This window comes from Streptomyces zaehneri, assembly GCF_032248645.1.
Taxonomy (GTDB): domain Bacteria; phylum Actinomycetota; class Actinomycetes; order Streptomycetales; family Streptomycetaceae; genus Streptomyces; species Streptomyces coriariae.
Window position 1 is genome coordinate 172,410 of the sequence record NZ_JASTTJ010000014.1, and the last position, 57,671, is coordinate 230,080.

Consider the following 57,671-nt stretch of genomic DNA (forward strand, 5'->3'; position numbering starts at 1 on the left):
CCGCGGCCGTCAGGCTTCGGACGGCTTCACGTGGGTGCAGCGCGCGGGTGTCGTGGATGACCGAAGCCAGGTCGACGGCCGCTGCATCGCGGTCCTGCATCCCGTCGGTCAGCAGGACCAGCCGGTCTCCGGGCCGCAGTTGCAGTTCCTGTACGCGGTAGGCGGTGGGCGCCACCACTCCGAAGGGCAGGTTGACGGCCAGCCTGACCTCTTCGACGATCCCGTCGCGCAGCCGCAGCGGCCGGGGGTGGCCGGCGTTGACCAGCTCGCACAGACCTGTGTCGAGGTCGACGCACAGCAGCTGCCCGGTGGCCAGGCCACGGCCGTGGCCGAGCAGGGCCTGGTGGGCGTGGCGGGCCTGGTTGAGGGCGTCGCAGCCGCTGCGGCGGGCCCGGCGCAGCGCGCCGACCAGCAGGGTGGCCAGCAGGGCCGAGTTCGTGTCGTGGCCCATGGCGTCGGTGATGGACAGGTGCAGGGTGTCGCGGTCCAGGGTGTAGTCGTAGGTGTCGCCACCGATGTCGTCGGCCGGGACCAGCCCGGCGGCGAGGGTGAACTCTTCCGCCTCGCAGCAGGGCGCCGAGGGAAGCAGCTGGTGCTGGATCTCCGCGGCAAGGCTGGTCTCGGTGGTGCGCCGGCCCAGGTGGTAGAGATCGGTGAACCGGCGGTCCGTGACGATGATGTAGGCCAGCGCGTGTGCCGCGTCGCGGACCTGCCGCAGCACCGTGTCGTCGGCGGACTGGAGGGTGACCTCCAGGACGCCGATGCAGTCGCCGCGGTTGGTGACCGGCGTGATGACGCGCCGTCCGCCCTGGCCGTCCGGCTCCACATGCTGACGCTGGCTCCGCAGAACGCTGTCGTACACGCTGCCGTACAGGTCGATCGGCTCGGCATCGTCCGGGACCTCACCGCCGGCCGCGACGAGCCGTACCAGTCGCTGACCGATGAGGTCGACGAACAGGAACGACACACGCTCCGCACCGAACCGCTTCTGCAGATCGTGCGCTACGACATCGACGGACTCTCCGGGCGGCGCCGCTTCCGCAGCGGCCAGCAACTCGCCCAGTTCCAGATCTCCACCCTCCACGACAACCTCCTATCGGCTGTCGCATCTTCTTCCCCGAGTCTTGACAACATCACCTAATTCCCTCATCTTGCCTGGTCAGGACGGTGGTTCAGGGCGGGGAACCCGCTACCGGACGATCCGTTCCCCCACCGGCATCCCGCAGGAGGCCAGTTCGTGACCGAGGCCGGGCCGACTGCCCCGGGACGGCTCGGATCCCGCCGGACGCGAGCGGAATCAGCAGGCCGCCCGGTCGCGCGGAGCGGACGGCACGTCGTGCCGGACTCGACCGGACGGGCCGGTCACCGGCCGGCGCCCGGGTCAGGACGGGTGAGCCTGGCCGCCGGCCCCGGGCGCCCCGGCGCGCAGCCCGTCCATGACGAGGTCGAGGAGCCGGGCGGCGCGCGGGCGCCAGTCGTCCGTGGGCGACAGCTGCCACAGGCCGCCGATGGCGAGGACCAGGTCGTCGGGGGTCATGCCCGGCCGGATGGCGCCCACCGCGTCGTTGGCGCGCAGAAGGAGTTCGGCCGCGTCGGTGACGGGGGTGTGCGTCGGCTTCTCGGGGCCGCCCGGCTTGCTGGTGGCGAGGCGGATCGCGTCGGCGAGGCCGGCCTTGGTCATGGCGAACTCGGCCAGTCGGTCCATCCAGGCGCGCAGGGCCTGCTCCGGCGGCAGCTGTTCGAGCAGCGCGGCCGCGCTGTCGGCGACCTGGCGTATCTCGTGACGGTAGATCTCGAGGACGAGGGCCTCGCGGTGGGGGAAGTTGCGGTAGAAGGTGCCCTGTCCGACGCCGGCCTTCTTGGCGATCGCGCTGAGCGGGGCGTCGGGGCACAGCGTCAGCTCGGCCAGCGCCACCTCGAGGATGCGCTCACGGTTTCGTTGTGCGTCCGAGCGCAGGGGCGCGTCCTTCTTGTGCTGCACTCGACTCTCCTCGGGGGTGCGCGGCCGAACCCCACCCTTGCTAAGCGGACAACTGTCCGTTACGTTTGCCGGTAGCGGACGATTGTCCGGTTGGGTTCAACCATAGCCCCGGCCCGGTCCGCGCGGGAGTCCGCGGCCACCGTCAGCGCCGTCCCGGGCACCCGCCCCCGCCCCCACGAACGACGTACCTCGGCAGTCACCAGGCACCGGCGGCCGCCGCCTCAGGTTCCAAAAGCGTGAAAGAAGCTCTCATGGCCTTACCGACGTCCAGCGTCATCACCCTGCACATCAACGGCGAGCGGCACACGCTGCCCGTCGACCACCGCACCACCCTGCTCGACGCACTCCGCGAGCGACTCGACCTCACCGGCACCAAGAAGGGCTGCGACCAGGGGCAGTGCGGGGCCTGCACCGTTCTGGTCGACGGCCGCAGGACCGTGTCCTGCCTCCAGCTCGCGGTCGCGGCCGAGGAGCGTGAGGTCACCACCATCGAGGGCGTGGCTGACGGCGACCGGCTGCACCCGGTACAGCAGGCCTTCCTCGATCTCGACGGCTACCAGTGCGGCTACTGCACGCCGGGCCAGATCTGTTCGGCGATCGGTGTGCTCGCGGAACACGCTGCCGGATGGCCGAGCGCCGCCTCGGCCGACGTCCGGCCCGCGGCCGGACCACCGCCCCTGACCTCGGACGAGATCCGTGAGCGCATGAGCGGCAACCTCTGCCGCTGCGCCGCCTACCCCTCCGTCGTCGAGGCCGTCACCAGGGCCGCGGAATCCGGGCCCGCGGCGCGCACCGATGCCCGACCGGAATCGAAGGAGCCTGCCGCATGAGGGAGTTCGGCTATCGGAAGGCCGCCGACGTGGCGGGCGCCGTCGCGCTGCTCGACTCCGATCCGGAGGCGCGCTACCTCGCCGGCGGCACCAATCTGGTCGACCTGATGAAGACCGGCGTCGAGCGTCCGGGACGACTGGTCGACGTACGCGGCCTGCCGCTGGACCGCGTCGAGCCGACCCCGGCCGGCGGTCTGCGGATCGGCGCGACCGTCACCAACAGCGACCTCGCCGCCCATCCCCTGGTCCGCACCCGCTACCCCGTGCTGGCACAGGCGGTACTCGCCGGCGCCTCCGGCCAGCTGCGCAACATGGCCACCGTCGGCGGCAATCTGCTCCAGCGCACCCGCTGTGCCTACTTCGCCGACACCACCGGAGCCTGCAACAAGCGGGATCCCGGCAGCGGCTGTCCGGCCGTCAGGGGCGAGAACCGCAACCACGCCGTCCTCGGCGCTTCCGCGCACTGCGTGGCCGTGCACCCGTCGGACATGGCCGTCGCGCTGGCCGCCCTCGACGGCATGGTGCACTACGAGACCGCCCAGGGACCGGGCGAGCTGCCGCTCGGCTGGTTCTATCTCCCGGTCTCCGACACCCCGCACCGCGAGACGGCCCTGCCGCCGGGCGCGCTGATCACCGGCGTCACCCTGCCGCCGGTTCCGGTCGCCGCCCGTTCCCGCTACCGGAAGGTGCGCGAGCGCGCGTCCTACGCGTTCGCCGTCGGCTCGGTCGCCGCCGCGCTCGACGTCCGCGACGGTGTCGTGAGCGAGGTGCGTCTGGCGTTCGGCGCGGTCGCCTCCCGGCCCTGGCGGGCCCGCGCCGCCGAGCGGATCCTGACCGGGGCACCCGCCGACGCCGAGTCGTTCGCGGCCGCCGCGGACGCCGAACTGGCGGCGGCCCGGCCCCTGTCGCACAACGGATTCAAGGTGACCCTGATGCGCAACCTGACCGTGGCCGTGCTGGGCGAACTCGCCGAGGAGGCCGCCCGATGACGGCGACCGAGGCGCCCCTCGCCCGCGTCAGCGCCGTGGGCACCGGTCACGTCCGTGTGGAGGGACGGGACAAGGTCACCGGTGCGGCCCGGTACGCGGGCGAGATCCCCTTCGACGAACTCGCCTACGGCTGGCTGGTGTTGTCCACCGTGGCCCGTGGCCGGATCCGGGACGTCGAGGCGGGCGCCGTCCTGGCGATGCCCGGCGTCCTCGCCGTACTGGACCATCGCAACGCCTCGCCGCTGAAGACCGACTACGTCGGCCTGCTGGGCACCGTCCCGGACCCGACCTGCGCGGTCTTCCAGAGCGACCGGGTTCCCCACCTGGGCTGGCCGGTGGCACTGGTGGTCGCCGAGACGTCGGAGCAGGCGCGCGAGGCCGCCGAGGCCCTTGTCGTCCACTACGAACAGACCCCGCACGACGTCGGGTTCACCGGCGACCACCCCGACGCCCACCCGTCCGACGGCCATATGCCCGCCGTGACGGACAAGGGCGACCTGGAGGCCGAACTCGCCGCGTCCGCCGTCGTCGTGGACGCCACGTACACCACGCCGGAAGAACACCATCACCCCATGGAGCCCCACGCGGCCACCGCCCGCTGGGAGGCCGACCGGCTCGAGGTGGTGGACTCCAACCAAGGTGCCACCTGGGTGGTCGCGGAACTGGCTAACCTCTTCGCGCTCGATCCCGCGTCGGTGCGGGTCCGTTCGGAACACGTCGGCGGTGGCTTCGGCAGCAAGGGCGTGCGCGCCCACCAGGTCGCCGCCGTGATGGCGTCCAGGATGATCGGGCGCCCGGTACGCGTCGTCCTGACCCGGCGTCAGATGTTCACGCTGGCCGGCCACCGCAGCCCCACGATCCAGCGGGTCAGGCTCGGGGCGGACACCGACGGGCGGCTGCGCGCCCTGGACCACCGCTCGCTCAGCCGCACCTCCACCGTGCACGAGTTCGTCGAGCCGAGCGCCGGCGTGGCCCGGGTGATGTACGACGCCGACGCGCACCACACGGAGAACCGGGTCGTACCGCTCGACGTGCCGAGCCCCACCTGGATGCGCGCCCCGGGCGAGGCGCCGGGGTCCTTCGCCCTGGAGGCCGCGCTCGACGAACTCGCGCACCGGTGCGGCATCGACCCGATCGAGCTGCGTCTGCGCAACGAACCGGACCGGGGCCCGGTCTCCGGTCTCCCCTTCGCCGGCCGTAATCTGCGCGCCTGCTTCGAGGAAGGCGCCCGCCGCTTCGGCTGGGACCGGCGCGACCCGCGTCCCGGGGTGCGGCGCGAGGGGCGCTGGCTGCTCGGCACCGGGACCGCGGCGGCTTCCTTCGGCGCCGGCGCCGCCCCGTCCACGGCCTCGATCACCGCCGAGGCGGACGGCCGCTTCACCGTACGGATCGCGGCGGCGGACATCGGCACCGGCGCGCGGACCGCCCTCACCCTGGTCGCCGCCGACGCGCTGGACGTCCCGCCGGACCGCGTACAAGTACGCCTCGGCGACAGTGCGTTCGGGTTCGCGATGATCGCGGGCGGTTCCATGGGCACCCGGTCCTGGTCATGGGCCGTCATGGCCGCCGCCGGCGAACTGCGCGACCGGCTCGTGCCGGGCGCGGCGATCCCGGCCGAGGGCATCACCGTGCGCTCCGACACCTCCGCGGCGATCGCGGCCCTCGCGCAGAAGGAACGGCACTCGTTCGGCGCGCAGTTCGCCGAGGTCGGCGTCGACACCGCCACGGGCGAGGTCCGGGTGCGGCACATGCTCGGCGTGTTCGCGGCGGGCCGCATCGTCAACCCCCTCACCGCGCGTGGCCAGTTCACCGGCGGCATGATCTGGGGCATCTCCATGGCCCTGCACGAGGAAGCCGCACGCGACGCGGCCTCCGGCGGTCCCGTCGGAGCGGATCTCGCGGGCTACCACGTGGCGACGCACGCCGACGTCTCGCGGGTCGAGGCGCACTGGGTGGCGGACGACGACCCCGACGACCCGGTCGGCATCAAGGGCATCGGGGAGATCGGCATCGTCGGCGCGGCCGCCGCCGTCGCCAACGCCGTGTGGCACGCGACCGGCGTACGCCACCGCAGCCTGCCCATCCGCCCCGACCGGGTCCTGAGCGGCGGCCGCGATGCTTGACCTCGCGCCGCAACTGGGCGACTGGCTCGCCGAGGGCCGCAGGGCAGCCGTCGCGACCGTCGTCTCCGTCGGCGGCAGCGCGCCACGCGGTCCGGGCGCCGCCCTCGCCGTCGACGGGGAGGGCACCGTCATCGGGTCGGTGTCGGGCGGCTGCGTGGAGGCGTCGGTCTACGATCTGTGCGCCCGGGCGCTGGAGACCGGCGACAGCGTGGTCGAACGCTTCGGCTACAGCGACGAGGACGCCTTCGCCGTGGGACTCACGTGCGGCGGGGTCCTCGACGTCCTGGTCACCCCGGTCACGGCGGACGGTCCGGTCGGTGCGCTGCTGCGCTGCGCCCTGGACACTTCGGCACGCGGCGAACCCGTCGCGCTCGTCAGGGTCGTGCGCGGTCCCGGGTCGCTTCTCGGCGCCGCGCTGCTCGTGCACGCCGACGGCTCCCGCGAGGGCGGGCTCGGCGGGCACGAGGACCTGGACCGCGCGGCCACGGCACAGGCCCTGGCCGCGCTCGACACGGGCCGTACCACCACGGTCGAGCTGTCGCAGGACGGATCGCACTGCCCCGGCGGGCTCACCCTGCTCGTCGAGACGAGCGTGCCGCCGCCCCGGATGATCGTGTTCGGTGCCGTCGACTTCGCGGCGGCCCTGGTCCGGGCCGGCAAGTTCCTCGGCTATCACGTCACGGTGTGCGACGCCCGGCCCGTCTTCACCACCCCGGAGCGTTTCCCCGAGGCCGACGAGGTCGTCGTGGACTGGCCGCACCGCTATCTGCGGGGCACCCGGACGGACGGGCGCACCGTGGTGTGCGTGCTCACCCACGACGCCAAGTTCGACGTTCCGCTGCTGGAGGTCGCGCTGCGGTTGCCGTTGTCGTTCGTGGGCGCGATGGGTTCCCACCGCACCCACGCCGACCGGGACCGGCGGCTGCGCGACATCGGCCTCCAGGAGCACGAGTTGGCGCGGCTGAGGTCGCCCATCGGCCTGGACCTCGGTGGGCGCACGCCGGAGGAGACCGCCCTGTCCATCACGGCGGAGATCGTCGCCGCCCGCCGGGGCGGGACGGGCCTGCCGTTGACCGGCTCGGACAGACCGATCCACCACCGCCACTCCGCCTGAGGCCCGACGGCGCGGCCGCTGCGGCCGGCGTGGCACGAGAGCGGCCCGTCCCGGAAACGTTCCGTCGGGACATGCCGCGACCTGGGCAACCGAAGTCGAAGAGGCCGGGCGGTTCTCCGGCCTCACCCCCAGGCATCCCCAGGTTCGTCAGGTCGTCAGGTGGCGGACGCCGACGCCGGGCCGCTCATCCCGGCCGCCGGACGGTCGGCCGCTCCCTTCCCCAGGCGGCCAGCGGCTGGAGTGCGTCGTTGAGGCGCGTGCCGTCCTCGGTCAGCGAGTACTCGACGCGGGGCGGCACCTCGTCGTAGGAGACCCGGTGCACGACACCGTCCGCTTCCATCTCGCGCAGGTGGGAGGCCAGCACCTTCTCGGTGATCCCCGGAAGCAGTCGGCGCAGCTCGCCGAAGCGTCGGCAGGGGTGCTCGTGGAGCGCCCAGAGGAGCAGCACCTTCCACTTGCCGCCGATCACCTCCATCGCGGTGTCGATCCCGCAGGCGTGTCCGTCCGGTGCGCCCGGCCGGTTCAGCGTCGTCATGCCCCACCCTTCTGACGTGCTCGCTCACCCCAGGGTAACCACCCACTCCCGAGTGCGTACTTGATCATGCCAGGGCCTGCGACCAGCCTGATCGGCATGACACAGAACACTGTTGAGAAGACCGCCGTCACGCTCCTGGGTCTGGGCGCGATGGGTGCCGCGCTGGCCCGCACCTGGCTCGCCGCCGGTCACCCGCTCACCGTCTGGAACCGCAGCCCGCACCGCTCCGCGGCGCTCGCCGCCGAGGGTGCGAGGGTCGCGGACAGCGCCGCCGAGGCGGTCGCGGCGAGCACCCTGGTCGTCGTCTGTCTGCTGGACGACGCCTCGGTCGACGAGGTGCTGGCCGGCGCAGACCTGGCCGACAGGGACCTGGTCAACCTGACCACCAGCACCCCTGCCCAGGCCCGCGCCCGCGCCGAGTGGGCCCGCGAGCGGGGCGCCCGTTACCTGGACGGCGGGATCATGGCCGTCCCACCGATGATCGGTGTCGAGGGAGCCGGAGGCTACGTCTTCTACAGCGGCTCGCGGGAGCTGTTCGAGCGGCACCAGGAGACCTTGGGCGTCCCGGCCGGCACCACCTACGTCGGCGAGGACGCGGGCTTCGCGGCCCTGCACGACGTGGCTCTGCTCAGCGCCATGTACGGGATGTTCGCCGGGTCCGCGCACGCCTTCGCCCTGATCCGCAAGGAGGACGTCGATCCGGCGTCGCTCGCCACGCTGCTCGCCGACTGGCTCGTCGCGATGGCTCCGGCGGTTCACCAGACCGCCGACCGTCTGCGCAGCGGCGACTACACCAACGGTGTCGCCTCCCCGCTCGCCATGCAGGTGGCCGGCACGCCGACCCTGCTGAGCACCGCCGAGCAGCAGGGCGTCAGCCCGGAACTGCTCAGCCCCTACTTCGACCTGATGCGCCGCCGCCTGGGCGAGGGCAGCGGCGAGGAGGACCTGACGGGCGTGATCGACCTGCTGGTGCGCTGATCGGCAGGATGCCGCCACCGCGGTGACCGTGCCGGTGACCGGCCGGTGACCGTCCCTCGACGAGCAGCGCCGGCCGTGCGTCGGTCCGTCCCGGACGGAACCAGGCGCTCGGGGGCACTCGCGGGGACCGAGGACCCGGGCTGATCCAAGAGAAGCGCCCTGGCTAGGCGGACACCGCGATCACGTGCTTGCCCACGGATCCGCCGCGTTCGAATGCCGTGTGCGCCGCGGCGATGTCCGCGAGCGGGTACACGCCGTCGACCACCGGGCGCAGCGCACCCGAGGTGACATGGTCGGTCAGCTCGCTCAGCACGGCGCTGTCGGGATTGGCGCTGAAGGTGCGGATGCGGCGCGAGCCGTGCACGCTGGACGCGGCGATCGCGGCCAGGGCGCCGGCCGACAGTCCGACGGTGACCATCCGGCCGCCCTTGGCCAACCGGCCTCGGTAGCAGTGCAGTTCCGAGCCGACGGTGTCGACGATGACGTCGAACGGTCCGATCCGGTCCGAGGTGGTGGAACCGTAGTCGAGGACCTCGTCGGCCCCGAGGCCGGTGAGCAGTCGGGCGTGGCGGTCGCGGGCCAGCGCGGTGACGTGGCCGCCCATCGCGTGAGCCAGTTGCACGGCGGCCGTGCCGACACCGCCCGCCGCGCCTCGTACGAGGACCCGTTCACCCGCCGCGAGGCGCACGCTGTCGCGCAGTGCGATCAGCGCCGTGACACCCGCCACGACGAGGGAGGCCGCGTCGACCGACGAGAGGCCCGCGGGGGCGGGCGCGATCCGGTCGGCGGGGACCACGACGTACTCGGCCGCCCCCGCGGTGGTGTGCCGCTGCCGGGGATGCACCGTGCCCCACACCCGGTCCCCGGCCCGGTGGCTCCCGGCACCGGCGCCGGTCTCGACGACGACGCCCGCGAAGTCCAGCCCCGCGCCGATCGGGAAGCGGCGCCCCGACACCATCTTCAACTCCCCGGCTCGGACGATCACGTCGTGTCCGTTCACGCTGGACGCCTCGACCGACACCAGGACCTCGCCGGCGCCGGGGACGGGGCGGTCGACATCGTTGACGCGCAGGACGTCCGGTGCGCCGTATCCCGTGATCTGAGCGGCCTTCATGTCGCTGTTCCTTCCGTGGTCGTGCGGTGTGGAACCGATACTGCTCCCCGCTCGCGCCATCACGGTCGTTCGCCCTTTCCTGGGACCGGCAGACCCACCCTGGCCGGCCGTGCCCGAGGCATACTGGCGCCGTGACCGACGACCCCCTCACCCCGACCGACGAGCCCCGCCGTGAACTCGCCGCGTTCCTGCGGACCCGCCGGACCCGGCTGCGGCCGGAGGACGTGGGCCTCGAACCCGGCCCGAGGCGACGTGTCGCCGGACTGCGGCGGGAGGAACTGGCCCTGCTGGCGGGGGTTAGCTCGGACTACTACCAGCGGATGGAGCAGGGACGCGACGTGCGGCCCTCCGAACAGGTCCTGGACGCCCTCGCGCGCGCCCTGAACTTCTCCGCCGAGGAGTGCCGGCACCTGCACAGTCTCGCCGCCGCCGCGCGCACCCCGGCCCGCGCCCCGCGCCGGTACGAACCGGAGCAGGTACCGGACACCACACGGCGGTTGCTGCGTACGATGCCCTCGCCCGCACTGGTCGTGGGCCGCTACCTGGACGTACTGGCCTGGAGCCCGCTGGCCGGCGCGTTGCTGGGCGAGTTCACCCGGCTCCCGGTGACGGAGCGGAACCTGCTGTCGCTCCTGCTGCACCCGGAAGCCGACCAGACCTGCCCGGAGCGGGCCGACACCGTCGCCGAGCTGACCGCGATGCTGCGCGCCCAGGTCGCCGCCGATCCGGGGCATCCGCGCGCCGCGGAGCTGGTCGGCGAACTCGCCGTGCGCAGCGACGAGTTCGCGACGCTGTGGGCCCGCCACGACGTGGGGGAGACGACGCGCGGCCGGATGCGCGTGAACCACCCCCTGGTCGGAGAGCTGAACCTGGACTGGGACGCCTACCCGCTGCCGGGCACTCCCGGCCCGGTGCTGATCGTGTACACCGCCGTCGAGGGCGGCCCCGACGCCGAGCGGCTCCAACTGCTCGCCGGCCTGCTCGACGCCCGCTGACTTCAGGCACGTCGGGCGGCCGTCACGGGCGGCGTGCGAGGTGGCTCAGCCGTGCAGCGAGCGGTACGCCGCGACCGCGCCGGGGTGCAGTGCGATGCCGCCCGTACCGATCAGGCTGCCGACGTCGAGGAACTGGGTACCGACGGCGTTGCCGGGCACGAGGGCGCTCGCCCGCAGGGCCAGCAGGCGGGTCAGCGCGTCGGCGACGCCGCGGGGAAGATCGGGGCGGCACACCAGCAGGTTGGACACTCCGATGGTGCCGACCCCGCCCGCCGACCGGTAGGCGCCCTGCGGCAAGGACACCTCCTCCAGGCCCGACCCGGCGAGGCCGTCGCGGCCGCCCAGCCGGGGCAGCAGTCCGGCCAGCGGCAGGAACCGCAGGCCGACGCGGTCGTCGAGGTCGGACAGGGTGGGCAACGGCACGCCGCCCGCGACGAGCAGCGCGTCGACCGAGCCCGTCCGCACCGCGTCGGCCGCGTCGGCCAGCGGGAGATGACGTACGGGCGTGTCGGTGCCGGGGGAAAGCCCCGCGGCGTGCAGGATCCGTTCGCCGAGCACGGCCGCGCCCGATCCGGTGGCGCCGAGCGAGACGGTGTGTCCCGCCAGGTCGGACACCGCGCGTACGGCCGAGTCGGCGCGGACGACGAACTGGAGGTAGGTCTCGTACACCCTGCCGAGCGCGCGCAGGGGCACGGGGTGCGGGAAGAGGTCGGTGCCCTGGGCCGCCAGCGCGGTGTCGGTGAGGACGAGTGCGACGTCGGCGCGGTGGTCGCGGAGCAGTTCGATGTTGGTGACGCTGCCCGCGGTGGTACGGACGCGGCAGGCCAGACGGGGATACGCCGCTTCGAGCTCGGTGGCCAGGAGGCGGCCGAAAGCCGCGTAGAACGCTGTGGGCTCTCCGGTCGCGACGCGCAGGACACCGCTAGGGCCGGGCAACTGCCGGGAGGCGTCGGCCGTGAGCGCGCCGCCGAGGACCGCTACGGCGGCCGTGCCGAGGGCGGCGTGGAGAAGGGCGCGGCGGTCGACGGGACGGGTCACGGCGCACCTCCGTCACCCGGCGCGCGCGGTACGACCGCCCTGGCCCGCAGCCCCCGCGGCCGCGCGGGCTCCAGCTCCAGTCGGCCGCCCCGCCCCGCCAGCAGCTGTTCGGCGATGGCCAGACCCAGTCCCGTACCCGCGGTGCCGTCGTGTCGCTGCCGGCCCGAACGCCAGAACCGCGTGGTGGCCAGCGCGAGCTCCTCCGTGCCCAGGCCGGGTCCGTCGTCGGTCACCGTGAGGACCGCGAGCGGACCCTCGGTGGTGCAGCGCAGCGAGATCTCGGCACCCCGGCCCCCGTACTTGATGGCGTTGTCCACGAGGATGTCGGTGATCTGGGCGAGTTCGCGGTCCGTACAGGCGGCGGTGACCCGGGCCGGAGCGGCCCGGAGCGTGAGGCGGGCTCCGGCGCGGCGGGCGACCGGCTCCCACAGGCGGTGCTGGGCGGCCGCCACCGCCGTGAGGTCGCAGTGGGCGTCCGAGCCGTCGGTCACCGTCAGTTCCCCGGCCCGGTGTTCCGCGGCGGCGAGGGCGAGCATGTCGTCGAGGAGGGTCTCCAGGCGGTCGAGCTCGGTGGTGACCCCGGCGTAGGTGCGGCTCGCCGACGCGGGCAGGTGGGTGTTCAGGGCGTCGACGCGGAGCCGCAGCGCCGCCATGGGGTTGCGCATCTGGTGGGACGTGTCGGCGACGAGCCTGCGCTGCTGCTCCAGGGCAGCCGTGACCGTACGCGCCATGCGGTTGAAGCCGATCGCGAGCCGGCGCAGTTCGGGCGGTCCGCCGGCCCGGTTCTGTTCGGGCGGGAGTCCGGCGGCGAGCCGGCCGACGGCACGGTCGAGGCGGCGCAGCGGGCTGACCACCCACCTCGTCGCGGCCCGGGCGAGGACCGTGCAGGCGACGGCGACCAGAGCGGCGCCCGCGAGGACGGCGGCCCAGCGCCGGGTGATGTCCTGCGCCGCGGTCCCGACCGTGGCCCGCAGTACGACGGCCCCGGAGACCCGGGTCCCGGTGCCCGCGGGCTCGGCGAACATCCTCGACCCCCGCGACCAGGGGCGCAGCGCCCCCGTGGGATGAGCGGTCTGGTTGCGCAGCGCCGCATCGAGCAGCCGCGCGACGTCGGGGTCGGCGGCCCGCATGCCGCCGGTCTGGACGACGGGGTTGCGGCGCGTGTCGGTGACGACGAGTGGTTCGCCGTACAGCTGTGTGTAGCGTCGCGCCTCGGCGGCGACGGCCGAGGCGTCACCGGTCGACGCGGCCTGGTCCATGAGGGAGGCGAAGCGGTCGAGGTCGGCGCTGCGGGCGAGGACCAGCTGCTGGGTGCGGTCGGACGCGGTGAACAGCAGCAGCGGTACGGCGAACGCGGCCACCGCGATCACGACGAACAGCAGGAGTGCGGCCTGGACCCGGGTGCGCACGCGTGGTTCCCCTCAGTCCTCGTTCCCGAGATCCCCGAAGCGGTAGCCGAAGCCCCGGATCGTGGTGAGCAGCTCGGGGCGGCGCAGCTTGGCGCGCAGCTGGGTGAGGTGGACGTCGAGGGAGCGGGACACGGCGTGGCGGGCGTCGCCCCATACCTCGTCCAGGAGCTGCTCGCGGCTGACCGCCGTACCCGCGCGCCCGGCCAGCACGGCGAGGATGTCGAACTCCTTGGTGGTCAGTTCGATCTCCGCCCCTGCGACCCGGACCCGGCGCGCGTCGAGGTCCACCTCGACGTCACCCGCACGGGCCGTCCGTACGCAGGAGGCACTCTTCGCCGCGTTTCGCCTGGTGACGGCGTCGATCCGGGCGAGCAGCTCGGCGAGTCGGACCGGCTTGACGAGGTAGTCGTCGGCTCCGAGCCGCAGTCCGCGCACCACCGAGCGCTCGTCTCCGCGGGCGGTGAGCACCACCACCGACATGTCGCTCACCGCGCGTAGGGCGCGCAACACGTCCAGGCCGTCGGTGTCGGGCAGGCCCAGATCGAGAAGCAGCAGGTCGGAGCTGCGGTGGTAGGTCAGCACCTCCCTGCCGTACCGGACCCGCCTGGTGACATGACCATGGTCGTACAGCACCTCCACGAGCGCCGCGGCCACACCGTCGTCGTCCTCGGCCAGCAGGATCTGCACCCTGACCACCTCCTTTCGGCCACTCCCGGCCACCGTCTCCAGCCGAATGTAGACCACACCGACCGCGCACCCGACGCAGTGTTAAGGGGAGGTTAGTTCTGTGTTCGGTCCTCTCGTCCGCCGGTGCGGGGCGGAGCCAGGCTGCACGACACCCAGCAGCCTGAGAAGGACGCCGCAATGATCATCGACTGTCACGGTCACTACACGACCGCCCCGCCGGCCCCGGGGGCATGGCGCACCCGGGAGATCGCCTCCCTCGCCGACCCGTCGGCGGCCGCCCCGGCCCGCGACATCCTCTTCGCCTCGGAGATGACCGGCGCCGTCCGCGACATCGACCCGTGCACCGGCCACCACTTCGACGACACCCGTCGCTACGCGGAGGCGGCCGAGCTGCCCGCGGACGACCTCGCGGCGATCCAGGAGCACAACGCCCGCGCCGTGTACCCGCGCCTGGACGCGCTGCTGAAGCGCCAGGGGCGGTGAGGCACATGAGCACTCCCTCCCCCAAGACCCCCGGCTGGCTCGACTGGTACCGCAACCCGACCGCACCGGCCTTCCGGCTGCCGCCGGGGACCGTCGACGCCCACTGTCACGTCTTCGGCCCGCAGGCCGGCTTCCCCTTCGCGCCGGAGCGGAAGTACACGCCCTGCGACGGCGGCAAGGAGGAGCTGTTCGCGCTCCGCGACCACCTGGGCGTCACCCGCAACGTCATCGTGCAGGCCACCTGCCACGGCGCGGACAACAGCGCCATGGTCGACGCCGTCCGAGCCGCGGGCGGCAGGGCGCGCGGCATCGCGACGGTCCGCCCGGACATCAGCGAGGGCGAGTTGTTCGACCTCGACGCGGCGGGCGTGCGCGGAGTGCGGTTCAACTTCGTACGGCGTCTGGTCGACACCTCCCCCGAGGACGACCTGCACACGATCGCCAAGAAGGTCGCCCCGCTGGGCTGGCACGTCGTCCTCTACTTCGAGAGTGTCGACCTTCCCGAACTGGAGGGCTTCTTCGGGTCGTTGCCCGTGCCGCTGGTGGTGGACCACATGGGACGACCGGACGTGACCCAGCCCGTGGACGGGCCGCAGTTCACCCGGTTCCTGCGCTTCGTCGACGACAACGACGTCTGGGTGAAGGTGAGTTGTCCCGAGCGCCTCAGTGTGACGGGGCCCGCCGCCCTGGACGGCGAACGGCACGCCTACACCGACGTCGTCCCCTTCGGTCGCCGCGTCGTCGAGGAGTTCCCCGACCGGGTGCTGTGGGGCACCGACTGGCCGCACCCCAACCTCACCGGCCACATGCCCGACGACGGGCTCCTCGTCGACCACGTGCCGCAGGTGGCGGTCACCGCGGAGCAGCGGCACAAGCTCCTCGTCGCCAACCCGATGGGCCTCTACTGGCCCGGCGAGCACGTCTGACGTCCCCGAACTCCCCTGCGTTCCATCCCCTGCATTCCAAGTGCATTTCCACCCACTTCGACAAGGGCCGCTCATGCAACACTCCAACGCGCTGAACCGGCTGGACAGGCTTCCGGTCTCCCGGTTCCACAAGGTCACCCTGCTCGCCGTCGCCTTCGCCTACTTCTTCGAGTTCGCGGACATCAACAGCTTCGCCACCACCGCGCCGAAACTGATCAAGCTGTGGGGCCTGACCGTCGACCAGGTCGCCTACGTCACCTCGCTCTCGTTCGTCGGCATGTTCCTCGGGGCGATCGTCGCCGGGTCCATCTCCGACCGGTGGGGCCGCAAACGGGCACTGCTGTGGACGACGCTGTTCTTCGGCGTCTCCTCGTTCGCGGCGGTCTTCTCCTGGGACCTCGTGTCCCTCGGCGTGTTCCGCGTCCTGACCTCGGCGGGGCTGTCCGCGATGACGGTCGTGGGGGTCGTCTACGTCAACGAGATGTACCCGTCGGCGATCCGCGGCAAGTACCAGGCGTACGCCATCGTCATCGGCATCTGCGGAACGCCCGTCACCAACCTCATCGCCAGCGCCGTCGTCCCGCTCAACGACTGGTCGTGGCGGCTGGTCTACCTGTGGGGCTCGCTGGGCATCCTGCTCGTGCTGTTCACCCGGCACCTCAAGGAATCGCCTCGCTGGCTGGAGAGCAGGGGAGAACACGCCAAGGCGGACGCGGTCCTCCGGGAGATCGAGGAGAGCGTCACGGCGGAGCAGGGACCCCTGCCCGAGCCCGCGCCCCCGGTCGACGAGACACCGTCGACGAAGGCACCCCTGCGGCTGCTCCTCCGGAAGAAGTACCTGTTCCCGACGCTGCTGCTCACGGTGCTCTGGACGACGCAGACCATCGGCTTCTTCGGCTACTCCAGCTGGGCGCCCACCCTGCTGGCCAAGGAGGGCTTCAGCGTCGAGAAGTCCGTCTTCTACGTGGCGCTGACCACGGTCGGCGCACCGCTCGGCTGCTATCTGGCCTCCCTGGTCACCGACCGCTTCGAGCGCAAGTGGTGCCTGGTCGCCTTCGGCACGGTGATCGCAGCCTGCGGTCTGCTGTACGGGCTCACCTTCAACCCGGTCCTCATCATCGTGTTCGGCTTCCTGGTGAACCTCTTCGAGCGCGGCTACACCGCCCTCGCCTACGCCTACTCCCCCGAGCTCTTCGACACCCGCAGCCGCTCCCTGGGTACGAGCGTCTCCTACGGCCTGGGCCGGCTGTCGAACGCCGCCGGTCCGCTGATCGTCGCGGCGCTCTACAACGGCCACGGCTACCAGAGTGTCTTCTACTTCATCGCCGGCACCTGGCTGCTCGGCGCGATCGCCCTGGCCGCCTTCGGTACCCGCACACGCTCGGCCCGCATCGCCCGGGCGGAGCGGCAACGCGTGACCCTCCCCGTCTGAGGCGGCCCGGTCCACCGGAGGATCCGCCGGTGGACCGCCCCGCCGTCGGCCCGTGTACGAGGCCAGGGCGGGGCGTGTCGAGGGCGCGCGGGGTCGCGCCGCGCGCCCTCGACACACCGGTCAGGTCTGCTTCTCCATCCTGATGGCCTGACGGAGTTCCTCGCTCGCCGCTCCCGGTTCCCGCCGCTGGATCTCCAGCAGGGCGGCGGCGATGGCGTCGAGCTTGCGCTGGATGGCGTGCTCGGCTCGCCGTTCGGAGTTCTTGAGCAGTGCCAGGAGCAGCAGCGAGACGGCGGACATCGTCTCGCCCACCAACAACAGCCACGACGTGGGCAACTTCAGTGCGTGCGCGGTGATCGCGGCGGCGACCAGAACGAGGCACACGCCGAAGAAGGCGGGCGAGCTGGTGAAGTTCGAGGCGTGTTCGGCCAGGCGCGTGAACCGCCCCGGCCGGTCGCCGTCCCGGTGCGCGGGGTGCTGCGGTGCCATCAGGTCACCGGCGGTCTTCACGAGGCCCGCCGGTCGGCAGGGGCCCCCAGGGCCCAGCCGGAGACATCGCCCAGCCGGCCACGCCACAGCGGAGCGGTCGCGGTCCCGGGCACGGACAGGAACGTGACGTCGACGAGGTGGATGAACCCGTGCAGCCCGTCCCCTGTTCCGGGTTCCGCGTCGGCCTCCTTCAGGGCGGACCGGACGGTGTGCGCCAGGTGCGCCATGTGGTCGGCCGCGTCCTCCGCCCCGGTGGCCGTCGACACCACGCGCTCCCACCGGTCGGCCCACGTGCGGGACCCGACGAGGTTCCCCGCGACGATCCCACCGGGCGTGGTCAGGCAGATCTTGAGGGCCGCCTCGGGCTGCGCGTCGACCAGCCGCAGCAGGATCTCCAGATGTGCGTCGATCGGCGGGAGCGCGGCACCGCTTTCGCTCACCACAGGTCCTCTCTCGTGCATGCCGGTGCCCGGCTGCGCTTCCGCGCCCCGGGCCACGGGCGTCGGGCGTCGGGCGTCGGGCCACGGGCGTCGGGCCACGGGCGTCGGGCGTCGGTTCAGTGGGTGGTGAGCATGCCCGCGCGCAGGCGCTTCAGGGTGCCGGAGAGCAGGCGCGACACGTGCATCTGCGAGCAGCCGAGCCGTTCGCCGATCTGCGCCTGGGTCAGCTCCTCGACGAACCGCCAGTGGAGGATGTGGCGTTCACGCTCGTCGAGCTGGGCGAGCAGGGGTGCCAGCGTGTGGAAGTCCTCCACCAGTTCCATGGCCGCGTCGTCGGACCCGATGAAGTCCGCCAGTGCCGTCTCTCCGTCGGGGCCGCCGCCGATCGTGGCGTCCAGGGAGGCGGAGTTGTAGCCGTTGGACGCGACCCGGGCCTCGATGACCTCCTCCTCGGTCAGGTCCATCAGCTCCGCCAGCTCCTTGACCGTGGGGGTCCGGCCCATACGGCTCTGGAGCTCCTCGGTGGCCTTCGCCAGCTGCACGCGTGCCTCCTGCAGGCGGCGCGGCACGTGCACGGACCAGGAGGTGTCCCGGAAGAAGCGCTTGATCTCACCGACGATGTACGGGATGGCGAAGGAGGTGAACTCCACCTCACGGGATATCTCGAACCGGTCGATGGCCTTGATCAGCCCGATGACGCCGACCTGGACGATGTCCTCCATCCCGTCCGCGCCGCCCCGGTTACGGAACCGGCCGGCCGCGAAGCGGACCAGGGACATGTTCATCTCGATCAGGGTGTTGCGCGCGTACTGGTGCTCGGGCGTGCCCTCCTCGAGCACCGCCAGCTTCGCGAAGAACAGCTTCGACAGGCTTCGGGCGTCCTTGGGCGCCATCTTGCCCGGTTCGGCGACCACAGGCAGTTCCGCCGTCGTCTGCTCCTCGGCCGCTCGCGCGATCGTCGTCGTCATCTGAGATCTCCCCACCCTGCCGGTGCCCTGCGTTCGAGCTGATGTCGCCGCGTCTACCCCCTCATCCGCAGAGCATGCACATGCGCGGCGGAAGTGCCTGGGCGAGCGGGCAGAAGCCGGCCGTCCGAGGCGGGCAGGCCCGCGTTCGTCGTCGTGACGAGCTCACGGCCGAAGTCGGTCCGGCTCGCCGACCGTGCCGTGCCGTGCCGTGCTGTGCTGTGCCGGGCGAACAGTCGCCCTGCCATGCCGTGGGGCACCCGGTTCTCCGAGACGGCAGCGAGTACACACGGTGCACCAGGCCACCGGTCCTTGACCACGATGAACAGTCCGGACAGAGGTACGGCGCGGGCCAGGACGCACCGCGCGGGTGTCGACCGGTCAGGTCACGGAGTCGACAGCCGCAGCCGCGTCCACCTTCCCCGCCCCCCAGTCGTCGCTGGGCATCCCGCCGGTGAAGGGGTCCAGCCGGGCCGAACTGGCCAGAAGCAGGACGAGGTTGTCCTGGGTCAGCGTGGGACTCGACTGCAGCATGAGGGCGCACACTCCGGTGAGATGCGGTGCGGCCATGCTCGTGCCGGACATGGGCTGGTACTGGCTCGCTCCGGACGCTCCGACCAGTGCTGAGGTGATGGCCTGGCCCGGGGCGGCGAGTGTCGGCGCGTGGCGGCCGTCGCGCGTGGGACCGCGGCTGGAGAAGGTGGAGAGGTTTCCCTGTCCCGCGCCCTTGGTGATGTAGGAGGCGGCCGTGACGACCTTCCGGCTGGTCCCGGGTACGGAGATGGTCGTCTCGTCGTTCCGGTGGGAGCCGATGAACTGGGGCACGGTCCGGCCCCGCTCCATCCAGGCGTGCCAGCGGCCGCTGTCGGCCACGGTCTGGCCGATGAGCGTCAGGCTCCAGGTGCCGGGGCGGATCGCGGTCTGGCTTCCCGGGCTCAGCTGGATGTAGATGCGGTTGTCGCCGTTCTGGGAGTGGTGCACGACGGAGTCGATGAAGGCCTTGTTCCCCCCGGGGAGATCCAGCCCGTCGATCGTGCTGCCGGGGGCGACTTCGGTACTCGCCGTGCCCTGGGGGGTGGAGATCCGCAGGGCGAGACGGTCGGCGCCCGAGTACCAGATGTCCAGCGTGTCCGGCGTGTCGTCGTCGACGGGTACCAGGAACTGCACGATGTCGCTGCTGCCCTCCGCGACCTGGCCCGTCGCGTGTACGCCGGCGTTCGCCGCGTTGCCCGCGGACTTCACCAGTGCGCGCCCCGGGGCGTCGAGCAGGTTGTCGATTCCGCGTTCCAGCAGGCTGGAACCGTCGTGCGGGCCCAGATTGTCGCCTTGGCTGATGTTCACGACCGCAGGCCGGCCGAGGGTCTCGGCGACCTTGAAGACGTAACCGACGGCCTCGAGCGTGCTCATGGAATCGCCCATGGCCTCCGTCGTCACCCGGTTGGCCACGACGACCAGATCCGCCTCGGGCGCTATGCCGACAAAGGTGAACGCAGGTTTGCCGTTGCCGGCCGACGACCCGTCACCGGCGGCGATGCCCGCCACGTGGGTGCCATGGCCCACGCTGTCGTCCATGTGACGCACGATGCTCATCGGGTTCGGAGCGCTCAACGCGCCGTCGATCGCGGAACGTTCGTATTCCACTCCGTGACCGAACGGCGCCGGCGAGGACTCCCCTGCTTCCGGAGTGAGGTTCTGGTCCCAGATGCGCAGGATGCGGGTCTTCCCTGTCGGGTCCCGGAAGCAGCCGTGGCGCCAGTCGATGCCGCTGTCGACCACACCGACGATCACACCGGCACCGCGGAGTCCTGGCGGTCCGGTGTGCACCTTGTCGGCCTTGGTCTCGGGCACGGCGGCGTCCAGCTCCGGCAGGGTCGGGCGGGACGCCTCGACGTAGCCGACGGCTTCCAGCTCGTCGAGCTCCGTGAGGCGGTCGATCCCGATCTCGCCGCCCACCACGTCTCCGGCCCGGGTGAGCACCGTCAGCCCCAGGTGCCGGGACAGCTCTCCCAGGTCGTCGGTGCCGTGTCCCTCGGCCATGCGCAGCAGTACGCGCACACGGGGTGTCCTCTCCCCTTCGGTCGTGAGAGCGAAACGGCCGGTGGACTCGAGGCCCACCAGCTCCGCCGGGCCTTCCTCGGCCCGGGATGTCAGGAACTTCAGCCGTGAGTCGAGCATGAGCGGTCTTCTCTCTGGCGAGATCGCCGGTCCGCACCGTGGAGGACGGACGATCACTGATTCTGTGGCCAGGTGCCCGGCTCAGGACGGAGGGGTTCGGACAGCTCCACGTAGGCGACACAGTCGACTTCCGTCAAGGGCCCGAGATCGCCGGGGGCGACCGTCGCGGTCAGGACATCGCCCGCCGCGAAGCCCACCCGCGCGCCGGCATCGGCGATCTGCCGACGCTGTTCCTCACCGGGTTCCCCCGTCACCCGGATGAGCACCTGGAAAGGAGTGGGGGCGGCTGCCTCACCGACATTCGACAGCGCACGCCGTGCGGCCGAACCGAGCTTGTCAGCACGCATCTTCCCCACCTGTTCCGGTGAGCGGCCCCCGCTTCCGTCGGCACTCGGTGCGCCGACCTCGTTCTCGTATCGGCGACCGTTCGTGCGACATTGCCTCTCGTACCACCGTAGGCATCATGGGTATCGCCCGCCATTCCGTCGCCGCACGGACATACCCCTCGTCGTATGCCGCGATGTTCTCGAGGCGCGCGCCTCGAGACCGGGACAGCGCGGTACCGGGCCTGCCGACGCTCCCCGTTTGCCGCGGGCCCCCGGCCGACGCATCGTAGGAAGCGGGAAGGACCGCTGCCCGGCCCGTTGTTCGGCCGGCTCCGCCGTCTCGATTCACCTCTGCGACACCCACGGTCGTGTGCGGTGCGATGAGGGAAGGTGTGCACGATGCCTGATGCATGGATGCCCCAAGCACTCAAGGTGGATCTCGGGGACCATGCGCCCTGTGACCCCGGGTTCCCCGCGAGGGCGATCGCGCACATCACGGCGGACGAGGACGCCACCGCCGAGGCTCCGCTGAACCTGGTCCCCTTCGCCAACCTCAAGAGCTTCTTCAAAGGCAGCGGCAGGGGGCAGGCTCCGCACATCCTCTGGGATCCCTTCACGGGGACGTTCGCCCAGTTCTTCCCCGCGACTTCCCGCAGTAAAGCCGTGTTCGACGACGACGGTGGTTTTCGTACGAACCGGTCGGGAGAGGTCGTCATCCAGGTCGAGGCCCTCTTCTTCCCGCACTGCCGCGTCAACGGCCAGGTGTTCGTCAGGCTGGTCGACACCCCCTGCACGGGCTGGGACGTGCTGCACGCGTGGATCAGCTCATGGGGCGTACCGGACTTCTGGCCCATGGGCCGTCCGACCTCCCTGTCCCGCAACACGTGCCCGGCCAAGAAGTGGAAGACGCAGGGCGGGTGGTACGCCCATGCCCACGTCCCGGAGAACGACCATGTAGACCCCGGCTCTTGGCCGTCGTTCGAGTGGCAGCCGCATGAACCGAATCCTGTGGGGCCCCGGTTCGTGCCGTTCCCCGGTGCGTCGTTCTTCCGGACGGGACGCAGATCGCCCGTCATCGCGCGCATGCACGCCCGGCTCGTCGCCGAAGACTGCGACCGCTATACGTCCAGCACCGGTGCCGATGTGTGGGGACCGGGCGATGTGCGGTCGTACACCGCGTGGCAGCAGAAGCTCGGTCTCGAAGGCAGCGCCGCAGACGGCGTTCCGGGCCGGTTCAGCTGGGACAGGCTGGGCGTCCCCGAAGTCTGACGCTCGGCGGAGACGAACAGACCGGCGGCCGGACGACTTGCGCCGGACGACTTGCGTTGTGCGGGCTGTGGAATTTGCGCGCGTATCTCGTCAGGCGCACGGTGGCGGCTTCGGATCCGACGTGAGACCCGTCTGGTAGCCCGGAGACGGGTCGTCCTCGCGTCTCCGCTCGGACAGCCGACGCTCACCGGCTCACGCGTTCGGCCTCAGTCGGTCCGCCTTCTGCGCGCGGAGCGGGTCTCCTGACGCCGCTGCCCCTCGTCACGGGCCTGCTGATAGGCGCCGAAGATCGTCTCCGCGGCGCCGGACAGCGCACCCTTGGTCTTGCCGCGGGCGCCGGACTCGGTGATCTTCTCCGTGAGTTCCATGAGCCCGGCCGGCTTGCGTGGTCCCGACTCCAGGTCGAGCCGGTTGCACGCCTCGGCGAAGCGCAGGTAGGTGTCGACGCTGGCGACGACGACGCGTATGTCGATCTTGAGGATTTCGATGCCGACCACCGAGACGCGCACGAAGGCGTCGATCACCAGTCCTCGGTCCAGTATGAGCTCGAGGACGTCGTAGAGGCCGCTGGAACCGCCCCCGCCGCCCTGCTGCGTCGCCACGGTCATGACGGCAAACCCCCTTGCCCTGATGTCTCTGCGTGGTCTCGTCGGCGCTGTTCCTCGGTGCGGTGCGACTACCTGTGCGAGTTGCCGCACATTCCGCGGCCAAACGCATGCGCGAGCCCTCGGTGGGACGGGCCTGACGGCCACCGCTCAGGTACCGGCGGGGGCGACGACGCCGGACCGGCCGTGGGAGCAGTTCCCCGCCACGGCCGCCCTGGGGATGCGCATCCGGCGCAGCAGATCGCGAGTGAGGCGGGTGTCGAGTGTGGTGCGCCAGGTGACGTCGGGGTGCCGGGAGCGCAGGTGCGACAGCGCCCTGGTGCCCAGCCCGCAGTCGCGGAACGGTTCGTCCAGGACGACTCCGGTGATCACGCCCTCGGCGCACTCGTCGCACGCCCGGTAGGTGACCCGTCCGACCACCTTGCGGATGTGCACCAGGAGCAGACACTCCTCACCCGCGCCGCCCTTCAGGGAGGACGACGGCAGCAGCTCGACGTCGCGATAGGCCAGCAGCCTGCGGTGCCACCGGCCCCCTCGCCGTCCGGTGCGCCGGTGCCTTCCCTCGGCCCGCCGTGGTGAGGCGCCTTCCCGTGTTCCCGGCCGGCCGTCCGCGTCGCTCATGACATACGTCTGGTTTCCCTGCATTCCATCGCGTGTGCCCGATACCGCGGACCCCATGTCACCACACCGTGAACACATCGCGGTCGCCCACCGGCTGCCCACCGGCTGCCCACCGGTCCGACCGCACGGGGTGACGCGCTGTCCGAGTCATGCGATGCGATGTGATGCGATGCGCTGCTGTGCGCGGACGGGCCGGTGCGGCCGCTTGTCGACCTGGCGCTCGCGCCGGAACACCGCCGTGGGCGCGGGGCCCTCCACGGCGGTGTCCACCAGGGGCGGACCGCATGTGGCGCGGCTGCGTCGTGCCCCGAGCTCGCCCCCGGTCCGAGGTGGGAGCTGCTCCAAGCGGAGGCGACGAGTGGTGGAAGCCCCGGCCCGAACGCAGACTGGCGTACGCGCCCTGCCCGGCCGTGCGGCGGGGCGCGGTCGTACCAGCCGTCCCCCCGACCGGAGTGGCCAGGGACGTCAGAGAGACGAGATCACATGGCGGAACCGGACATCGGTCACGGGCCCCTGACCTCCTGGGTGCGACACCCCGTCATCGACTCTCGTCGAGTGGGAGGGGCAGGCGGGTCCAGCCGGTCCTTCGCCCGCCGGCGTCGTCCGCCCACGACGATGAACCGTCCGTCGGGGGTGCGCTCCGCTCGCGCGTCAGGGGTCACGGCACGAGTGTGCCGTCGGGCGGCCGCGCCGCGGTGCGACGCGTCCCCCGTCCGGGGTGGAGCCACGGGGCGGCCGGCACCGGGCCTACTTCACGGACCCCGCCATGACCCCCTGCACGAAGTGGCGCTGGAAGGCGAAGAACACGGCCACCGGGACGATCAGGGACAGGAACGCGCCCGGCGCGAGCACGTCGATGTTGCTGCCGAACTGCCTTATCTGCGACTGGAGTTCCACGGTCAGCGGTTGGGACGAGCTGTCGGCGAAGAGCAGTGCCACCAGCATGTCGTTCCATACCCACAGGAACTGGAAGATGGCCAGGCTCGCCAGGGCCGGCCGTCCGACCGGCAGCACGAGCCGGGTGAAGATGCGCCACTCGTTGCCCCCGTCCATGCGGGCCGCCTCCAGCATCTCCCGCGGTATCTCGGCGAAGTAGTTCCGCAGCAGGAAGATCGCGAACGGCAGGCCGTAGGAGACGTGGAAGAGGACGACGCCGGGAATCGTGCCGAACAGCCCCAGTTGGCCGAAGAGCTTGGCCACCGGCAGCAGGCCGATCTGCACGGGCACCACCAGGAGCGCGACCACGAGCAGGAAGAGGGCGTCACGGCCGGGGAACTCCAGCCAGGCGAAGGCGTACCCCGCCAGCGCGGCGATCGCCACCACCAGAAGCGTCGTCGGCACCGAGATCAGCACGGTGTTCCAGAACGCCCGCGTCATCCCGGCGTTGCCCAGCAACGACGTGTAGTTGTCGAAGGACAGCTGGCCCGGACTGGTGATCGCCGTCCACCAGCCGCCCTTGGCCGTGTCCTGCGCCGACCGCAGGGACGACACGAGCAGTCCGGCGAGCGGGGTGAGCCAGAGCAGTCCGACGACCACGAGGACGGCCTGCACCAGGCTGTTGCCGAGCCCGCGCCGAAGCGCACTGAGGTTCATCGCTGACTCCCTCGGAAACGACGGACGTTGAAGACCATGGCGGGGATCACCAGCAGCAGGAGCAGCACGCCGAGGGCGCTGCCCAGTCCCTGGTCGTTGCCGCCGCCGAAGGACACCAGCCACATCTGGGTGGCCAGCACGGTGGCGTCCTCCTGCACCGGACCGGGCGCGATGATGTAGACGAGGTCGAACACCTTCATCACGTTGATGACGAGGGTCACGAAGACCACCGTGAGCACGGGCGCCAGCAGCGGCACGGTGATCCGGCGGAACACCTGCCACTCGTTGGCGCCGTCCATCCGCGCGGCCTCGAGCGAGTCACGCGGCAGCGTGGACAGGCCCGCGCCGATCAGCACCATCGCGAAGCCGGTCCAGATCCACAGGTAGGCGCCGATGATCGCCGGGGTGACCAGTGCCGGGCCGAGCCAGGAGACGCCCTCGTAGGGCTGGGCGAAGTTCGAGCCGGGGAGGGTGACGGTGTACGCGCCTGTCTCCAGGCCGGGGAAGCGGAAGGAGCCGTCGGCCGCGGTGGTGGTCCTCGCGACGGTCCTGCCGTCGCGTACCGCCTCGACCTTCGTCTTCGGCAGCCCGCTCTCCCCGCGGTCCACCGCACCCTGCCTCCCTCCCCCGCCGGGGGTGAAGTCCAGGTAGACGACCCCGCGGAGTTCGTCGGGGCCCGCCGTGCGGGCGGCCGCCGTGTAGGCAGGTTCCGCGCCGGCCGGAAGTTCCTTGGGCGCGACGCCGACCAGGCCGAGGGCGACCGTGTCGCCGGGTGACACGGTCGTGCCGGTGCGGTACGAGCCGTCGGCGCCCCGGGTCAGGCCCTCGCCGTCCCGGGCGCGGGCGGTCGGGTAGGAGGCGGTGTCCCGGAAGGCGTCGTGGACGCCGACGGCCGCCGCGTTCAGGACGCCCCTGTCGGGGTCCTCGTCGTAGGCGAGCCGGAAGATGATGCCGGCGGCCAGGAAGGAGACGGCCATGGGCATGAAGAGCAGCAGCTTGAAGGCCGTGGCCCAGCGGATCTTCTCGACGAGCACGGCGAGGATCAGGCCCAGGCCGGTCAGCAGGGTCGGCGCCACGACCACCCAGATCGCGGTGTTGCGTACGGCTTTGAGGGTGGCCGGGTCGCGGAACATCTCGGTGTAGTTGTCGCCGCCCACGAACCGGGTCCCGGAGGCGTCGAAGAAGCTGCGGCCGACCGAGAACAGCACGGGGTAGACGACGAGGGCGCCGAGCAGGAGCAGCGCGGGGAGGACGAAGAGCAGGGCGACGGTCCTGCCCCGCCGCCGGGCCCGCCGCCTGCGGGCGAGGGTCGCGGCGGCGGGTGGCGCGGCCGTCTTCGTGAGCGTGGCGGTCATCGCCGGTCAGCCCTTGTAGGCCTTGGCCGCGGCGGTTTCCAGCTGCGCCGCGGTCGCCTTCGGGTCGGACGGGTCGCGCAGGAAGTCCTGGAGGATCTTCCACTCGCCGGCGCCCTTCGTACCGCCGAACGCGGCCGGGGCCTGGTCGGACATGTCGAAGCGGACGGAGTCCCCGGCGGCTATGAGCGACTTGGCGGTGGTGCGGGTGACGTCGTCGCCGTAGGAGGCGAGGTCGAGCTTCTTGTTCGGGGAGAGGAAGCCGCCCGTCTCGGCCCATACGGCCGCGGCCTCCGGGGTGGCCAGGTACTCCAGGAGGGCCATGCCGGCCTTGGTGTTCTTGCCGTCCTTGAGGACGACGGCCGCGTCGCCGCCGCTGACCACGGGCGCCTCGCCCCCGCCGACGGGCGGGAACGCGAAGAAGTCGGCGTCCTCGCCGATCTTCCGGCCGAACTGGTCCTTGGCGACGCCTGCGACGAAGTCGCCCTCGTAGACCATGCCCGCCTCGGGCTCGGGCCCGAAGACCTTCTCGACGGAGCCCGGGAAGTCGGTGTTCAGCGCGCCCTTCTGGCCGCCCGCGAGGAGCTGCTTGTCCTGGAAGAGCTTGCCGAGCGTGGTGAGGGCGTCGGCCACGCTCTGGTCGGTCCACTTCAGTTCGTGGGCGGCGAGGGCGTCGTACTTCTCGGGTCCGGCCTGGGAGAGGTAGACGTTCTCGAACCAGTCGGTGAGCGTCCAGCCGTCCTGGCCCGCGACGGAGAAGGCGGCGAGGCCCGAGTCGGAGACGGTCCGCCCGGCCTTCAGCATCTCGTCGTAGGTCTTCGGCGGCTGGACGCCGGCCTGGTCGAGGGCGGCGGGGCTGTACCAGACGGTCGACTTGTGGGCTGCCTTGAAGTACAGGCCGTAGAGGGTGCCCTTGACGCTGCCGTAGTCCTTCCAGACCGTCGCGTAGTTGGCGGCGACGGACTTCTGGGTGGTCGACGACAACGGCTTGAGCCAGCCGTTCCCGGCGAACTGCTGGAGCACGCCGACCTGCGGGACCATCACGACGTCCGGGGCGTTGCCGCCTTCGATCTTGCTGCCGACGACGGTGGAGACGTTGTCGCCGGTGGACACGAACTGGGTCTTGGCGCCGGTCTTCTCGGTGAACGCGTCCAGCACCTTCTGGAAGTTCTTCTGCTCGGCACCGGACCAGACACCGGCCACGGTGACCGTCTGGCCGCCCAGTGCCTTGTCGCCGCCGCCCGCGGAGACGGGGTCGCCGCCTCCGCAGGCCGTCGCGCCGAGCGCCAGGACGAGCGCGGTGCAGCCGCTGAGCAGGGTGGTACGTCGTCGCATCATCGTCGATGTCCGTTCGTAGAAAGGGAGTTGGCGGCGGATGGAGAAGTGGTCGTGCTCAGGAGTCGGTGTCGTCACCGATCCACCAGGCGGCCGTGGAGCCGGGGAGCACCCCGGCCTGGCAGGGGCCGCTGGACAGCAGGGGGATGCCGGGAACGGGCGCCGGCGCGGGCGCCGTTCCGAAGTTGACGGCGCAGACCAGGCCGTCGCCGCGGGCGAAGGCGAGGACGCCGGGCTGGGTGCCGAGCCAGCGCAGCGTGCCCTCGCCCAGCTGGGGCAGGGTGGCGCGCAGCTGGAGGCCGTCGCGGTAGAGGTGCCAGAAGGAGCGGGTGTCGGCGAGGGCGCGATCGGTGGCGTACTCGGCGAAGTAGTCGGGCTGCGGCAGCCAGGGTTTGGTGGCGTCGACGCCGGAGGTGAAGCCGAACGGTGAGGCCTGCCCGGACCACGGCAGCGGCACCCGGCAGCCGTCCCGGATCCGGGCCCGGCTGCCGGTACGGCGGAAGATCGGGTCGGTGAGCACGTCGTCGGGCAGGTCGACGACCTCGGGCAGGCCCAGCTCCTCGCCCTGGTAGATGTACGCGGCGCCGGGCAGCGCCAGCAACAGCAGGGCGGCGGCGCGGGCGCGGGCCGCGCCGAGGCCGCTGCCCTCCACGGCCGGCTCGCCGTAGCGGGTGACCGTGCGGACCTGGTCGTGGTTGTTGAGGACCCAGGTGACGGTCGACCCCGTTCCGGCGATGTCCTGCATGGCCTCGGTGATGACCTTGCGGAAGGCGTCGGCGTCCCAGGAGGCGCTCAGCAGGTCGAAGAAGAAGGCCTGGTGCAGTTCGTCGGGGCGCACGTACAGCGCGTGTTCGCGGGCCGTCGGGACCGAGACCTCGCCGACCAGGAGCCGTTCGCGGCCGTCGCGTGCCGTGTACTCCTCGCACACCGCCCGCCAGCGCCGCCAGACGTCGTGCACCTCGGGCTGGTTCCAGGCGAGCGGGTTGACGGAGTCGCGGGTGCGGGCGTCGGCCTCGGGATCCGGCGAGTCGGGCAGCTCGGGGTGCTTGAAGAGGCCGGCGGCGACATCGATGCGGAAGCCGTCGACGCCCCGGTCCAGCCAGAACCGCAGCGCACGGTCGAAGTACGCGCCGACCTCGGGGTCGCGCCAGTTCCAGTCGGGCTGTTCGGGCGTGAACATGTGCAGGTACCACTGGCCCGGGCGGCCGTCCGGCTCGGTCAGCCGGCTCCAGGCCGGGCCGCCGAACATGGCGTGCCAGTTGTTGGGCGGCTCGGCGCCGTCCGCTCCCCGCCCGTCGGCGAAGTGGAAGCGGGCCCGGGCGGGACTGCCCGGCGCCGCGGCCAGTGCCTCACGGAACCAGGGGTGCTCGCTGGAGCAGTGGTTGGGGACGATGTCGAGCAGCACCCTGACGCCGAGCCGCCGGGCGGCCGCGACCAGCCGGTCGAACTCGGCGAGGTCGCCGAAGAGCGGGTCGACGTCGCAGTAGTCGGCCACGTCGTAGCCGTGGTCGTGCTGCGGGGAGGGGTAGAAGGGGCTGAGCCAGATCCCGTCGACACCCAGCTTCTTCAGGTACGGCAGTCCGGCGCGGACTCCGGCGAGATCGCCGACGCCGTCGCCGGTGCTGTCCAGGAAGCTGCGGACGTACACCTGGTAGATCACTGCCTCACGCCACCAGTGGTGCGTGTCGATGCGCGAGTCGATGCGCGAGTCGATGTGCTGGGAGCTCACCCGTTGGCCTGTCTGTGCGGGCTGACTGTTATGCATACATGTTATGTAGGCGTTTCGCGGAGGTGTCAACGAACAGGCAGCAGCCACCTTGCGACCGTGGGTGACAAAAGCTTATTAACCTGGGCAAATTGACCCCGGTTGATACGCCGGCGTTACCTAACATGTAACTAGAGGAGATCGGGCTGGGCTGGCTGAGGGACGTCAGCCGCGGCGGGAGATGTCCGCCAGTTCGCGGGCCAGCCGCCGCACCGCCGCCTCGGGCGTCGAGTGCCCGGACATCGCGTCGTGCACGACCGCCTGCACCACCATGCTGACCTGGTCGTAGCGCGGGCTCTTGGGCCGCGGTGCGGCCGCCAGGACGCTCGCGCGCAGGGTCGGCAGGTACGGGAACCGCCGCACCAGTTCCGGGTCCTCGTACAGATCCGCGCGTACGGGCGGCAGCGCGCCCCGGGTGAGCACCTGCCGCTGGACGCCCTCGCTGGTGAGGTACGCGATCAGACGCGCGGCGGTGTCGGGATGCTCGGCATGGGTGTTGACGGCCAGGTTGGAGCCGCCGAGCACGCTGGTACCGGGCCCGTCACGCCCCGGCAGCGGTACGGCGCCGACCTTGCCGGCGAGCGCGGAGCCCGAGGCGGAGGCGCTGACGTACGCGTAGGGCCAGTTGCGCAGGAAGAGGAGGTGACCGTCCTGGAAGGCCTGCCGGGACTCCTCCTCCGTGTAGGTCAGAGCCTCCTTCGGCACCCAGCCGTCACGGACGCCGCGGGCGAGGAACCCGATGCCCGCGCGGGCGGCCGAGTCGACGGTGACACGGTCGCCCTCGTCGCCGAGGATCGTGCCGCCCGCCGAGTACACCGCCTCGGCCGCGTTGACGGTGAGGCCCTCGTAGGGCAGGAACTGCCCCGCGTAGCCGTCGAGTCCGTGCCGGGGCGCGATGGTCTTCGCGGCCCGCTCCAGTTCGGCCCAGGTGCGGGGCGGCGGGACGCCCTCCTCGGCGAGGACGTCCTTGCGGTAGAGGAGCAGCCCTGCGTTGGTGACGTACGGGACGGCGTACAGCCGGCCGTCGTACGTCGCCGTGTCCACGACCGGCCGCAGGAAGGTGCCCAGCGGGAAACGGTCGCGCGGCAGCGGACGGATCCAGCCGGCGGCGGCGAACTCCGAGGTCCAGGCGACGTCGATGTTGAGGACGTCGAACCGGCTGCGGGTGCCGCCGCGCAGATCCGTGATCATCTGGGCGCGCGACTCGTCCGCCGAGTCCGGCAGTTCGACGAGGGTGACCTTCTCGCCGGGGTGGGCCCGGTTCCAGCCCTGGAGCAGCGGGCCGAGATAGCCGGTGAGGTCGCCGGCGGTGGCGAGGGTGAGCGGTCCGCGCCCCTCGAGCCCGCCGACCGCCCGGGCGCCGGACGCGCCGTAACCGGCCAGGACGACGGCGAGAACGAGGAGGCCCCTACCGGCGGCACGTATCCACCGCATAGGTTCCTCCCAGTACACCGGCGCCGGGCACCCTCGCCCGGAGTCAGAGGCTATGTATACCCGTTAGGTATGGGCGATACTAGGGCCTGGAACACAATACGAGGCTGCGAGGAGGACAGCACGAGTGCGCCTGCCCCTCCTGGCCCTGCTGGCGCGCGGCCCGGCCCACGGCTACGAGCTCAAGCAGGACCTTGAGCGACTGTTGGGCGCCGCGTACCCTCAGCCGAACATCGGCCAGATCTACGTGACTCTGAGCCGCCTCGAGAAGACGGGGCTGATCGAGGGCGAGGAGGTCGAGCAGTCGAGTCGGCCCAACAAGAAGATCTACCACCTCACGGACGCCGGCCAGGAAGCGCTGCGCGTCTGGTACGAGGAGACGGCGGACGAGCCGCGGTTGCGGGACGAGTTCTTCATGAAGCTCGCGCTGGCTCCGCAGACCGGTCTCGCCGACCAGATCGCCCTGATCAACAAGCAACGACGCCACTACCTGAACACCATGCGCACCCTGTCGAAGCTGGTCACGGGCGAGAACCGCGACAACCGGACGGCCCGGCTGCTCGTCGAGGGCGCCATGCTGCACCTGCAGGCCGACCTCGACTGGTTGGAGCGCTGCCAGGAAGAACTGGAGGAGCCGGAATGAACGCCACTCCCACTCCTGCGCTGCGGGCCGAGGGTCTCGTGAAGACCCACCATGGCGAGGGAGCACCGGCCCACGCCGTGCGGGGGGTGGACCTGTGCGTACGGCAGGGCGAGTTCGTGGCCGTCACCGGTCCGTCCGGCGCCGGGAAGTCGACGCTGCTGCATCTGCTCGGCGGCCTGCAGCGGCCGGACAGCGGCAGCATCTGGCTGGACGGCGTGTGCACGGACGGCTACAGCGAGGCGCAGTGGGCCGTGGCGCGCCGGCGCCGGATCGGCGTCGTATTCCAGTTCTTCAACCTGGTCTCCAACCTGTCCGTCGCCGACAACGTCGAACTGCCCGCGCTGCTGGCCGGGGTCTCCCCCAAGCGGGCCCGCGCGGAGCGGGAGGAACTGCTGGCCGAGCTCGGTCTGACCGGCAGGGAGCGGAGCATGCCCGGTGAGCTGTCCGGCGGCGAACAGCAGCGGGTGGCGCTGGCCCGTGCCCTGGTGAACCATCCGCCCCTGCTGCTCGCGGACGAGCCCGCGGGCAGCCTGGACAGCAAGGGCACCCGCGAGGTGACCCGGCTGCTGTCCCGGTTCCACCAGCGCGGCCAGACCATCCTCCTGGTCACCCATGACGCGCGGATGGCGAGCACCGCGGACCGGGTGATCAGCTTCTTCGACGGGCGGATCGCCGACGACGCGGCACTCGACGGCACGCCGTCCCCCCGCAAGGGGATATCCGCGGTGCTGGAACTGAAGGACTGACCCATGCGAGCCACGCTGCGCTGGGCGCACTCGGACCTGCGGACGCATCGCGGTGAAGCGCTGTTCCTGGTGCTCGCCACCGTCGGCGTCGTCACCTCCCTGCTGCTGGCGGCGGCGCTCTTCGGGTACGCGACGAACCCCTGGGAACGTGTCTTCACCCAGTCCCATGGCGCACACGTGTCACTCCACACCGGTCCCTCGGCCGATGCGGCCAGGGTCGCCGGGCTGGCCGGCGTGGAGTCCGTCGCCGGCCCCTACCCCACCGCTTCCACCACGGTCGCCTCCCGCGGCGCCCGCGCCTCGGTCGAGCTGCGCGGCACCACCGAGCGACCCGTGGTCGGACGGCCCCTGCTCGTCTCCGGCCGCTGGCTCGACCCGGGGAGACCCGACGGTGTGGTGCTGGAGAGCAGCCTCGCGCGGGCGCTGCTGGCCGAGCCCGGAGATGTGCTCACCCTCCCGGGTGGTGCCGCGACGCTGACCGTCCTCGGTGTCGCCGACAGCCCCGAGCCGCGCTACCGCCAGGGCGAGCAGCCGGGACTGGCCTGGGCGCTGCCGTCCACCCTGCCGCGCACCGGCTCCGACCGCGGCCAGGTGATCGGGCTGCGGCTGACGGATCCCGGGGACACCGACTACGCCGTTCAGCGCGCCGTCACCGTGCTCGGCGCCGGCGCCGTGCGCGAGGTCGCCACCTGGCAGCAGGCGCGAGCGGAGGCGCAGGGCGACGACCGGCTGCTCGGCCAGATACTGGGCCTGTTCGGTCTCGGCGCGCTCGTCGCCGCCGGACTCGCCGTGCACGGGGCCATCGGCACCCGCATCCGAGGGCATCTGCGGGACATCTCGATCCTCAAGGCGATCGGTTTCACACCGGGTCAGGTCACGCGGGTCTTCCTGCTCCAGCATCTCGCCTACGCGCTGCTCGGCGCCGTGGCCGCGGCGGCGCTCACCCAGGCGCTGGGCAGCCGGCTGCCGGGGCGGCTGGGAGACGCGGTCGGGGTGTGGCAGGGGCTGCCGGGACATGCGGCGACCCTGGTCGTGGTCCCGGTGGGAGTGGTGCTGTTCATCGGCGCGACCACCGGGCTCGCGGCCTGGCGGGCGGGGCGGGTGCCGCCGGTTCCGGTGCCGCGGACCGCAGGCCCGGCCGGGGGACGGCTGTCGGGCGTGGCGCGTCGCGCCCTCGGCCTGCGGCTGCCGCCCGCGCTGGTCCTCGGCTGGCACAAGGCGTTCACGCGTCGCCCGCGTTCGCTGGGCACGATCGCCAGGCTCGCGCTGCCCCTGACCCTGATCGTGGTGGCGATGAGCGCGTGGACGACCATCGACCGTTTCCACCGCACACCTCAGGAGATGGGGCTGGCGGCCGCGCTCACCGTCCGCGCCGACGACGGTCTGAGTGACGCCGCGACCCGGGAGCTGCTGGCACGGCGTCCCGAGGTCGCCGCCGCGTATCCGGGTGTCGAGGTGGCGGCCCTGGTGCCGGGCCAGACGGCGACGATCGCCCTGCGCGGTCTCGGCACCCGTACGGATCCGTACCCCTACACGCTGGCCGAGGGGCGCCCCGCGCACGGTTCCGACGAGGCGGTGGCCGGGCAGGGGCTGCTGGATCTGCTGGACGTCCGGGTCGGCGACTGGGTGCGCATGACCGTGAGCGGACGGCCCCAGATCCTGCACATCGTGGGCCGCAGCATCGAGCCGGAGAACGCCGGCCGGGTCGTCTCCACCTCGCTCGACACCCTGCGGGAGAACGACGCGGAACTCCGGCCGACGCTGTACCAGGTCCGGCTGCGGGAGGGCGCGGATCCGCACCGCGTCGCCGCCGAGCTGAGTGCCGCGGCCGGGCGTGGGCAACTGGACGTGCACACCGTGACGAACCCCGCCGACGGTCTGTCGCCCTTGCGCAGTGTCGTCGTCGGCCTGCTCGGCGTCCTGGCGCTCATCGGGCTCGTCGATCTGCTGACCAGCATCGGCGGTGCGCTGCGCGAGAGCGAACGGGATCTGCTCGCCTTCAAGGCGATCGGACTGTCGCCACGGCAGATCACCGCGATCACCGTCACGGCCACGGGGTGCACCGTAGGGGCAGCGGTCGCCGTCGCCCTGGCACTGGGCCTGCCCCTCTCCCACTGGTTGATCGACGCCCAGGGCCGGTCGAGCGGCATCGGAGCCGGAATCGCGCAGGCTCCGTCCCTCGTCGTGCTGTCCGCGTTCGGCGCGACGGCGTTGCTGGGCTCCATGGCACTCGCCGCGCTGCCTGCGACCCGGGCCTCCCGGCGCCGCCTCGCGGACACGATGAGCGCGGTGGCGTAGCCCGCGCGGCCTTCTTGTTGTTCCCTTCGGCGAGGTGTCGGACCAGACGCCGACGAGCCTCGTCCGAACGGACCAGGACGATACGGAGCGGCTGCTGGTTCAGCGACGTGGGAGCGTATTTGACCAGGTCGTAGTGCGAGCCCTCACCAACCGGCGAGCCGGCCCGATGTGGACCGCACACGACGCATCAACCGCCTGCGACATGAGCCGCCACGGCGCGCCGGCCGCCTGGCCAGTCTCGCCGGAGTCGCTCCCGCCCCCCCGCGACTCCGGCGACATCAGCGGAAGACCGCACCGGCCCCGGCGCTACCACCGAGGGCTCCACCGCGTCTTCTCCGCCTCCGCACTGATCGGCATCCGCAGCCGAGGATCAGATCTTCTTGGCCACGTAGTGCCGGTAGCTGTCCACCGGCGGCATGAACTGCGACGGCAGCACGCCCATCTTCTTCAGCAGTCTGGTGGAGCCGCTGTCGGTGTAGCCGGCGAAGGAACCGCCCACGGCCTCCGGGCCGACCCGCTTGGCCATGTGCCGCTGGATGGCACCGACCCGCTGCTCCCGCAGTGCCTTGTGGAAGGACCCCTCCGGGGACAGCCGCCCGTGGATCGCGGCCCGCACCTGGGGCGAGATGTCACGGTCAAGCACCCACTCCAGGCCGAGGTCTGTCTCCTGGAGCTCCTTCAGGAATGCGTGGCGCTGCGTGGTGTAGAGGTCGACGTGCGTGAAGCAGCCGCCCGGCTTGAGCACCCGCGCCACCTCCTTCAGGAACTTCTCCAGGCTCGGGTAGTTGTGCGCGCTCTCGATGTTCACCAGGACGTCGACCTCGCCGTCCTCGAACGGCAGGTTCTCCGCGTCGCCCTGGACATAGCGCAGGCCCTTGCGGGACAGCGAGGCGTTGGCCCGCCTGACGGCCTGGTCCGACAGGTCGAGGCCGATCATGCTCTTCGCGTCGACGACACGCGAGAGGAAGTTCAGGCCCTCGCCCAGTCCGCAGCCGACCTCGAGAACGAACTTGTCCGCGTAGTCGTCCAGGTCGAGCGGCACCTCCCTGAGTGCGGCGAAGTACAGCTCCTCGGAGAAGCCGTCCGTGTCGTAGTCGAGGAATCCGGGAATGCGGGCGCTGATCTCCTTGGCCACCTGGTCGTCGTGGTAACCCCAGTTCCACAGAATGCCCTTCTTCGACATCCTGGCCTGCAGGTCGTAACTGGTGGAGATGTTCTTCTTGTGTGTGCCCTCCTTGGCGCTCTGAGCGTCCTGATCATTTGTCAGGTTGATCTCGTTGACACTGGTGAACAAGCCATACATGTCTTCGCGTGCGCCCATGTTCCGTGTTCCCTTCTCATGGTGCTGACCGAAATCGGTAAATTCGCCGGGTCGGAGGTTTCTCAGTCGGCAGCCGGGGGCGGTGCCCCCAGCCGGTGGGCGAGTTGGTCCACCAGTTCGCCCAGTTCCCCGGGTCCGTTCGCCGCGCCGAAGACGGTGAAGTCGGGGCGCACCAGGACGGCCGTCGCGCCGTTCTCGGCCAGGTACGGCAGATAGCGGCCGTCGATGTCGACCACGGCGCCGGGACCGGACTTCCCCGGTTCCGTGCCCGCGGGCAGGACGTGCGCGCAGCGCGTGCCGAGACCGTCGAGGAAGGCGCGCCGCCGGTCGTCGAGCAGAGCCGCCGGATCGCTGACGGCGAGCAGTACGAAGCCCAGTCCGACGATCTCGTCGAGCAGTCCCTCACCTTCGGCGTCCGCCACCCTGGCCTGGGGGAACAGGGTGCCGGCCGGCCTCAGCGGCGTGCCGTCGCCGGCCCGTTGGAACAGGCCGTCGTCGAAGGGGATCACGGTGGACATCGGCAACGCGGCGGCGCCCTCGCGGTCGCGGGCGGCCAGCATGATCGCGTCCCGGTCGGCGGCGGCTGCGGGATCGGTCACGCAGATGACCTTGCCGAGTTTCACGGACGTGGTGACGGCGTTCCGGACGTGCGCCCGGCGCTCGACGGTGTAGGTGTCGAGTACGGAGTCGTCGGCGAGACCGCGCAGTGCCAGGTCGAGCTTCCACGAAAGGTTGGCCACGTCCCGGAAGCCCGAGCACATGCCCTGCCCCGCGAAGGGCGGCATGAGGTGTGCGGCGTCCCCCGCTATCAGCAGCCGGCCCTTGCGCCACTCCCCCGCCCAGCGGGCCTGGAAGGTGTAGACGGCGTGCCGTTCGAGTGTCGCGTTGTCCGGGTGGACGGAGAACATCTCCAGCATGCGCCACAGGGTGTCGTCCCGCTTCAGCTCCTCGATGTTCTCGCCCGGCAGCCGCATGAACTCGAAGCGGCGGTGCCCGGGGCCGGCCGACACGGCGGTCCGCGGCCGCTGCGGGTCGCAGATCTGCAGGTTGTTGGGGCGGAAGTCGCGCGGCTCGTCCAGTACGACATCGCAGATCAGCCAGTCGTAGAAGAACCCGAGGTCGGTGAGGGAACTCTCCATGGACTCCCGGACGAAGCTGTTGGCCCCGTCGCACCCGACGACGTACCGCGCGGTGAAGGTGTGTTCCTGCTCGTCCGGGTCCTCGGAGATCACCTCGACCAGGTCGCCGCGGTCGTCGAGTTCGACGACCTCCTGTCCGCGGACGACCCGCAGGTTCGGGAAGTCGGTGCCCCGCTCGATGAGCGTGGCCTCCAGTCCCGGCTGGTACATGGCGGTCGCTTGCGGCCAACCGCAGTGGCCGTTCGCGGCGCTCTCCATGTGCAGCAGGGTTTCGCCGGCGGCGTTGCGCCAGGCGTAGTCCCGTGAGTTCTCCCCGAACTTGTCGAGGAAGGGCCCGATGCCGGCGGCCGCCAGGATACGGGCAGCCTCGTCGTCGAAGCCGACGGCCCGCGGCATGGGGTACGGCTGGGACCAGCGCTCCACGACCGTGACCCGCCAGCCGCGCCGGGCCAGCAGGATCGCCAGCACCTGCCCCACCGGACCGTAGCCGACGACGGCCACGTCCGTGTCGGTGACGGCGTCCGTCTCGGTGCCGCCGCCGGCCGTCTGCGTCTCCACTGTCATCTCCGTCCGCTCCCGCCTCAGCCGTTGCCTGTGCCGGCGAGGACGTCCTTCACCACGCGCTCGAACTCGGCCTTGTCGATCAGGGTGCGGATCGTTTCGTGACCGTTCTCCACCCTCAGCAGCCGCCTGCCGGTGAGGACGAGCTGCCCGTTGTCGGTGGCACGGCCACGCAGCACGGTCCCGGCGAACAGCGAGTCCTTCACGATCCGCTCGGCAGCGGAGTCCTGGGGACTGTCCCAGTCGGAGACAGCCCGGGCCTTCAACTCGAACCGGTACACAGACCGCCAGTCGCCGGTGGCGGCCCTGCGTTCCAGCACGTGGTAGGCGCCGTCCGCCGTGAGCCGATAGGAGCAGCCGAACTGGTGCTGCACCTCGTCGGTCATCCGCAGCGGTTCCAGATACGACGGTCCGGCGAAGCCCACGTCGACCAACCAGGTCTCCCCGTCCAGCCGCACACAGGTGAAGGTGTGCTCGAGGTCCGGCCCGAACTGCCCGTCGGGCCAGCGCTGTGACGCGGCCAGGATCGAGGTGTCGTAACCGAGTTCGGTCAGGAGCCTGCGGAACAGGCCGCTCAGGTCGTGGCACACACCGCCCGCGCCCTCGACGACGATCGCCCGAAACGTGTCGTCGATGTCGATGTCGACGACGTTGCGGAAGCCGGTGAAGCTCTTGATGAAGCGACTGCTGTCGTAGGCCAGCGACATCAGGTGCTTCTTGTGCAGTGCGCGAAGCGTCTCGGAGCTGGGCTCGGGCACCTCCGTGAACCCCAGACGGTGCAAGTAGGTCTCGACCTCGAACATCCGGCTACTTTCCCTTCTCCGTGTGGTCCCACTTGGCCAGCAGCTCACGCAGCCGCGAGACGGCCCGCGCACGCGATGCGTCGTCGTGCAGCGCCGGAGCCAGGGCCGATTCCAACTTGCCGATCTCCTGGGAGACCGCCTCAGGTGTGACGGCCAGTTCGGGCTCGAGGGTGTCCAGCATCAGCTCGGCGATCATGCCCGCGGTGGGGAGGTCGAAGATCAGGCCCTGCGGCAGGTCGAGTCCCGACACCCGGTTGAGGCGGTTGCGCAGTTCGAGACCTGTCAGCGAGTCGAAGCCGATGTCGAGGAAGGCGACCCCGTCCTCGACCATCGTCGAGCCGGCGGCGTGACCGAGCACCTGTCCGGCCTCCACCAGCACCAGGTCGGTGAGGACCGTCAGCCGCTCCTGAGGGGACAGAGGCAAAAGCCGCGCCCGCAGCGCCTCGCCGTCGTCCCCGGTCTTCGCATCCTTACCGCTGCCGGTGCCTGTACCGGTGACCGCAGCGGTGGCCTCGGGCAGTTCCCGCAGCAGCGGCCGTTCCCTGGCCACCGTATAGAACGGCGCGAACCGCGACCAGTCGATACCCGCGACCACGAGGTGCCCCTCGCCACCCGCCATCGCCTGGCCCAGGGCCTCGACCGCGAGTTCGGGCCGCATCAGCTCGACGCCGACCCCCGCGAACTCCTCGGCCACGGCCTCGTCGACCATGCCGCCGCCGGCCCAGGCACCCCAGGCCACAGCGGTAGCCGCCCGGCCTTCGGCGCGCCGCCGATGTGCGAGCCCTTCGACGAAGGCGTTGGCGGCGGCGTAACCGCCCTGCCCCGCACCGCCCCAGACAGCGGCGCCGGAGGAGAACACCACGAAGGCGTCCAGCGGACGGTCGGCGAGCAGGGCGTCGAGGTGCACGGCACCGGCGACCTTCGCCCGGCCCACCTCGGCGAACTCCGCGACGCTGCTGTCCGGCAGTTGCGTGGGTTCCTGTGCGGCGCCTGCCGTGTGGAAGACAGCGGAGACGGGCACGTCGGAAGGAACCGCCGCGATCACCTCGCCGAGCGCAGTCCGGTCGGTGACGTCACAGGCCACGAGCGTGACGCGGGCACCGAGCGCGGTCAGCTCCGCCTCCAGCGCCGCCGCCCCCTCGGCGGCCCGGCCGCGACGACTGAGCAGCAGCAGATGCTCGGCCCCCCGACCCGCGGCCCAACGGGCCACGTGTGCGCCGATGCCACCGGTACCGCCGGTGACCAGGACCGTGCCACGTGGCGTCCAGGGTTCCCTGGACACCGTACCGTCGGCAGTGGCGGACTCGGCGCGGGTCATACGACGCGCGTACGCGCCCGTGGCCCGGATCGCCACCTGGTCCTCGCCGTGCTCTCCGCAGAGCACGGCGACCAGCCGGCCCAGCGCCGTCTCACCCGGCCCGGCGGCCACATCGACGATCCCGCCCCAGGACCTGGGGTGGTCGAGGGCCAGTACGGTGCCGAGGCCCCAGATCATGGGCTGGGTCCCGCTCGTCACCTCCCCGTCCTCCCGAACCGCGACGGCTCCGGAAGTCAGGCACCACAGCGGGGCGGTGATGTCCAGATCCTTGAGCGACTGGACGAGGGTGACGGTGGCGGCCGTACCGCGCGACAGTGTCGGATGGCCGGCGTCCGGCCGCTCGTCCAGTGGCAGCAGGGACACCACCCCGACCGGCCTCGCCGTGTCGAGACCCACCCGGACGAGTTCCGCCAGGCCCTTCCGGTCCTCGCCGTCCACATCCACCCGTACGACGCGACCGCCGTGCGCGGTCAGCGCGCCGCTCGTGGCCTCCGCCATCGCGTCGGCCTGCCCTGCGGGCACCAACATCAGCCATATGCCGTCGGCGACAGCCGCACCCGGTACCAGCGCGTCCGTCATCGGCCGCCAGTCGATCCGGTAGCGCCAGCCGTCCAGCACAGCCTGGTCCCGGTGGCGGCGGCGCCAGGAGGACAGGGCGGGCAGCACGCCGTCCAGGGCGGACGCATCGAGCCGCAGGGACCGGGCCAGCGAATTCGCATCGCCGCTGTCCACGATGTCCCAGAACGCCGCGTCGACCGGATCGGCCGCCTTCTCGGGAACGGCCGGTCCGTCGCCCTCGATCCAGAACCGTTGCCGCTGGAAGGCGTAGGTGGGCAGGTCCACGCGCTGTGCGCCGGTCCCCGCGAACACCTTCTCCCAGTCCACATCGACACCACGGGAGTGCAGCTGTCCGAGTGCGGTGAGCAGGGCCCGGTCCTCCGGCATGTCCCTGCGCAGCGACGGCACGCAGTCCCGCGCCACCATCGCCGACAGCACACCATCAGGCCCCAACTCCACAAACGTCGACACCCTCTCGCCGCGTAAGGCCTGGACACCGTCATGGAAACGCACCGTGCCCCGCACGTGCTCCACCCAGTACTCCGGCGAACACAACCGGCCCGCATCCGCCACCTCACCGGTCAGATTCGACACCACCGGCACCACAGGCTCGCGAAACACCAGCCCCGCCACAACCCGACGGAACTCCTCCAACATCGGATCCATCAACGACGAATGAAAAGCATGCGACACCCGCAACCGCTTCACCCTGCGGCCCTCCAAACGGGCCACCACACCCGCGACCGCATCCTGGGCACCCGACAACACCAACGACGTCGCACCATTGACCGCAGCGATACCCACACCCTCGGTCAGCAGCGGCGTGACCTCGTCCTCCGCCGCCTCGACCGCGAACATCACCCCACCCGACGGCAACGCCTGCATCAACCGCCCCCGCGCCACCACCAAAGTTGCCGCATCCTCCAACGACCACACACCCGCCACAAACGCAGCCGTCACCTCACCAATCGAATGACCCGCGAGAACATCAGCACGCACACCCCAGGACTCCACCAGCCGGAACAACGCCACCTCGACCGCGAACAGAGCCGGCTGCGCATACCGCGTCTCGTTCAGCAGCGCCGCCTCATCGCCGAAGACCAGATCCTTCAGCGAACGGCCCAGACTCTCGTCCACCGCCGAGCACACCTCGTCGAAAGCCTGCGCGAACACCGGGAACGCAGCGTGCAGTTCACGCCCCATCCCCACCCGCTGCGAACCCTGACCCGTGAACAACACACCCAGACGACCCGGAACCACCGCTTGCGGCTCCACCGACGCAAGCGCCTCCCGCGCCTCGTCCACAGAACCCGCCACCACCACCGCACGATGATCGAAACGAGCACGCATCGCCGCCAGCGAAAACGCCACGTCCGTGAGGCCCAGTCCACGGTGCAGTTCCAGATGGCCGGCCAGACGCCTGGCCTGAGCCCGCACCGCCTCCGGCGACCTCCCCGACACCACCAACGGCACCACCCCGTCCGGCACCACCGCACGCTCCACCCGAACCGCAGGCTCGACACCCTCCAAAATCACGTGCGCATTCGTACCGCTCAAGCCGAAGGAAGAGACCGCCGCGCGGCGCGGACGGTCCGGCGTCGCCTGCCACTGCCGCGACTCGGTCAGCAGTTCCACGGCACCCGCCGACCAGTCCACCTTCGGCGACGGCTCGTCCACGTGAAGTGTCTTCGGCAGCACACCGTGCCGCATCGCCTGCACCATCTTGATCACACCCGCCACACCCGCAGCGGCCTGCGCGTGCCCGATGTTCGACTTCAACGAACCCAGCCACAACGGCCGGTCCTCACCAGGCCGCTCCTGACCATAAGTCGCGATCAACGCCTGCGCCTCGATCGGATCACCCAACGAGGTACCCGTACCGTGCGCCTCGACAACGTCGATGTCAGCCGCCGACAAGCCGGCATTCGCCAACGCCTGCCGGATCACACGCTGTTGGGACGGACCGTTCGGAGCGGTGATGCCGTTGGACGCACCGTCCTGGTTGATCGCCGCGCCTCGCACGAGGGCCAGTACCTCGTGCCCGTTGCGCCGGGCGTCCGACAGACGCTCCAGCAGCACCAGGCCCACACCCTCCGCCCACGACGTGCCGTCCGCACCCGCCGCGAACGACTTGCACCGGCCGTCCGCGGCAAGACCTCCCTGCCGCGAGAACTCGATGAAGCTGCCGGGCGTGGCCATCACGGCGACACCGCCGGCCAGGGCCAGCGAGCACTCACCGTTGCGCAGTGCCTGCATCGCGGAGTGCATCGCCACCAACGACGACGAACACGCCGTGTCCACCGTCACCGCCGGGCCCTCCAAACCGAGGGTGTACGCCACCCGACCGGAGATGAAGCTGCCCGCGTTGCCGTTGCCGAGGAAGCCCTCCAGTTCCTCCGGTACGCGCGTGAGGTTGGTGGCGTAGTCGTGGTACATGGCGCCGGTGAAGACACCCGTCCGGCTGCCCTTCAACGTAGTCGGATCGATCCCGGCCCGCTCCAGCACCTCCCACGACGTCTCCAGCAGCAGCCGCTGCTGCGGATCCATCGCCAACGCCTCACGCGGACTGATCCCGAAGAACGCCGGGTCGAACTCCCCCGCATCATGCAAGAACCCACCATGGCGAACCGTCGACTTACCGACCGCCTCCGGATCAGGATCGAACAACCGCGCCACATCCCAGCCCCGGTCCTCCGGAAACGCCGTGATGCCCTCACGCCCCTCAGCCACCAGACCCCACAGATCCTCCGGCGAAGCCACCCCACCAGGCAGCCGACACCCCATCGCCACAATCGCGATCGGATCCTCCGACACCGAAACACCCGACAACCCCTCACCGACCACCGAATCGGCCACCGCCTCCCCGCCCACCAACTCCAGACGCAGAAACTCAGCCAGCACACCCGGCGACGGATAATCAAAGATCAACGTCGCCGGCAGCCGAAGACCCGTCACGGCATTCAACCGATTCCGCAACTCCACCGCCGTCAACGAATCAAAACCCAGATCATTGAACGCCTGCCCGGCACCGATACTCCCCGCACCCGCATGCCCCAACACCACCGCAACCTCACCCGACACCAACTCCACGAGATGGCGTTGCTGTGCCTCATGGGTCAGCGTCGCGAGGCGATTTGCCAAGGTGTCACCGGTGGTCGAGCCGGTGCCTGCGGCCACGGTGCGCGCCGTGCGGCGCGGCCGGCGGACCAGCCCGCGCAGCATCGGCGGCAGCTGCCCGGCCCGTGCCTGCTCCGTCAGGGCAGCGAAGTCGAACTTCACCGGCACCAGCGTGGAGGCCTCGCCGGACAGGGCCGTGTCGAGCAGGGCCAGGCCGTCCTCGGTGGCCAGCGGGAGCACTCCGCCCCGGCCCATACGGGCCTGGTCCGACTCGCTCATCGTCGCGATCATGCCGCCGGACTCGGCCCAGAGGCCCCAGGCCAGGGAGACTGCGGGCAGCCCCTGCCCGCGGCGCCACTGAGCGAACGCGTCCAGGAACGCGTTCGCGGCAGAGTAGTTGCCCTGCCCCGGACCACCGAGCACACCGGCGGCCGAGGAGAAGAGGACGAACGCCGACAGATTCATGTCCCGTGTCAGCTCGTGCAGCGTCAGCGCGGCATCGACCTTGGGTCGGAAGGCGGCGCCGATCCGCTCCTGTGTCAGGCTCGCGATCACACCGTCGTCGAGGACTCCCGCCGCGTGCACAACGCCGGTCAGCGGCGCATCGGGCGAGACCGCCGAGAGAAGCTTCTTCACCGCCCTGCGCTTCGACATGTCGCACGCCACCACGGTGACGCTCGCTCCCGCCGCCTCCAGCTCTGCCGTCAGTTCTTCGGCGCCGGGCGCCTCCGGTCCGCGACGGCTGGTCAGGAGCAGGTGGCGTACACCATGTGCGGCGACGAGATGCCGGGCGACCAGGCCGCCCAGCGTTCCGGTGCCGCCTGTGACGAGCACGGTTCCCCTGGGATCGAGTGCGGGGCCGCTGACGGAGTCGGCCGCGGCCCGCACCAGCCGGGGCGTGTGGGCGACGTCGGCGCGCACCGCCACCTGAGCCTCCCCGGTGGCCAGTACACCCGCCAGGGCCGACCGGGACGCCTGGATTTCGTCCACGTCCATCAGAAGGACGCGGCCCGGGTTTTCGGCCTGCGCAGCGCGTACCAGGCCCCAGACCGCGGCGCCCGCCGGGTCGGTCACCTCGGGGTCGCCGGAGACCCCGACCGCGCCGCGCGTCACGACGAGCAGGCGGGTCGACTCGAGTTCCGGTGCGGCAAGGAATGTCTGAAGGATGCCGAGGACACGGCCGGCGAGGCCGCGCACCCGTTCGGGACTGACGACACCGTCGACGGCGTCGACGACCAGCACGTCCGGCATCGACGCGCCGGACCGCACCAGTTCCTCGACGTCCAAGGCCATGGAGACCGGGTGCGGGACGACGCCGGCAGTGGTGCCGGCTGTCGCACCGGCCGGCATCGCGGTCCACTCGACGACGAACATGGCATCCGTACCGGGACCCGTCCGCCCGGCGGCTTTGACCTGCTCGTCGGCGACCGCGCGCAGCACGAGCGACTCGACCGACGCGACGGGGGCGCCCTCTCCGTCGGCCAGTTCCAGCGCCACCGATTCGGCTCCGGTGGGCGTCATGCGCACCCGCAGGCTCGTGGCGCCGGAGGTGTGCAGAGTCATGCCGTTCCACGCGAACGGCAGGATGAGCTTGCCCTCCTCGGCCTTCCGCTCGGTGAAGGCGCCGCAATGCAGGACGGCGTCGAGAAGTGCGGGATGCAGGCCGAACCCGGTCGCCGCCTCGGCATCGTCCGCCGGGAGCGCGACCTCGGCGTAGATCTCCTCTCCGAGGGTCCACAGCATGCTGAGGCCCTGGAACAGCGGCCCGTACGCGTATCCGGCGCTCGCCTGGTCGGCGTAGAAGCCGGTCAGGTCGACGGGTTGCGCACCCTCGGGGGGCCAGACCCCGAAGACGGCGTCGAGGGCCGGTGCCTCGTCGTCGAGCTGGCCGCTGGCGTGGCGGACCCAGGGTGCTCCGGGCTCTGTGTCGTCGGGCCGCGAGTACACCGCGACCGACCTCACTCCGCTGCCGGTGTCCGCTCCGACCGAGACCTGGATACGCACCACACCCCTGTCGGGGATCACCAGAGGGGCTTCGATGATCAACTCGCGCAGGGACCGCGCACCGACCTCGTCCCCGGCACGGACGGCGAGTTCCACGAGGGCGGTACCCGGCAGGAGGACGGTGCCGGACACCGCGTGGTCCGCCAGCCAGGGCTGCGCGGCCAGCGACAACCGACCGGTACACAGGACACCACCGGTGTCGGGAACACTGATCACCGAGTCGAGCAGGGGATGTTCGAGCGCGAACGCGGGATCACCGACCGACACGTTCGAGTTCAGCCAGTAGCGCTGGCGCTGGAAGGCGTAGGTGGGCAGGTCCACGCGCTGTGCGCCGGTCCCCGCGAACACCTTCTCCCAGTCCACATCGACACCACGGGAGTGCAGCTGTCCGAGTGCGGTGAGCAGGGCCCGGTCCTCCGGCATGTCCCTGCGCAGCGACGGCACGCAGTCCCGCGCCACCATCGCCGACAGCACACCATCAGGCCCCAACTCCACAAACGTCGACACCCTCTCGCCGCGTAAGGCCTGGACACCGTCATGGAAACGCACCGTGCCCCGCACGTGCTCCACCCAGTACTCCGGCGAACACAACCGACCCGCATCCGCCACCTCACCGGTCAGATTCGACACCACCGGCACCACAGGCTCGTAAAACACCAGCCCCGCCACAACCCGACGGAACTCCTCCAACATCGGATCCATCAACGACGAATGAAAAGCATGCGACACCCGCAACCGCTTCACTCTGCGGTCCGCGAATCGGGCCACCACACCCGCGACCGCATCCTCCGCCCCCGACAACACCAACGACGTCGCACCGTTGACCGCAGCGATACCCACCCCCTCGGTCAGCAGGGGCGTGACCTCGTCCTCCGCCGCCTCCACCGCGAACATCACCCCACCCGACGGCAACGCCTGCATCAACCGCCCCCGCGCCACCACCAAAGCCGCCGCATCCTCCAACGACCACACACCCGCCACAAACGCAGCCGTCACCTCACCAATCGAATGACCCGCCAGGTAGTGGGGACGCACACCCCAGGACTCCAGCAGCCGGAACAACGCCACCTCGACCGCGAACAGAGCCGGCTGCGCATACCGCGTCTCGTTCAGCAGGTCCCCGCCCTCGAAGACCAGATCCTTCAGCGAACGGCCCAGACTCTCGTCCACCGCCGCGCACACCTCGTCGAAGGCCTCCGCGAACACCGGGAACGCAGCGTGCAGTTCACGCCCCATCCCCACCCGCTGCGAACCCTGACCCGTGAACAACACACCCAGACGACCCGCCACCACCGCTTGCGGCTCCACCGACGCAAGCGCCTCCCGCGCCTCGCCCACCGAACCCGCCACCACCACCGCACGATGATCGAAACGAGCACGCGTCACCGCCAGCGAAAACGCCACGTCCGTGAGGCCCAGTCCACGGTGCAGTTCCAGATGGCCGGCCAGACGCCTGGCCTGAGCCCGCACCGCCTCCGGCGACCTGCCCGACAGAACGAGCGGTACGCGCCTGCGCGTCGGGGTCGGTTCGGGAACGTCGTTCTCGACGGCTTCCAGGATGACGTGGGCATTGGTGCCGCTGATGCCGAAGGAAGAGACAGCGGCCCGGCGCGGACGGTCCGGCGTCGCCTGCCACTGCCGCGACTCGGTCAGCAGTTCCACGGCACCCGCCGACCAGTCCACCTTCGGCGACGGCTCGTCCACGTGAAGTGTCTTCGGCAGCACACCGTGCCGCATCGCCTGCACCATCTTGATCACGCCAGCCACACCCGCGGCCGACTGGGCGTGCCCGATGTTCGACTTCAACGAACCCAGCCACAACGGCCGGTCGGCCGGGCGCCCTTGCCCGTACGTCGCGATCAACGCCTGCGCCTCGATCGGATCCCCCAACGAGGTACCCGTACCGTGCGCCTCCACCGCGTCCACGTCGGCCGCTGACAGGCCGGCGTTCGCCAACGCCTGCCGGATCACACGCTGTTGGGACGGACCGTTCGGAGCGGTCAGGCCGTTCGAAGCACCGTCCTGGTTCACCGCACTGCCCCGCACCAGAGCCAGTACCTCGTGGCCGTTGCGCCGCGCGTCCGACAGACGCTCCAGCAGCACCAGGCCCACACCCTCCGCCCACGACGTGCCGTCCGCACCCGCCGCGAACGACTTGCACCGGCCGTCCGCGGCAAGACCCCCCTGCCGCGAGAACTCGATGAAGCTGCCGGGCGTGGCCATCACGGCGACACCGCCGGCCAGGGCCAGCGAGCACTCACCACTGCGCAGCGCCTGCATCGCGGAGTGCATCGCCACCAACGACGACGAACACGCCGTGTCCACCGTCACCGCCGGGCCCTCCAAACCGAGGGTGTACGCCACCCGACCCGAAACGATGCTTCCGGCGGCCACGGCCGCTTCGTAGTCGTGGTACATCAAGCCGGCGAAGACACCCGTCCGGCTGCCCTTCAACGTGTTCGGATCGATTCCGGCCCGCTCCAGCACCTCCCACGACGTCTCCAGCAGCAGCCGCTGCTGCGGATCCATCGCCAACGCCTCACGCGGACTGATCCCGAAGAACGCCGGGTCGAACTCCCCCGCATCATGGAGGAAGCCGCCCTCCCGAACGTAGGACTTGTCGGCCAGGCCGGGGGTGGGGTCGTAGATTCCGTCGACGTCCCATCCCCGGTTGTCCGGAAACGGTGTGATGCCGTCACGTTCCTCGGCCACGAGACGCCACAGGTCCTCCGGCGAGGAAACCCCGCCGGGCAGTCGGCACGCGGCCGACACGATCGCGATCGGTTCGGACGAGGCCGCAAGGATCCGGTCGCGCTCCTCTTTCAGCTGCTCGTTCTCCACGAGCGAGGCGCGCAGTGCCGCGACAAGCTTGTCCTCGGACACAGACATGTTTGAGTTCCTCCGTAGGCCGCGACGGGCTCAGTTGGTGGTGTTGCCCATCGCGCGTTCGATGAGGTCGGCGACGTCCATGTCGGCGATCAGGTGCGCTGCGTTCTGCCGTGTTTCCGAGGAGACGACGGCGGTCGCGCCGGAGTCCGCCGCCCCGGGAGTCGCGGCCACGAGACGCAGCAACTGCTGGAGCACGCCCAGCTCCTCGAGCCGGTTGAGGGGTACAGAGGCGAGGGCCTTACGCAGCCCGGCCTCGTCCACGTCGGCGAGTTCCACCGTTTCGGTCGCGGCGTCCGGGGTCAGCTCCGCGCGCAGGTGCTCGGTGATCGCGGCGGGTGAAGGGTAGTCGAAGATCAGCGTGGCCGGCAGCGAGATGCCCGTCGCCCGCGCCAGCCGGTTGCGCAGCTCGACCGCGGTGAGCGAGTCGAAGCCCAGCTCGCTGAACGCCTGTCCCGGAATGATGTTCCCGGGGTCGGTGTGCCCGAGCACGACGGCGACTTCGTCGCGGACCAGGTCCAGCAGGGCCTCCGTTCGCTCCTCCTCCGGGAGCCCCGCCAGACGGACCGAGAGGGAATCGGCGGGGACTGGTCCGCCGACGGCGGCATTGCGCCGGGGTTGCCGCACCAACCCCTGCAAGATGGAGGGCAGTTGGTCGGCTGCCGCTTGTGCGGACAGTGCGGTGAGGTCGAACTTGACGGGTATCAGTGCTGGTTCGTCGGCTCCGATCGCGGCGTCGAAGAGCGCCATGCCCTCTTCGACGGACAACGGACGAATACCGCTGCGCCGCATGCGTGCCTGGTCCGTCTGGTCGAGGGCACCCGCCATGCCCCCTGCGTCGCCCCACAGGCCCCATGCCAGCGACGCCGCCGGCAGACCCTGCCCCCGACGCCACCGAGCAAATCCGTCCAAGAACGCGTTCGCCGCCGAGTAGTTGCCCTGCCCCGGACCACCAAGCACACCCGACGCCGAGGAGTACAGAACAAAGGCATCCAGCTCCAGGTCCCGCGTCGCCTCATGCAACGTCAGCACCGCATCGACCTTCGGACGGAACACCCCCGCCAACCGCTCCGACGTCAACCCCGAAATCACACCGTCATCCAGCACACCAGCGGTATGCACCACACCCGACAACGGAGCCCTCGCAGGAACACCCCCCACCAACTGGGCCAGCGCATCACGATCGGCCACATCACACGCCGCCACCCGCACCACAGCACCGGCCCGCTCCAGCTCCGCCCTCAACGCCACCGCACCCGGAGCGTCAAGACCCCGCCGACTGGCCAGCACCAGACTCCGCACCCCGTGCACCGCAACCAGATGCCGGGCCACCACCGCACCCAACGTCCCAGTACCACCCGTCACCAGCACCGTCCCACCAGGCCGAAACACCCCACCCCCCGACGGCACCGCCACCGCACGCACCAGCCGCGGCACGAACACCCCACCCGAACGCACCGCGACCTGCGGCTCACCCGAAGCCACCACACCCGCCAACACCCCACCAACAGGCACAGGTTCACCCGCCGCCACATCAAGCAGAACAATCCGACCGGGATTCTCCGCCTGCGCCGAACGCACCAGACCCCACACCCCAGCCGCCACCGGATCCACCACACCAGACCCGCCCCCCACACCCACATCCACCGCGCCCCGCGTCACCACCACCAAACGCCCCGAACCCGACGACCCGAGGAACGACTGCACAGCAGACAGCACACCAGCAGTCACCGCAACCACAGCCCCGGCATCCAACGCAGCCGACGGCACCTCCAAAACCTCCACCTCGACGTCGTCCGCGTCCTCACGCACCGACAGAGCAGACCACTCCACCCGGAACAACGCATCACCACCACCGCCACCGGACACCCGCAACTGCTCCTCAGAAACCGCCCGCAGCACCAGCGACTCCACCGACGCGACCGGAACACCCGCACCGTCGGCCAGATCCAACGACAGCGACTCCGCCCCCGTCGACGTCAGCCGGACCCGCAACGACGACGCGCCCGAAGCATGCAAGGACACACCACTCCACGCGAACGGCAGGAACAGCCCGCCACCGTCGGACTCACGCGCACCGGAGAAGGCCCCCGCATGCAGCGCGGCATCCAGCAACGCCGGGTGCAGACCGAACCCGGCAGCCGAATCCACCTCACCCGACGGCAACGCGACTTCCGCGAACACCTCGTCGTCTCGGCGCCACACCGCACGCAATCCCTGGAACACCGGCCCATAGCCGTAACCGCGGTCGGTCAACTTCTCATACACGTCTGACACGTCCACGGCCACCGCACCCTCCGGCGGCCACACACCGAACCCGGCAGCAGGGACAGCAACCTCCGCACCCAGCTGACCACTCGCATGACGCACCCACGAACTGCCGGCCTCTGCGTCGTCGGGCCGCGAGTACACCGCGACCGACCTCACTCCGCTGCCGGTGTCCTCACCGACCGAGACCTGCACCCGCACCGCACCCTCATCGGGAACCACCAGCGGAGCCTCGATCACCAGCTCGCGCAACGTGCCCGTACCAACCTCGTCCCCGGCACGAATCGCCAACTCCACCAGAGCAGCACCCGGCAGCAAAACCGTGCCGGACACCGCGTGGTCCGCCAGCCACGGCTGCGCGGCCAGAGACAACCGACCCGTGGCAACGACACCACCCGTCTCGGGCACACCCACCACGATGTCGAGCAGCGGATGTCCGGTGGCCAGGGCCGGGTCCCCGCCGGACACCGACGGGTTCAGCCAGAACCGCTGGCGCTGGAAGGCGTAGGTGGGCAGGTCCACGCGCTGTGCGCCGGTCCCCGCGAACACCTTCTCCCAGTCCACGTCGACACCACGACTGTGCAACTGCCCGAGTGCCGTGAGCAGGGCCCGGTCCTCCGGCATGTCCCTGCGCAGCGACGGCACGCAGTCCCGCGCCACCATCGCCGACAGCACACCATCAGGCCCCAACTCCACAAACGTCGACACCCTCTCGCCGCGTAAGGCCTGGACACCGTCATGGAAACGCACCGTGCCCCGCACGTGCTCCACCCAGTACTCCGGCGAACACAACCGACCCGCATCCGCCACCTCACCGGTCAGATTCGACACCACCGGCACCACAGGCTCGCGAAACGCCAGCCCCGCCACAACCCGACGGAACTCCTCCAACATCGGATCCATCAACGACGAATGAAAAGCATGCGACACCCGCAACCGCTTGGTTCTGCGGTCCGCGAATCGGGCCACCACCGCCGCGACCGCATCCTCCGCACCCGACAACACCAACGACGTCGCACCATTGACCGCAGCGATACCCACACCCTCCGTCAGCAGCGGCGTGACCTCGTCCTCCGCCGCCTCCACCGCGAACATCACCCCACCCGACGGCAACGCCTGCATCAACCGCCCCCGCGCCACCACCAAAGCCGCCGCATCCTCCAACGACCACACACCCGCCACAAACGCAGCCGTCACCTCACCAATCGAATGACCCGCCAGGCAGTGGGGACGCACACCCCAGGACTCCACCAGCCGGAACAACGCCACCTCGACCGCGAACAGAGCCGGCTGCGCATACCGCGTCTCGTTCAGCAGGTCCCCGCCCTCGAAGACCAGATCCTTCAGCGAACGGCCCAGACTCTCGTCCACCGCCGCGCACACCTCGTCGAAAGCCTCCGCGAACACCGGGAACGCAGCGTGCAGTTCACGCCCCATCCCCACCCGCTGCGAACCCTGACCCGTGAACAACACACCCAGACGACCCGCCACCACCGCTTGCGGCTCCACCGACGCAAGCGCCTCCCGCGCCTCGCCCACCGAACCCGCCACCACCACCGCACGATGATCGAAACGAGCACGCGTCACCGCCAGCGAAAACGCCACATCGGACAGATTCAGCCCACCCTCCTGGCCAAGGAACCCCGCCAGCCGCGCCGCCTGCGCCCGCACCGCCTCCGGCGACCTCCCCGACACCACCACCGGCACCACCCCGTCCGGCACCACCGCACGCTCCACCCGAACCGCAGGCTCAACACCCTCAAGAATCACGTGCGCATTCGTCCCACTGATACCGAACGCAGACACACCCGCACGCCTGGGACGGTCCCCCACTGCCGGCCACTCCCGCGACTCCGTCAGCAACTCCACCGCACCCGCCGACCAGTCCACCTCCGACGACGGGGCATCCACATGCAACGTCCTCGGCAGCACACCATGCCGCATCGCCTGCACCATCTTGATCACACCCGCCACACCCGCGGTCGCCTGGGTGTGACCGAGGTTCGACTTCACCGAGCCGAGCCACAACGGCCGATCCGCCGGGCGCCCTTGGCCGTACGTCGCGATCAACGCCTGCGCCTCGATCGGATCACCCAGCGAGGTACCCGTACCGTGCGCCTCCACGGCGTCGACGTCCGTGGCGAGCAACCCGGAGTTGGTCAGTGCCTGGCGGATGACACGTCGCTGCGAGGGGCCGTTGGGCGCGGTGAGACCGTTCGACGCACCGTCCTGGTTCACCGCACTGCCGCGCACGACCGCCAGCACCTCGTGCCCGTTGCGCCGCGCGTCGGACAGACGCTCCAGCAGCAGCAGACCCACACCCTCCGCCCACGACGTACCGTTCGCGCCCTCCGCGAACGCCTTGCAGCGCGCGTCCGGCGCCAGGCCCCGCTGCCTTGAGAAGGCCACGAACGCGCCTGGCGTAGCCATCACGGACACACCCCCGGCGAGCGCGAGTGAGCACTCGCCGCTGCGCAGCGCCTGGACGGCCAGGTGGATGGCGACCAGTGCGGAGGAGCAGGCGGTGTCGAGGGAGACGGCAGGACCCTCGAAGCCGAACGTGTAGGAGACACGGCCGGAGGTGACCGCACCGGCGCTGCCGGTCAGGGCGTACCCCTCGGTGCTGGACTCCCCGCCCTCCAGGCTCGGGATGTAGTCCTGAGGCTTGGTCCCGGCGAAGACGCCCACGTTGCGGCCCCGCAGCGAGGTCGGGTCGATGCCCGCCCGCTCGAAGACCTCCCACGAGGTCTCCAACAGCAGCCGCTGCTGCGGATCCATCGCCAACGCCTCACGCGGGCTGATTCCGAAGAAGGCGGCGTCGAACTCAGCGGCGTCGGTGACGAACCCGCCCTCCTTGACGTACGACTTCCCGGGGCGCTCGGGGTCGGGGTCGAACAACCCGTTCACGTCCCAGCCGCGGTCGGTCGGGAACGCGGAGATGCCGTCGGCTTCGCCTGCGACCAGCTCCCACAGGTCCTCGGGTGAGGACACGCCGCCGGGGAGGCGGCAGCCCATGGAGACGATCGCGATCGGGTCCGTCTTCTCGGATTCGACCTCGCGCAGCCGCTTGCGCGCCTGGCTGAGATCGGCGAGGGCTCGCTTGAGGTAGTCGCGCAGCTTGTCGTCGTTCGTGCTCATCGAAAGTCCTTCTGCTCAACAGGTTTGGGGGCCGGCGCCGCTGTCAGGAAGAGCCGAGCTCGTTCTCTGCGAAGCTGAAGAGTTCATCGTCGGAGGCGGCATCGAGGTCGAAGTTCGCCTCGTCCTCCACGAGGGCACCGGACCCCGCACACCGGGTCGCCAGGGTTTGCAGGCGTTTGGCCGTCTGGGCCATGACCTCGTCGTCCAGGGACGTACTGCTCAACGCCGCTTCCAGTCGGTCCAGTTCGGCGAGCACGGACATTGGCGAGACGCCCAGTTGCTCCAGCAGGACGTCGGCGAGAGCGGCCGGCGTCGGGTAGTCGAACACGGCCGAGGCGGGGAGTTGGAGCCCCGTGGCCGCCGTGAGCCGGTTGCGCAGTTCCACGCCTGTGAGCGAGTCGAAGCCGAGGTCCTTGAAGGCACGGTCCGGCGCAATGGCATCCCGCCCGCGGCGGCCGCCCAGTACGGTCGCGGCGTCGGCGCTCACCAGGTCGAGCAGGGCACGCTGCCGCTCAGGTTGCGGCATCTTGGCCAGCCGGTCGGCCAGGGACTCCCCCGCCACGCTGCCGGTGCCACCAGCGGTATCGGTGCGGACGGTACGCCGGGGTCGGCGCACCAATCCCTGCAACACGGAGGCCAGTTGGCCGGATCCCGCTTGTGCGGCCAGTGCGGTGAGGTCGAACTTGACGGGTATCAGTGCTGGTTCGTCGGCTCCGATCGCGGCGTCGAAGAGCGCCATGCCCTCTTCGACGGACAACGGACGGACACCGCTGCGCCGCATGCGTGCCTGGTCCGTCTGGTCGAGGGCACCCGCCATGCCCCCTGCGTCGCCCCACAGGCCCCATGCCAGCGACACGGCGGGCAGACCCTGCCCGCGGCGCCACTGGGCGAAAGCATCCAAGAACGCGTTCGCAGCCGAATAGTTGCCCTGCCCCGGACCACCAAGCACACCCGACGCCGAGGAGTACAGAACAAAGGCATCCAGCTCCAGGTCCCGCGTCACCTCATGCAACGCCAGCACCGCATCAACCTTCGGACGGAACACCCCCGCCAACCGCTCCGACGTCAACCCCGCAATCACACCGTCATCCAGCACACCAGCGGTATGCACCACACCCGACAACGGAGCATCAGGACGAACACCGGCCACCAACTCCGCCAGCGCATCACGATCGGCCACATCACACGCCGCCACCCGCACCACAGCACCGGCCCGCTCCAGCTCCGCCCTCAACGCCACCGCACCCGGAGCATCAAGACCCCGCCGACTGGCCAGCACCAGACTCCGCACCCCGTGCACCGCAACCAGATGCCGCGCCACCACCGCACCCAGCGAACCGGTCCCACCCGTCACCAGCACCGTGCCACCCGAACGAAACACCGGCTCAACCGACCGCGCCACGACCGCACGCACCAGCCGCGGCACGAACACCCCACCCGAACGCACCGCGACCTGCGGCTCACCCGAAGCCACCACACCCGCCAACACCCCACCACCAGGCACAGGTTCACCCGCCGCCACATCAAGCAGAACAATCCGGCCGGGATTCTCCGCCTGCGCCGAACGCACCAGACCCCACACCGCAGCCGCCACCGGATCCACCAGACCAGACCCGCCCCCGACAGCAACATCCACCGCGCCCCGCGTCACCACCACCAAACGCCCCGAACCCGACGACCCGAGGAACGACTGCACAGCAGACAGCACACCAGCAGTCACCGCAACCACAGCCCCGGCATCCAACGCAGCCGACGGCACCTCCAAGATCTCCACCTCGACGTCGTCCGCGTCCTCACGCACCGACAGAGCAGACCACTCCACCCGGAACAACGCATCACCACCACCGCCACCGGACACCCGCAACTGCTCCTCAGAAACCGCCCGCAGCACCAGCGACTCCACCGACGCGACCAAGGCACCTTCGCCACCGGCATCGAAGATTTCCAGGCGCGATGCGTCGGAACCTCTCTCGGCCGGTGTCACCCGCAACCGGACGGACGCGGCACCGGTGGCGTGCAGGGTCACCCCACGCCACTCCGCGGACAGACCGGAGTGCCCGGTCGCATGGGCCGCGGCCTCCAGAAGCACCGGGTGCAGACCGAAGCGTCCAGCGTCCGCGGCGAGTTCCTCGTCCAGAACGAGCTCGATGTACTCATCCTGCGCGGCCGCGTCACCAATTGGTGCCGGAACCGCGCCAGAGGGCGTCAGCGTGCCGGTGGCGTGGCGGGTCCACGGCTCATCGCCCTGTTCGGCGCGGGTGTACACGCCGACCGTGCGGTGTCCCTCGTCGTCGGCGCCCCCGACGGATACCTGCACACGAAGTGCTCCCGTGGCGGGCAACACGATCGGTGTCTCGATCGTCAGTCCACGCACCGTGCCGGCGCCGACCTCATCGCCCGCGCGGATCGCCAGTTCGACCAGGGCGGCCCCCGGCACCATGCCTGTGCCCGTGCCTGTGCCCGACACGGAGTCCTCTACCAGCCATGGCTGAGCCTTCCGGGACAATCGTCCAGTGCACAGCACACCACCGGTCTCCGGCACTGCCATCACCGCGCTGAGCAGCGGGTGCCCCAGAGACACGTCAGTCGTCGGAGCGGCGGCGGCCAGCCAGTAGCGCTGGCGCTGGAAGGCGTAGGTGGGCAGGTCCACACGGCGGGCGCCGGTCCCGGCGAACACCTTCTCCCAGTCCACGTCGACACCACGACTGTGCAGCTGGCCGAGCGCGGTGAGCAGGGCCCGGTCCTCCGGCATGTCCCTGCGCAGCGACGGCACGCAGTCCCGCGCCACCATCGCCGACAGCACACCATCAGGCCCCAACTCCACAAACGTCGAAACCCTCTCGCCGCGTAAGGCCTGGACACCGTCATGGAAACGCACCGTGCCCCGCACGTGCTCCACCCAGTACTCCGGCGAACACAACCGACCCGCATCCGCCACCTCACCGGTCAGATTCGACACCACCGGCACCACAGGCTCGTAAAACACCAGCCCCGCCACAACCCGACGGAACTCCTCCAACATCGGATCCATCAACGACGAATGAAAAGCATGCGACACCCGCAACCGCTTCACTCTGCGGTCCGCGAATCGGGCCACCACACCCGCGACCGCATCCTCCGCCCCCGACAACACCAACGACGTCGCACCGTTGACCGCAGCGATACCCACCCCCTCGGTCAGCAGGGGCGTGACCTCGTCCTCCGCCGCCTCCACCGCGAACATCACCCCACCCGACGGCAACGCCTGCATCAACCGCCCCCGCGCCACCACCAAAGCCGCCGCATCCTCCAACGACCACACACCCGCCACAAACGCAGCCGTCACCTCACCAATCGAATGACCCGCCAGGTAGTGGGGACGCACACCCCAGGACTCCAGCAGCCGGAACAACGCCACCTCGACCGCGAACAGAGCCGGCTGCGCATACCGCGTCTCGTTCAGCAGCGCCGCCTCATCGCCGAAGACCAGATCCTTCAGCGAACGGCCCAGACTCTCGTCCACCGCCGCGCACACCTCGTCGAAAGCCTCCGCGAACACCGGGAACGCAGCGTGCAGTTCACGCCCCATCCCCACCCGCTGCGAACCCTGACCCGTGAACAACACACCCAGACCACCCGGAACCACCGCTTGCGGCTCCACCGACGCAAGCGCCTCCCGCGCCTCGCCCACCGAACCCGCCACCACCACCGCACGATGATCGAAACGAGCACGCGTCACCGCCAGCGAAAACGCCACATCGGACAGATTCAGCCCACCCTCCTGGCCAAGGAACCCCGCCAGCCGCGCCGCCTGAGCCCGCACCGCCTCCGGCGACCTCCCCGACACCACCAACGGCACCACCCCGTCCGGCACCACCGCACGCTCCACCCG

Annotated in this window: 36 protein-coding genes and 3 pseudogenes (2 of these 39 cut by a window edge); 13 read left to right on the forward strand and 26 right to left on the reverse strand. The window is 70.8% G+C overall.

What is annotated here, in order from left to right; translation table 11 throughout:
• Both QQM72_RS23510 and QQM72_RS23515 read right to left on the reverse strand, forming a co-directional pair.
• Window positions 1-1,084 carry the 5' portion of a PP2C family protein-serine/threonine phosphatase gene (locus QQM72_RS23510; RefSeq protein ID WP_314222846.1) on the reverse strand. Its footprint begins 134 nt before the window's first position, so 1,084 of the gene's 1,218 nt are visible here — the first part of the coding sequence; it begins with the start codon at window positions 1,082-1,084; the stop codon falls past the left edge of the window.
• 297 nt (window positions 1,085-1,381) lie between these two features.
• Window positions 1,382-1,981 carry a TetR/AcrR family transcriptional regulator gene (locus tag QQM72_RS23515; RefSeq protein WP_314222847.1) on the reverse strand — a complete coding sequence of 200 codons (600 nt, stop codon included), beginning with the start codon at window positions 1,979-1,981 and terminating at the stop codon, window positions 1,382-1,384.
• Window positions 1,982-2,232: 251 nt separating this feature from the next.
• Here QQM72_RS23515 and QQM72_RS23520 point away from each other — a divergent pair, with 251 nt between their 5' ends.
• The 4 genes from QQM72_RS23520 to QQM72_RS23535 are packed head-to-tail and all read left to right on the forward strand — an operon-like array spanning window position 2,233 to window position 7,037.
• Complete coding sequence (locus QQM72_RS23520) at window positions 2,233-2,811, forward strand: (2Fe-2S)-binding protein (protein WP_314222848.1); 579 nt, start codon at window positions 2,233-2,235, stop codon at window positions 2,809-2,811.
• On the forward strand, window positions 2,808-3,800 hold the full coding sequence (locus QQM72_RS23525) for an FAD binding domain-containing protein (protein ID WP_314222849.1): 993 nt from the start codon (window positions 2,808-2,810) through the stop codon (window positions 3,798-3,800). Before QQM72_RS23520 ends, QQM72_RS23525 begins: the two co-directional genes overlap by 4 nt.
• Window positions 3,797-5,923, forward strand: coding sequence for a xanthine dehydrogenase family protein molybdopterin-binding subunit (locus QQM72_RS23530; protein ID WP_314222850.1), 2,127 nt, complete (start codon window positions 3,797-3,799; stop codon window positions 5,921-5,923). Before QQM72_RS23525 ends, QQM72_RS23530 begins: the two co-directional genes overlap by 4 nt.
• The gene (locus QQM72_RS23535; protein WP_314222851.1) at window positions 5,916-7,037 is read left to right on the forward strand and encodes an XdhC/CoxI family protein; all 1,122 of its coding nucleotides are present in this window, start codon (window positions 5,916-5,918) and stop codon (window positions 7,035-7,037) included. Before QQM72_RS23530 ends, QQM72_RS23535 begins: the two co-directional genes overlap by 8 nt.
• 184 nt (window positions 7,038-7,221) lie before the next feature.
• Here the strand turns inward: QQM72_RS23535 and QQM72_RS23540 are convergent, their stop codons facing one another.
• Window positions 7,222-7,572 carry a winged helix-turn-helix transcriptional regulator gene (locus QQM72_RS23540; RefSeq protein ID WP_314222852.1) on the reverse strand — a complete coding sequence of 117 codons (351 nt, stop codon included), beginning with the start codon at window positions 7,570-7,572 and terminating at the stop codon, window positions 7,222-7,224.
• A gap of 96 nt (window positions 7,573-7,668) precedes the next feature.
• Between QQM72_RS23540 and QQM72_RS23545 the strand changes: the two genes are divergently transcribed.
• The gene (locus QQM72_RS23545) at window positions 7,669-8,550 is read left to right on the forward strand and encodes an NAD(P)-dependent oxidoreductase (RefSeq protein WP_314222853.1); all 882 of its coding nucleotides are present in this window, start codon (window positions 7,669-7,671) and stop codon (window positions 8,548-8,550) included.
• A 163-nt stretch (window positions 8,551-8,713) separates the two neighbouring features.
• On the opposite strand, the gene QQM72_RS23550 is transcribed toward QQM72_RS23545, so the two are convergent.
• Window positions 8,714-9,664: an NADP-dependent oxidoreductase gene (locus QQM72_RS23550; RefSeq protein WP_314222854.1), complete on the reverse strand. Its 951-nt coding sequence runs from the start codon at window positions 9,662-9,664 to the stop codon at window positions 8,714-8,716.
• A gap of 131 nt (window positions 9,665-9,795) precedes the next feature.
• Here QQM72_RS23550 and QQM72_RS23555 point away from each other — a divergent pair, with 131 nt between their 5' ends.
• The gene (locus QQM72_RS23555) at window positions 9,796-10,659 is read left to right on the forward strand and encodes a helix-turn-helix transcriptional regulator (RefSeq protein ID WP_314222855.1); all 864 of its coding nucleotides are present in this window, start codon (window positions 9,796-9,798) and stop codon (window positions 10,657-10,659) included.
• Window positions 10,660-10,704: 45 nt separating this feature from the next.
• Here the strand turns inward: QQM72_RS23555 and QQM72_RS23560 are convergent, their stop codons facing one another.
• From QQM72_RS23560 to QQM72_RS23570, 3 genes are read right to left on the reverse strand one after another with little or no spacing between them, the layout of a single operon-like run.
• A complete protein-coding gene (locus QQM72_RS23560; protein WP_314222856.1) occupies window positions 10,705-11,697 on the reverse strand; it encodes a TAXI family TRAP transporter solute-binding subunit in 993 nt (330 codons plus the stop codon).
• Window positions 11,694-13,106, reverse strand: coding sequence for a sensor histidine kinase (locus QQM72_RS23565; RefSeq protein WP_314222857.1), 1,413 nt, complete (start codon window positions 13,104-13,106; stop codon window positions 11,694-11,696). The genes QQM72_RS23560 and QQM72_RS23565 overlap by 4 nt, the downstream gene beginning before the upstream one ends.
• Before the next feature lie 12 nt (window positions 13,107-13,118).
• Window positions 13,119-13,793 (reverse strand): response regulator transcription factor, encoded by a 675-nt coding sequence (locus QQM72_RS23570; RefSeq protein WP_314222858.1) that lies wholly within the window; start codon window positions 13,791-13,793, stop codon window positions 13,119-13,121.
• A 279-nt stretch (window positions 13,794-14,072) separates the two neighbouring features.
• Between QQM72_RS23570 and QQM72_RS23575 the strand changes: the two are divergent.
• From QQM72_RS23575 to QQM72_RS23585, 3 genes and pseudogenes are all read left to right on the forward strand, one after another.
• Window positions 14,073-14,276 (forward strand): annotated as a pseudogene (locus QQM72_RS23575) (amidohydrolase family protein); the annotation flags it as partial.
• A gap of 5 nt (window positions 14,277-14,281) precedes the next feature.
• Window positions 14,282-15,202: an amidohydrolase family protein gene (locus QQM72_RS23580; protein ID WP_314222859.1), complete on the forward strand. Its 921-nt coding sequence runs from the start codon at window positions 14,282-14,284 to the stop codon at window positions 15,200-15,202.
• 73 nt (window positions 15,203-15,275) lie between these two features.
• The gene (locus tag QQM72_RS23585) at window positions 15,276-16,634 is read left to right on the forward strand and encodes an MFS transporter (protein ID WP_314222860.1); all 1,359 of its coding nucleotides are present in this window, start codon (window positions 15,276-15,278) and stop codon (window positions 16,632-16,634) included.
• A 120-nt stretch (window positions 16,635-16,754) separates the two neighbouring features.
• On the opposite strand, the gene QQM72_RS23590 is transcribed toward QQM72_RS23585, so the two are convergent.
• From QQM72_RS23590 to QQM72_RS23610, 5 genes are all read right to left on the reverse strand, one after another.
• Window positions 16,755-17,123: a low affinity iron permease family protein gene (locus tag QQM72_RS23590; protein WP_314222861.1), complete on the reverse strand. Its 369-nt coding sequence runs from the start codon at window positions 17,121-17,123 to the stop codon at window positions 16,755-16,757.
• A 17-nt stretch (window positions 17,124-17,140) separates the two neighbouring features.
• Complete coding sequence (locus QQM72_RS23595) at window positions 17,141-17,563, reverse strand: hypothetical protein (RefSeq protein ID WP_314222862.1); 423 nt, start codon at window positions 17,561-17,563, stop codon at window positions 17,141-17,143.
• A 116-nt stretch (window positions 17,564-17,679) separates the two neighbouring features.
• On the reverse strand, window positions 17,680-18,531 hold the full coding sequence (locus QQM72_RS23600) for an RNA polymerase sigma factor SigF (RefSeq protein WP_314222863.1): 852 nt from the start codon (window positions 18,529-18,531) through the stop codon (window positions 17,680-17,682).
• A 378-nt stretch (window positions 18,532-18,909) separates the two neighbouring features.
• On the reverse strand, window positions 18,910-20,703 hold the full coding sequence (locus QQM72_RS23605) for a S8 family peptidase (protein WP_314222864.1): 1,794 nt from the start codon (window positions 20,701-20,703) through the stop codon (window positions 18,910-18,912).
• Between the two features lie 53 nt (window positions 20,704-20,756).
• Entirely contained in the window at window positions 20,757-21,059 is a 303-nt protein-coding gene (locus QQM72_RS23610; RefSeq protein ID WP_314222865.1) for a hypothetical protein, read from the reverse strand.
• A 369-nt stretch (window positions 21,060-21,428) separates the two neighbouring features.
• On the opposite strand from QQM72_RS23610, the gene QQM72_RS23615 reads away from it, so the two are divergent.
• Window positions 21,429-22,298, forward strand: a complete 870-nt coding sequence (locus tag QQM72_RS23615; RefSeq protein WP_314222866.1) for a peptidoglycan-binding protein — start codon at window positions 21,429-21,431, stop codon at window positions 22,296-22,298.
• Window positions 22,299-22,504: 206 nt separating this feature from the next.
• Here the strand turns inward: QQM72_RS23615 and QQM72_RS23620 are convergent, their stop codons facing one another.
• The 7 genes from QQM72_RS23620 to QQM72_RS23650 all read right to left on the reverse strand — a co-directional run bounded on the left by QQM72_RS23620 (window position 22,505) and on the right by QQM72_RS23650 (window position 31,003).
• Window positions 22,505-22,906, reverse strand: coding sequence for a gas vesicle structural protein GvpA (locus QQM72_RS23620; protein WP_314222867.1), 402 nt, complete (start codon window positions 22,904-22,906; stop codon window positions 22,505-22,507).
• 147 nt (window positions 22,907-23,053) lie between these two features.
• The gene (locus QQM72_RS23625; protein WP_314222868.1) at window positions 23,054-23,524 is read right to left on the reverse strand and encodes a hypothetical protein; all 471 of its coding nucleotides are present in this window, start codon (window positions 23,522-23,524) and stop codon (window positions 23,054-23,056) included.
• 747 nt (window positions 23,525-24,271) lie between these two features.
• The gene (locus QQM72_RS23630; protein WP_314222869.1) at window positions 24,272-25,117 is read right to left on the reverse strand and encodes a carbohydrate ABC transporter permease; all 846 of its coding nucleotides are present in this window, start codon (window positions 25,115-25,117) and stop codon (window positions 24,272-24,274) included.
• Window positions 25,114-26,472 carry an ABC transporter permease gene (locus QQM72_RS23635; RefSeq protein ID WP_314222870.1) on the reverse strand — a complete coding sequence of 453 codons (1,359 nt, stop codon included), beginning with the start codon at window positions 26,470-26,472 and terminating at the stop codon, window positions 25,114-25,116. Before QQM72_RS23635 ends, QQM72_RS23630 begins: the two co-directional genes overlap by 4 nt.
• Window positions 26,473-26,478: 6 nt before the next feature.
• Window positions 26,479-27,807, reverse strand: a complete 1,329-nt coding sequence (locus QQM72_RS23640) for an ABC transporter substrate-binding protein (protein WP_314222871.1) — start codon at window positions 27,805-27,807, stop codon at window positions 26,479-26,481.
• A gap of 55 nt (window positions 27,808-27,862) precedes the next feature.
• Window positions 27,863-29,494, reverse strand: coding sequence for a glycoside hydrolase family 13 protein (locus tag QQM72_RS23645; RefSeq protein ID WP_314222887.1), 1,632 nt, complete (start codon window positions 29,492-29,494; stop codon window positions 27,863-27,865).
• A 240-nt stretch (window positions 29,495-29,734) separates the two neighbouring features.
• Window positions 29,735-31,003 carry an ABC transporter substrate-binding protein gene (locus QQM72_RS23650; RefSeq protein WP_314222872.1) on the reverse strand — a complete coding sequence of 423 codons (1,269 nt, stop codon included), beginning with the start codon at window positions 31,001-31,003 and terminating at the stop codon, window positions 29,735-29,737.
• A 124-nt stretch (window positions 31,004-31,127) separates the two neighbouring features.
• Here QQM72_RS23650 and QQM72_RS23655 point away from each other — a divergent pair, with 124 nt between their 5' ends.
• The 3 genes from QQM72_RS23655 to QQM72_RS23665 are packed head-to-tail and all read left to right on the forward strand — an operon-like array spanning window position 31,128 to window position 34,687.
• Window positions 31,128-31,643 (forward strand): PadR family transcriptional regulator, encoded by a 516-nt coding sequence (locus QQM72_RS23655; RefSeq protein ID WP_314222873.1) that lies wholly within the window; start codon window positions 31,128-31,130, stop codon window positions 31,641-31,643.
• Window positions 31,640-32,389: an ABC transporter ATP-binding protein gene (locus QQM72_RS23660; protein WP_314222874.1), complete on the forward strand. Its 750-nt coding sequence runs from the start codon at window positions 31,640-31,642 to the stop codon at window positions 32,387-32,389. Before QQM72_RS23655 ends, QQM72_RS23660 begins: the two co-directional genes overlap by 4 nt.
• Before the next feature lie 3 nt (window positions 32,390-32,392).
• Entirely contained in the window at window positions 32,393-34,687 is a 2,295-nt protein-coding gene (locus QQM72_RS23665; RefSeq protein WP_314222875.1) for an ABC transporter permease, read from the forward strand.
• Here the strand turns inward: QQM72_RS23665 and QQM72_RS23670 are convergent.
• From QQM72_RS23670 to QQM72_RS23705, 7 genes and pseudogenes are all read right to left on the reverse strand, one after another.
• Window positions 34,686-34,820 (reverse strand): annotated as a pseudogene (locus tag QQM72_RS23670) (nitroreductase family protein); the annotation flags it as partial. The gene QQM72_RS23665 and the pseudogene QQM72_RS23670 sit on opposite strands and share 2 nt — an antisense overlap.
• A gap of 237 nt (window positions 34,821-35,057) precedes the next feature.
• The gene (locus QQM72_RS23680) at window positions 35,058-36,008 is read right to left on the reverse strand and encodes a class I SAM-dependent methyltransferase (RefSeq protein WP_314222876.1); all 951 of its coding nucleotides are present in this window, start codon (window positions 36,006-36,008) and stop codon (window positions 35,058-35,060) included.
• A 62-nt stretch (window positions 36,009-36,070) separates the two neighbouring features.
• Complete coding sequence (gene mhpA / locus QQM72_RS23685; protein ID WP_314222877.1) at window positions 36,071-37,711, reverse strand: bifunctional 3-(3-hydroxy-phenyl)propionate/3-hydroxycinnamic acid hydroxylase MhpA; 1,641 nt, start codon at window positions 37,709-37,711, stop codon at window positions 36,071-36,073.
• A 17-nt stretch (window positions 37,712-37,728) separates the two neighbouring features.
• On the reverse strand, window positions 37,729-38,511 hold the full coding sequence (locus tag QQM72_RS23690) for an arylamine N-acetyltransferase family protein (protein ID WP_314222878.1): 783 nt from the start codon (window positions 38,509-38,511) through the stop codon (window positions 37,729-37,731).
• A 4-nt stretch (window positions 38,512-38,515) separates the two neighbouring features.
• Entirely contained in the window at window positions 38,516-48,391 is a 9,876-nt protein-coding gene (locus tag QQM72_RS23695; RefSeq protein WP_399078359.1) for a type I polyketide synthase, read from the reverse strand.
• Between the two features lie 36 nt (window positions 48,392-48,427).
• Window positions 48,428-53,779 (reverse strand): annotated as a pseudogene (locus QQM72_RS23700) (SDR family NAD(P)-dependent oxidoreductase); the annotation flags it as partial.
• Between the two features lie 64 nt (window positions 53,780-53,843).
• Window positions 53,844-57,671, reverse strand: partial view of an SDR family NAD(P)-dependent oxidoreductase gene (locus QQM72_RS23705; RefSeq protein ID WP_399078366.1) — the 3' portion only. Its footprint extends 2,670 nt past the window's final position; the window shows 3,828 of its 6,498 coding nt (coding positions 2,671-6,498); the start codon falls outside the window, past its right edge — the gene reads right to left on this strand; the stop codon is at window positions 53,844-53,846.

Coding starts and splice junctions, on each gene's coding strand:
- mhpA (WP_314222877.1), bottom strand. CDS start 37,711: ATGACAGTGGAGACGCAGACGGCCGGCGGCGGCACCGAGACGGACGCC.
- QQM72_RS23540 (WP_314222852.1), bottom strand. CDS start 7,572: ATGACGACGCTGAACCGGCCGGGCGCACCGGACGGACACGCCTGCGGG.
- QQM72_RS23525 (WP_314222849.1), top strand. CDS start 2,808: ATGAGGGAGTTCGGCTATCGGAAGGCCGCCGACGTGGCGGGCGCCGTC.
- QQM72_RS23615 (WP_314222866.1), top strand. CDS start 21,429: ATGCCTGATGCATGGATGCCCCAAGCACTCAAGGTGGATCTCGGGGAC.
- QQM72_RS23635 (WP_314222870.1), bottom strand. CDS start 26,472: ATGACCGCCACGCTCACGAAGACGGCCGCGCCACCCGCCGCCGCGACC.
- QQM72_RS23590 (WP_314222861.1), bottom strand. CDS start 17,123: ATGGCACCGCAGCACCCCGCGCACCGGGACGGCGACCGGCCGGGGCGG.
- QQM72_RS23520 (WP_314222848.1), top strand. CDS start 2,233: ATGGCCTTACCGACGTCCAGCGTCATCACCCTGCACATCAACGGCGAG.
- QQM72_RS23690 (WP_314222878.1), bottom strand. CDS start 38,511: ATGTTCGAGGTCGAGACCTACTTGCACCGTCTGGGGTTCACGGAGGTG.
- QQM72_RS23625 (WP_314222868.1), bottom strand. CDS start 23,524: ATGAGCGACGCGGACGGCCGGCCGGGAACACGGGAAGGCGCCTCACCA.
- QQM72_RS23650 (WP_314222872.1), bottom strand. CDS start 31,003: ATGCGGTGGATACGTGCCGCCGGTAGGGGCCTCCTCGTTCTCGCCGTC.
- QQM72_RS23535 (WP_314222851.1), top strand. CDS start 5,916: ATGCTTGACCTCGCGCCGCAACTGGGCGACTGGCTCGCCGAGGGCCGC.
- QQM72_RS23660 (WP_314222874.1), top strand. CDS start 31,640: ATGAACGCCACTCCCACTCCTGCGCTGCGGGCCGAGGGTCTCGTGAAG.
- QQM72_RS23680 (WP_314222876.1), bottom strand. CDS start 36,008: ATGGGCGCACGCGAAGACATGTATGGCTTGTTCACCAGTGTCAACGAG.
- QQM72_RS23600 (WP_314222863.1), bottom strand. CDS start 18,531: ATGACGACGACGATCGCGCGAGCGGCCGAGGAGCAGACGACGGCGGAA.
- QQM72_RS23630 (WP_314222869.1), bottom strand. CDS start 25,117: ATGAACCTCAGTGCGCTTCGGCGCGGGCTCGGCAACAGCCTGGTGCAG.
- QQM72_RS23605 (WP_314222864.1), bottom strand. CDS start 20,703: ATGCTCGACTCACGGCTGAAGTTCCTGACATCCCGGGCCGAGGAAGGC.
- QQM72_RS23640 (WP_314222871.1), bottom strand. CDS start 27,807: ATGATGCGACGACGTACCACCCTGCTCAGCGGCTGCACCGCGCTCGTC.
- QQM72_RS23550 (WP_314222854.1), bottom strand. CDS start 9,664: ATGAAGGCCGCTCAGATCACGGGATACGGCGCACCGGACGTCCTGCGC.
- QQM72_RS23585 (WP_314222860.1), top strand. CDS start 15,276: ATGCAACACTCCAACGCGCTGAACCGGCTGGACAGGCTTCCGGTCTCC.
- QQM72_RS23530 (WP_314222850.1), top strand. CDS start 3,797: ATGACGGCGACCGAGGCGCCCCTCGCCCGCGTCAGCGCCGTGGGCACC.
- QQM72_RS23580 (WP_314222859.1), top strand. CDS start 14,282: ATGAGCACTCCCTCCCCCAAGACCCCCGGCTGGCTCGACTGGTACCGC.
- QQM72_RS23665 (WP_314222875.1), top strand. CDS start 32,393: ATGCGAGCCACGCTGCGCTGGGCGCACTCGGACCTGCGGACGCATCGC.
- QQM72_RS23620 (WP_314222867.1), bottom strand. CDS start 22,906: ATGACCGTGGCGACGCAGCAGGGCGGCGGGGGCGGTTCCAGCGGCCTC.
- QQM72_RS23545 (WP_314222853.1), top strand. CDS start 7,669: ATGACACAGAACACTGTTGAGAAGACCGCCGTCACGCTCCTGGGTCTG.